Origin of the sequence: Sporolactobacillus sp. CQH2019 (assembly GCF_028765345.1) — a bacterium.
In the GTDB taxonomy this organism is placed as follows: Bacteria; Bacillota; Bacilli; order Bacillales; family Sporolactobacillaceae; genus Sporolactobacillus.
In genome coordinates this window covers 1-57,671 of record NZ_JARAJZ010000018.1, presented here as the reverse complement: position 1 = coordinate 57,671, position 57,671 = coordinate 1, and the positions used below count along the sequence as shown (strand labels likewise).

General features: G+C 46.8%; 53 protein-coding genes (1 of these 53 running past the window's edge). 32 read left to right on the top strand and 21 right to left on the bottom strand.

Annotated features, from left to right (window positions below):
- Window positions 1–267, top strand: the 3' portion of a protein-coding gene (gene rimI / locus OYT88_RS19015; protein WP_274401940.1) for a ribosomal protein S18-alanine N-acetyltransferase. The gene continues 189 nt to the left of window position 1, outside the view; the window shows 267 of its 456 coding nt (coding positions 190–456); its start codon lies beyond the left edge, outside the window; its stop codon occupies window positions 265–267.
- A gap of 8 nt (window positions 268–275) precedes the next feature.
- Window positions 276–1,292 carry a tRNA (adenosine(37)-N6)-threonylcarbamoyltransferase complex transferase subunit TsaD gene (gene tsaD / locus OYT88_RS19010; RefSeq protein WP_274401945.1) on the top strand — a complete coding sequence of 339 codons (1,017 nt, stop codon included), beginning with the start codon at window positions 276–278 and terminating at the stop codon, window positions 1,290–1,292.
- A gap of 169 nt (window positions 1,293–1,461) precedes the next feature.
- Here the strand turns inward: tsaD and OYT88_RS19005 are convergent, their stop codons facing one another.
- Window positions 1,462–3,414, bottom strand: a complete 1,953-nt coding sequence (locus OYT88_RS19005; protein ID WP_274401939.1) for an ABC-F family ATP-binding cassette domain-containing protein — start codon at window positions 3,412–3,414, stop codon at window positions 1,462–1,464.
- 273 nt (window positions 3,415–3,687) lie between these two features.
- Between OYT88_RS19005 and OYT88_RS19000 the strand changes: the two genes are divergently transcribed.
- A complete protein-coding gene (locus OYT88_RS19000; protein WP_274401938.1) occupies window positions 3,688–4,332 on the top strand; it encodes a redox-sensing transcriptional repressor Rex in 645 nt (214 codons plus the stop codon).
- A 117-nt stretch (window positions 4,333–4,449) separates the two neighbouring features.
- On the top strand, window positions 4,450–5,211 hold the full coding sequence (gene map / locus OYT88_RS18995) for a type I methionyl aminopeptidase (RefSeq protein ID WP_274401937.1): 762 nt from the start codon (window positions 4,450–4,452) through the stop codon (window positions 5,209–5,211).
- Between the two features lie 39 nt (window positions 5,212–5,250).
- Here the strand turns inward: map and OYT88_RS18990 are convergent, their stop codons facing one another.
- Window positions 5,251–5,925, bottom strand: coding sequence for a CPBP family intramembrane glutamic endopeptidase (locus OYT88_RS18990; protein ID WP_274401936.1), 675 nt, complete (start codon window positions 5,923–5,925; stop codon window positions 5,251–5,253).
- 600 nt (window positions 5,926–6,525) lie between these two features.
- Between OYT88_RS18990 and groES the strand changes: the two genes are divergently transcribed.
- Window positions 6,526–6,810: a co-chaperone GroES gene (gene groES, locus OYT88_RS18985; protein WP_274401935.1), complete on the top strand. Its 285-nt coding sequence runs from the start codon at window positions 6,526–6,528 to the stop codon at window positions 6,808–6,810.
- A 35-nt stretch (window positions 6,811–6,845) separates the two neighbouring features.
- Window positions 6,846–8,471 carry a chaperonin GroEL gene (gene groL, locus OYT88_RS18980; protein WP_274401934.1) on the top strand — a complete coding sequence of 542 codons (1,626 nt, stop codon included), beginning with the start codon at window positions 6,846–6,848 and terminating at the stop codon, window positions 8,469–8,471.
- 1,338 nt (window positions 8,472–9,809) lie between these two features.
- On the opposite strand, the gene OYT88_RS18975 is transcribed toward groL, so the two are convergent.
- From OYT88_RS18975 to OYT88_RS18965, 3 genes are all read right to left on the bottom strand, one after another.
- A complete protein-coding gene (locus OYT88_RS18975; protein ID WP_274401933.1) occupies window positions 9,810–10,181 on the bottom strand; it encodes a YolD-like family protein in 372 nt (123 codons plus the stop codon).
- Window positions 10,178–10,354: a hypothetical protein gene (locus OYT88_RS18970; RefSeq protein ID WP_274401932.1), complete on the bottom strand. Its 177-nt coding sequence runs from the start codon at window positions 10,352–10,354 to the stop codon at window positions 10,178–10,180. Before OYT88_RS18970 ends, OYT88_RS18975 begins: the two co-directional genes overlap by 4 nt.
- A gap of 391 nt (window positions 10,355–10,745) precedes the next feature.
- Window positions 10,746–10,934, bottom strand: coding sequence for a hypothetical protein (locus OYT88_RS18965; RefSeq protein ID WP_274401931.1), 189 nt, complete (start codon window positions 10,932–10,934; stop codon window positions 10,746–10,748).
- 414 nt (window positions 10,935–11,348) lie between these two features.
- Between OYT88_RS18965 and OYT88_RS18960 the strand changes: the two genes are divergently transcribed.
- The 4 genes from OYT88_RS18960 to guaA all read left to right on the top strand — a co-directional run bounded on the left by OYT88_RS18960 (window position 11,349) and on the right by guaA (window position 16,063).
- A complete protein-coding gene (locus OYT88_RS18960; RefSeq protein WP_274401930.1) occupies window positions 11,349–12,629 on the top strand; it encodes an ArsB/NhaD family transporter in 1,281 nt (426 codons plus the stop codon).
- 18 nt (window positions 12,630–12,647) lie between these two features.
- Window positions 12,648–12,938 carry a hypothetical protein gene (locus OYT88_RS18955; RefSeq protein ID WP_274401929.1) on the top strand — a complete coding sequence of 97 codons (291 nt, stop codon included), beginning with the start codon at window positions 12,648–12,650 and terminating at the stop codon, window positions 12,936–12,938.
- A 120-nt stretch (window positions 12,939–13,058) separates the two neighbouring features.
- Window positions 13,059–14,339: an ArsB/NhaD family transporter gene (locus OYT88_RS18950; RefSeq protein WP_274401928.1), complete on the top strand. Its 1,281-nt coding sequence runs from the start codon at window positions 13,059–13,061 to the stop codon at window positions 14,337–14,339.
- A gap of 182 nt (window positions 14,340–14,521) precedes the next feature.
- Window positions 14,522–16,063 (top strand): glutamine-hydrolyzing GMP synthase, encoded by a 1,542-nt coding sequence (gene guaA / locus OYT88_RS18945; RefSeq protein WP_274401927.1) that lies wholly within the window; start codon window positions 14,522–14,524, stop codon window positions 16,061–16,063.
- A 1,104-nt stretch (window positions 16,064–17,167) separates the two neighbouring features.
- Here guaA and OYT88_RS18940 read toward each other — a convergent pair.
- Together OYT88_RS18940 and OYT88_RS18935 are read right to left on the bottom strand one after the other, a co-directional pair.
- On the bottom strand, window positions 17,168–18,025 hold the full coding sequence (locus tag OYT88_RS18940; protein WP_274401926.1) for a fructosamine kinase family protein: 858 nt from the start codon (window positions 18,023–18,025) through the stop codon (window positions 17,168–17,170).
- 336 nt (window positions 18,026–18,361) lie between these two features.
- The gene (locus OYT88_RS18935; protein WP_274401925.1) at window positions 18,362–19,336 is read right to left on the bottom strand and encodes an SDR family NAD(P)-dependent oxidoreductase; all 975 of its coding nucleotides are present in this window, start codon (window positions 19,334–19,336) and stop codon (window positions 18,362–18,364) included.
- A gap of 142 nt (window positions 19,337–19,478) precedes the next feature.
- On the opposite strand from OYT88_RS18935, the gene OYT88_RS18930 reads away from it, so the two are divergent.
- Window positions 19,479–20,054, top strand: a complete 576-nt coding sequence (locus OYT88_RS18930) for a TetR/AcrR family transcriptional regulator (RefSeq protein ID WP_274401924.1) — start codon at window positions 19,479–19,481, stop codon at window positions 20,052–20,054.
- Between the two features lie 557 nt (window positions 20,055–20,611).
- Here the strand turns inward: OYT88_RS18930 and OYT88_RS18925 are convergent.
- Entirely contained in the window at window positions 20,612–21,358 is a 747-nt protein-coding gene (locus OYT88_RS18925) for a MerR family transcriptional regulator (RefSeq protein WP_274401923.1), read from the bottom strand.
- 358 nt (window positions 21,359–21,716) lie between these two features.
- On the opposite strand from OYT88_RS18925, the gene OYT88_RS18920 reads away from it, so the two are divergent.
- Window positions 21,717–22,283, top strand: a complete 567-nt coding sequence (locus OYT88_RS18920) for a TetR/AcrR family transcriptional regulator (protein WP_274401922.1) — start codon at window positions 21,717–21,719, stop codon at window positions 22,281–22,283.
- 87 nt (window positions 22,284–22,370) lie between these two features.
- Window positions 22,371–23,201, top strand: a complete 831-nt coding sequence (locus tag OYT88_RS18915) for an SDR family NAD(P)-dependent oxidoreductase (RefSeq protein ID WP_274401921.1) — start codon at window positions 22,371–22,373, stop codon at window positions 23,199–23,201.
- A gap of 409 nt (window positions 23,202–23,610) precedes the next feature.
- On the opposite strand, the gene OYT88_RS18910 is transcribed toward OYT88_RS18915, so the two are convergent.
- From OYT88_RS18910 to OYT88_RS18885, 7 genes are all read right to left on the bottom strand, one after another.
- Window positions 23,611–24,261 carry a DNA-3-methyladenine glycosylase gene (locus tag OYT88_RS18910; protein WP_274401920.1) on the bottom strand — a complete coding sequence of 217 codons (651 nt, stop codon included), beginning with the start codon at window positions 24,259–24,261 and terminating at the stop codon, window positions 23,611–23,613.
- Window positions 24,262–24,462: 201 nt separating this feature from the next.
- Complete coding sequence (locus tag OYT88_RS18905; protein ID WP_274401919.1) at window positions 24,463–26,562, bottom strand: ABC transporter ATP-binding protein; 2,100 nt, start codon at window positions 26,560–26,562, stop codon at window positions 24,463–24,465.
- A complete protein-coding gene (locus OYT88_RS20850) occupies window positions 26,559–26,693 on the bottom strand; it encodes a hypothetical protein (RefSeq protein WP_338000564.1) in 135 nt (44 codons plus the stop codon). Before OYT88_RS20850 ends, OYT88_RS18905 begins: the two co-directional genes overlap by 4 nt.
- Before the next feature lie 44 nt (window positions 26,694–26,737).
- The gene (locus OYT88_RS18900) at window positions 26,738–28,285 is read right to left on the bottom strand and encodes an ABC transporter ATP-binding protein (RefSeq protein WP_338000563.1); all 1,548 of its coding nucleotides are present in this window, start codon (window positions 28,283–28,285) and stop codon (window positions 26,738–26,740) included.
- Window positions 28,278–29,123 carry a MerR family transcriptional regulator gene (locus OYT88_RS18895; RefSeq protein WP_274401918.1) on the bottom strand — a complete coding sequence of 282 codons (846 nt, stop codon included), beginning with the start codon at window positions 29,121–29,123 and terminating at the stop codon, window positions 28,278–28,280. Before OYT88_RS18895 ends, OYT88_RS18900 begins: the two co-directional genes overlap by 8 nt.
- Before the next feature lie 456 nt (window positions 29,124–29,579).
- Complete coding sequence (locus OYT88_RS18890; protein WP_274401917.1) at window positions 29,580–30,239, bottom strand: TetR/AcrR family transcriptional regulator; 660 nt, start codon at window positions 30,237–30,239, stop codon at window positions 29,580–29,582.
- An 816-nt stretch (window positions 30,240–31,055) separates the two neighbouring features.
- The gene (locus OYT88_RS18885; RefSeq protein ID WP_274401916.1) at window positions 31,056–31,442 is read right to left on the bottom strand and encodes a MerR family transcriptional regulator; all 387 of its coding nucleotides are present in this window, start codon (window positions 31,440–31,442) and stop codon (window positions 31,056–31,058) included.
- A gap of 125 nt (window positions 31,443–31,567) precedes the next feature.
- Here OYT88_RS18885 and OYT88_RS18880 point away from each other — a divergent pair, with 125 nt between their 5' ends.
- The gene (locus tag OYT88_RS18880; protein WP_274401915.1) at window positions 31,568–32,332 is read left to right on the top strand and encodes an SDR family NAD(P)-dependent oxidoreductase; all 765 of its coding nucleotides are present in this window, start codon (window positions 31,568–31,570) and stop codon (window positions 32,330–32,332) included.
- 1,260 nt (window positions 32,333–33,592) lie between these two features.
- Here the strand turns inward: OYT88_RS18880 and OYT88_RS18875 are convergent.
- Window positions 33,593–34,282, bottom strand: coding sequence for a VIT1/CCC1 transporter family protein (locus tag OYT88_RS18875; RefSeq protein WP_274401914.1), 690 nt, complete (start codon window positions 34,280–34,282; stop codon window positions 33,593–33,595).
- 17 nt (window positions 34,283–34,299) lie between these two features.
- Window positions 34,300–35,073, bottom strand: coding sequence for a VIT1/CCC1 transporter family protein (locus OYT88_RS18870; RefSeq protein ID WP_274401913.1), 774 nt, complete (start codon window positions 35,071–35,073; stop codon window positions 34,300–34,302).
- A 917-nt stretch (window positions 35,074–35,990) separates the two neighbouring features.
- Between OYT88_RS18870 and OYT88_RS18865 the strand changes: the two genes are divergently transcribed.
- The 9 genes from OYT88_RS18865 to OYT88_RS18825 all read left to right on the top strand — a co-directional run bounded on the left by OYT88_RS18865 (window position 35,991) and on the right by OYT88_RS18825 (window position 44,623).
- A complete protein-coding gene (locus OYT88_RS18865; RefSeq protein ID WP_274401912.1) occupies window positions 35,991–37,052 on the top strand; it encodes an alkene reductase in 1,062 nt (353 codons plus the stop codon).
- 31 nt (window positions 37,053–37,083) lie between these two features.
- A complete protein-coding gene (locus OYT88_RS18860) occupies window positions 37,084–37,641 on the top strand; it encodes a MarR family winged helix-turn-helix transcriptional regulator (RefSeq protein ID WP_274401911.1) in 558 nt (185 codons plus the stop codon).
- Window positions 37,604–37,750, top strand: coding sequence for a hypothetical protein (locus OYT88_RS18855; RefSeq protein WP_274401910.1), 147 nt, complete (start codon window positions 37,604–37,606; stop codon window positions 37,748–37,750). The genes OYT88_RS18860 and OYT88_RS18855 overlap by 38 nt, the downstream gene beginning before the upstream one ends.
- Window positions 37,751–37,768: 18 nt before the next feature.
- Window positions 37,769–38,407 carry an NADP-dependent oxidoreductase gene (locus OYT88_RS18850; RefSeq protein ID WP_443217545.1) on the top strand — a complete coding sequence of 213 codons (639 nt, stop codon included), beginning with the start codon at window positions 37,769–37,771 and terminating at the stop codon, window positions 38,405–38,407.
- 576 nt (window positions 38,408–38,983) lie between these two features.
- On the top strand, window positions 38,984–39,421 hold the full coding sequence (locus OYT88_RS18845; RefSeq protein ID WP_274401908.1) for a helix-turn-helix domain-containing protein: 438 nt from the start codon (window positions 38,984–38,986) through the stop codon (window positions 39,419–39,421).
- A gap of 169 nt (window positions 39,422–39,590) precedes the next feature.
- Window positions 39,591–40,103: a GNAT family N-acetyltransferase gene (locus OYT88_RS18840; RefSeq protein WP_274401907.1), complete on the top strand. Its 513-nt coding sequence runs from the start codon at window positions 39,591–39,593 to the stop codon at window positions 40,101–40,103.
- Between the two features lie 1,105 nt (window positions 40,104–41,208).
- Entirely contained in the window at window positions 41,209–41,916 is a 708-nt protein-coding gene (locus OYT88_RS18835; RefSeq protein WP_274401906.1) for an ABC transporter ATP-binding protein, read from the top strand.
- Window positions 41,903–43,036, top strand: a complete 1,134-nt coding sequence (locus OYT88_RS18830) for an ABC transporter permease (protein WP_274401905.1) — start codon at window positions 41,903–41,905, stop codon at window positions 43,034–43,036. Before OYT88_RS18835 ends, OYT88_RS18830 begins: the two co-directional genes overlap by 14 nt.
- Window positions 43,037–43,411: 375 nt before the next feature.
- On the top strand, window positions 43,412–44,623 hold the full coding sequence (locus tag OYT88_RS18825; protein ID WP_274401904.1) for a GNAT family N-acetyltransferase: 1,212 nt from the start codon (window positions 43,412–43,414) through the stop codon (window positions 44,621–44,623).
- Between the two features lie 447 nt (window positions 44,624–45,070).
- Here OYT88_RS18825 and OYT88_RS18820 read toward each other — a convergent pair whose 3' ends face one another.
- On the bottom strand, window positions 45,071–45,676 hold the full coding sequence (locus OYT88_RS18820) for a hypothetical protein (RefSeq protein WP_274401903.1): 606 nt from the start codon (window positions 45,674–45,676) through the stop codon (window positions 45,071–45,073).
- A 512-nt stretch (window positions 45,677–46,188) separates the two neighbouring features.
- Here OYT88_RS18820 and OYT88_RS18815 point away from each other — a divergent pair.
- A complete protein-coding gene (locus OYT88_RS18815) occupies window positions 46,189–46,629 on the top strand; it encodes a LytTR family DNA-binding domain-containing protein (protein ID WP_274401902.1) in 441 nt (146 codons plus the stop codon).
- Entirely contained in the window at window positions 46,629–47,075 is a 447-nt protein-coding gene (locus tag OYT88_RS18810; RefSeq protein WP_274401944.1) for a DUF3021 domain-containing protein, read from the top strand. The genes OYT88_RS18815 and OYT88_RS18810 overlap by 1 nt, the downstream gene beginning before the upstream one ends.
- A 419-nt stretch (window positions 47,076–47,494) precedes the next feature.
- On the opposite strand, the gene OYT88_RS18805 is transcribed toward OYT88_RS18810, so the two are convergent.
- The 3 genes from OYT88_RS18805 to OYT88_RS21035 are packed head-to-tail and all read right to left on the bottom strand — an operon-like array spanning window position 47,495 to window position 50,526.
- On the bottom strand, window positions 47,495–49,561 hold the full coding sequence (locus OYT88_RS18805; RefSeq protein ID WP_274401901.1) for an SA1320 family protein: 2,067 nt from the start codon (window positions 49,559–49,561) through the stop codon (window positions 47,495–47,497).
- A gap of 9 nt (window positions 49,562–49,570) precedes the next feature.
- On the bottom strand, window positions 49,571–50,329 hold the full coding sequence (locus tag OYT88_RS18800; RefSeq protein WP_274401900.1) for a DUF1672 family protein: 759 nt from the start codon (window positions 50,327–50,329) through the stop codon (window positions 49,571–49,573).
- Window positions 50,212–50,526 carry a DUF1672 family protein gene (locus OYT88_RS21035; protein WP_443217546.1) on the bottom strand — a complete coding sequence of 105 codons (315 nt, stop codon included), beginning with the start codon at window positions 50,524–50,526 and terminating at the stop codon, window positions 50,212–50,214. Before OYT88_RS21035 ends, OYT88_RS18800 begins: the two co-directional genes overlap by 118 nt.
- A 361-nt stretch (window positions 50,527–50,887) precedes the next feature.
- On the opposite strand from OYT88_RS21035, the gene OYT88_RS18795 reads away from it, so the two are divergent.
- From OYT88_RS18795 to OYT88_RS18765, 7 genes are all read left to right on the top strand, one after another.
- Window positions 50,888–51,538, top strand: coding sequence for an HAD family hydrolase (locus OYT88_RS18795; protein ID WP_274401899.1), 651 nt, complete (start codon window positions 50,888–50,890; stop codon window positions 51,536–51,538).
- 353 nt (window positions 51,539–51,891) lie between these two features.
- Window positions 51,892–52,818, top strand: a complete 927-nt coding sequence (locus tag OYT88_RS18790; protein ID WP_274401898.1) for a helix-turn-helix transcriptional regulator — start codon at window positions 51,892–51,894, stop codon at window positions 52,816–52,818.
- 56 nt (window positions 52,819–52,874) lie between these two features.
- On the top strand, window positions 52,875–53,411 hold the full coding sequence (locus tag OYT88_RS18785) for a GNAT family N-acetyltransferase (RefSeq protein ID WP_274401897.1): 537 nt from the start codon (window positions 52,875–52,877) through the stop codon (window positions 53,409–53,411).
- Window positions 53,412–53,465: 54 nt separating this feature from the next.
- A complete protein-coding gene (locus tag OYT88_RS18780; protein ID WP_274401896.1) occupies window positions 53,466–53,651 on the top strand; it encodes a hypothetical protein in 186 nt (61 codons plus the stop codon).
- Between the two features lie 131 nt (window positions 53,652–53,782).
- Complete coding sequence (locus tag OYT88_RS18775; RefSeq protein WP_274401895.1) at window positions 53,783–55,063, top strand: MFS transporter; 1,281 nt, start codon at window positions 53,783–53,785, stop codon at window positions 55,061–55,063.
- Window positions 55,044–55,646 carry a TetR/AcrR family transcriptional regulator gene (locus tag OYT88_RS18770; RefSeq protein WP_274401943.1) on the top strand — a complete coding sequence of 201 codons (603 nt, stop codon included), beginning with the start codon at window positions 55,044–55,046 and terminating at the stop codon, window positions 55,644–55,646. The genes OYT88_RS18775 and OYT88_RS18770 overlap by 20 nt, the downstream gene beginning before the upstream one ends.
- A gap of 327 nt (window positions 55,647–55,973) precedes the next feature.
- On the top strand, window positions 55,974–57,458 hold the full coding sequence (locus tag OYT88_RS18765) for a malate:quinone oxidoreductase (protein ID WP_274401942.1): 1,485 nt from the start codon (window positions 55,974–55,976) through the stop codon (window positions 57,456–57,458).
- Window positions 57,459–57,671 lie beyond the last annotated feature (213 nt).

Sequence of the window (57,671 nt, the reverse complement as noted above, 5' to 3'; positions counted from 1 at the left end):
GTGTGGGTGATCGTTGATGAAGCGCATATTACAAACATTGCCGTACTGAGCGGCTACCGGGGATTCAAAATCGGCGAAACGCTGCTCCGCAAAGTGATGCTTCATGCGAAAGTGAAACATGCGAGAACGATCAGTCTGGAAGTCCGCGTGACCAACGATATTGCTAAAAATCTGTATCGCAAACTCGGATTCAGCGGCGGCGGCATTCGGAAAAACTATTATTCCAATAATGGCGAAGATGCACTAATCATGTGGGTGAAAATATGAATCTGAATATAAACCGGAAAACGATAATATTGGGAATTGAGACAAGCTGTGACGAGACGGCGGCGGCGGTAGTCGAAAACGGAACAAGAATTCTTGCCAATGCCGTAGCTTCGCAGATAGATATTCACAGACGTTTTGGAGGTGTTGTTCCGGAAGTCGCTTCACGCCATCACGTCGATCAGATTACGATCGTCTGTGAGGCGGCGATGGAAGAGTCGGGTATTTCCTGGAACGATCTGGATGCCATAGCGGTCACTCAGGGACCGGGACTGATCGGGGCGCTCCTTGTCGGCGTAAACGCAGCCAAAGCGCTCGCTTTTGCACACCGCATTCCGCTCGTTCCCGTGCATCATATCACGGGGCACATTTATGCCAACCGCTTTGTTCATGAACTTCAGTTTCCGCTGATCGCCCTGGTTGTTTCGGGAGGCCACACCGAACTGGTTCTCATGCCGGAGCATGGTTCTTATCGGGTGATTGGTACGACGAGGGACGACGCTGCCGGAGAAGCGTTTGATAAGGTAGCGCGGACGCTCGGTCTTCCTTATCCCGGAGGGCCGGAGATCGACCGTCTGGCAGGGCAGGGGAGCGCGTCCATTGACTTTCCGAGAGCATGGCTTGAACAGGGTTCGCTCGACTTCAGCTTCAGCGGTCTGAAGTCGGCGGTCATCAACTATATTCACAACGAGAAACAGCGGGGCCGGGAGATCAGCAAAGCCGATGTCGCCGCCAGTTTTCAGGCCAGCGTTGCCGAAGTGCTTGTGAAGAAAACGATGATGGCCGCAGGCAGGTATGAAGTTCGGCAGCTGCTGGTCGCCGGCGGCGTTTCGGCTAACAGTCAGGTCAGAAAAGAAATGGCCGGGGCGGCTGAAACACGCGGTATCCCGCTTGTGATCCCGCCGCTCGGGCTGTGCACGGATAATGCGGCGATGATTGCGGCTGCAGGAACGATCGGTTTTCTGAAGGGCATGCGGGCGGATTTGTCGCTGAACGGCAGCCCGAATCTGGCAATCGAAGACTTCTGAGAAATTGATGGGGATTCATTCAGGAAAACGCTGATAAAAAGAATTCTCGGATGCACAAACCGGAGTGAAATTTTATCAAAATATTTCACTCCGGTTCTTTTTGTACCGGGCTGTTCCATTCACCTGGCCCGGCCTGTGTACGACACGATCCGTTCATCCGATTCCGCTTTTATTCGGGAATCTCATCCAATGAAAGCTGAGCCTTTTCCCACTCTTCCATTTGTCTGCCGAGTGTTTCCTTATCTTTCTCGATTTGCTCCTGAACGTCCCGAGCCTTTTGTGTATCATTGAAAACTTCAGGCATAAGCAGGGACTGTTCATTTTTATCGATGACCGCTTCAAGACGGCTGATCTCGGTTTCGAGCTGCTCAATTGAGCGGATAAGCTGCCGCCTCTTTTTTTTCTGTTCTTTATCCTTTAAAAAGTGCTGCTTTCCGGCGTCGGGTTCCTCGGCCTGTTTCCGGACGGGGGCAGATTGCGCATCCAGCTCGGCGATTTGCAGATTTTCCGCTTTCTTGTTGATATAATAATCATAATCGCCCAGATATTCCGTGATGCCGTCTCTTGAGAGTTCGAAGACGCGGGTAGCGATATTGTTGATAAAATAGCGGTCGTGGGAAACGAATAAGATGGTGCCTGAATAATCTGCCAGTGCCGCCTCCAGCACTTCCTTGCTGTCAAGGTCAAGATGATTGGTCGGTTCGTCGAGAATCAGCAGATTGTCGTGCCGCATCATCAGCTTAGCCAGCATTAACTGCGCTTTTTCACCGCCGCTGAGCTGAGAAACAAGCTTGGAGACGTCGTCGCCGGAAAAAAGAAATCCTCCAAGCACATTGCGGATCTCGTTCTCCGGCTCCTGCGGATAGTCGTCCCACAGTTCATTGAGCACCGTTTTTCCCGATGTCAGTCTCGTCTGTTCCTGGTCATAGTAACCAATGGTGACGTGGCTCCCGAGCCTGATTTCGCCGGCCAGCTTCGTCGACCCGCCGGCTATCGATTTCAGCAAGGTCGATTTGCCGATGCCGTTCGGTCCGACCAGCGCCACCCGTTCGCCTCTCGTAATATGAAAGTTCAGTCCGGAAATCATCGCGGCCCCGGAAGAGTAGCCAACCGCTAAATCGACGGCGGTGAGTACATCGCGTCCGCTTTGTTTTTCAATGTCAAAAGAAAAACTGGCCGATTTTTCCTCACCGTACGGTTTTTCCAGAACATCCATTTTTTCCAGCTGTTTGCGTCTGCTCTGCGCCCGTCTGGTTGTAGAGGCGCGTACAATATTTTTCTGTACAAAATCTTCCAGACGGGCGATTTCCTTCTGCTGTTTATCGTAATTTTTTATCGCGGTTTCGTATTCGGCCGCTTTCAGTTCAAGATAGCGGGAATAATTGCCGCTATATTTTCGTGCGGAATGGTTGGCGATTTCATAAACTTTAGTAGCTATCTTGTCGAGAAAATAACGGTCGTGCGAGACGACGAGGATGCTTCCGCTATAACGCTGCAGATATCCTTCGAGCCATGTCAGCGTTTCAATGTCCAGATGGTTGGTCGGTTCGTCAAGAATGAGCAGATCGGGTTTGATCAATAATAATTTACCGAGGGCGAGCTGCGTTTTCTGGCCGCCGGAAAGATTGCCGACAGGCGTTGCATCCGGAAATCCGCCGAAATTCAGGCCGTTCAGCACACTCCGGATTTCGGATTGGTAGGTATAGCCGCCCTTTGATTTATATTCTGCCTGAAGCGCGTCATAGGTCCCGAGCAGCTGGTCGTAGTCCTGGCTGTTTGAGAAGCGTCCGGGGTCGGCCATTTTCTCTTCCATCTTGCGGAGCTTCTTTTCCATGGCGGTCAGCGGACTGAAAACCGTCAGCAGCTCGTCATAGATCCCCTTCTTGGAATTCAGTGTGGCATTCTGCGGCAGGTAGCCGATTGTTCGGTCCTTGGGGATGATCACCTCACCGCTGTCGGCGCTCATCACGCCGGCGATGATTTTCAGAAGTGTCGATTTTCCGGCGCCGTTGCGCCCGACCAGCGCAACGCGTTCTCCAAACTTCACCTCAATCGAGATATTCGATAAAATAAGTTCAGCAGCAAAAGATTTGCTGATCTTATTTGTTTGCAGAAGTATCATTTACGTTCACCTCAAAAAGCCAGGGCACGCTGAAATAATGCGGCACATGCTTTCAATTAGTCAGGTATGGTTCCTCATTCATTATTCATTGTAGCCTAATCCTGTTTTATTCGGCAACTGTGCAGCAGAAAGGCAGGGGCTGTGAAAAAAGTACGGCGATCTAATTCAAACAAATCAATTGCTGAATGATGTATAGTGTAGAAAGGATGTCCCGGCAGGTATCAAACATTAGCGGACGCGCCTCCGGGCATTTCATGGGAGGGTTATGAAACGATGTCAAATCAAAGAGTGCCGCAGGCAACGGCCGAGCGGCTGCCGATCTACTACCGATCTCTGCAGCATCTCGTGTCTATCGGAAAAACACGGATCTCGTCTTCGGAGCTGGGAAAGATCGTGCAGGTAGATTCAACAACGATTCGAAAGGATTTTTCCTATTTCGGGGCGCTGGGGAGAAAGGGATACGGATACAATACTCAGCGCCTGCTTGATTTTTTAGGTAAAACACTTTATCAGGACGAACTGTCCAAGGTGATCTTGATCGGTGTCGGTCACCTCGGGACGGCCCTCCTGAATCATAACTTTAGAAAAAATAATAATACGCAGATTGTAAAAGCCTATGATATCAATCCTTTGAAAATCGGACAGCAGATCGGCGGTACAGTCATTCATTATATGGGGGATCTGGCAACCGATGACAACCATGACATTGCTGCGGCCATATTAACGGTTCCGGCGGATCAGGCGCAGGGTGCGGCTGAACAGGCGATGGCATCGGGAATCCGCGGCTTTTTAAATTTTTCTCCCGTCAGACTTTCTCTTCCTCCGGATGTGTATGTACGGCATGTCGACATGACAGTGGAGCTTCAGGCTTTGATCTATTTTCTGAATCACGGGATAGAGGAAAAACAATCCGAATGATTCCGGCATAAATAAAGTGGTAAAATACAATCGTGATGCTCCGGGGGAACAGACTGCCAAAAATGCCGATCTTTATAAAAAGGCCCTGGAGAAACGATACAGAGGTGGAACGTACGTATGATACAGTTAAAGTCAAAAAAAGAAATTGCCGAAATGAAAAAGTCCGGCCAGCTGCTTGCGCTGACGCACAAGAAAATCAAATCGATGATTAAACCGGGAATAACCACATGGGAAATCGAGGAATTCGTCAATGACTTTCTTGAAAAGCACGGAGCGACTCCGGAGGAGAAGGGGTTTCAAGGTTACCGCTTTGCCACATGCGCTTCGGTCAATGACGAGATCTGCCACGGATTTCCAAATAAAAAGCCGCTGAAAAACGGCGATATCGTGACGATCGACATGGTGGTCAATCTGAACGGCGCGCTGTCTGATTCGGCGTGGAGTTACGGAGTGGGAACCATTTCCGATGAAGCGGAGCATTTGCTGAAGACGACCAAGGAAGCCCTGTATGAGGGGATCAAGCAATCCGTCGTCGGCAACCGGCTGGGCGATATCGGCCACGCCATTCAGGAATATGCCGAGTCCAGAGGGCTGAGCGTTGTACGCGAGTTTGTCGGCCACGGCATCGGGCCGACGATGCATGAAGATCCGCCGGTCGCTCATTACGGCAAACAGGGGCGCGGGCTCCGCCTCAGGGACGGCATGACGATTACGATTGAACCGATGCTCAATATCGGCGACTGGCGTTCAAAAATCGACAGCAACGGCTGGACGGCACGGACAATTGACGGATCGCTTTCTGCTCAGTATGAGCACACGCTGGCGATCACGAAGGACGGTCCGGAAATTCTGACGGCACTGGAAGACGATGCAGGATAATAATGAAAAACGCGGGACCCCGGCGGATCCCGTGTTTTTTTAATGACCTGTCAGCTGGATAAACGACGGCGACGAGAGCGTCAGGCTGATCGCGACAACGGTCGCATTCATCGCGGCATGCATAAACATGTTGACGGCAATCCTCCCCGTTTTCTTGTAGGCATAGCAGAGAAAGAATCCGATGACGAAATAAATGAGAAGATGCTGAAAATCCAAATGTCCGAAGGCAAAGATAAGCGAGCTGATCGATGCAGCAAGAATGAAGCCCATTTTCTTCTTCAGGCTGCCGTAAATGATTTTCCGGAAGACGATTTCTTCCAGCATTGGACCGATGACAGCGACTGCCAGCAAAAACAGCGGCGACATCCGTGCGATTTGGACGACACTCTGGGTGTGTGCCGATTGCGAAGGTTCGCCGAATATGAAAGTATTGATCAGCGATGCCAGAATCTGCAGGGCGAACAGTGCCAAAACGCCGCCGACCGCCCATAGAAGAGATACACCCGCCGGCGCGCGTTCCCCGTTTCGTATGTAACGTTCAGGAAGCAGGAGTATCAGCACGATAATCAATGTCAGAAAAAATATCGCGGTCATGACGACGCCGTAGCCCTGGCCTCTAGGAAAAAATCCGGTCAGCCAGGCGAAACCGGGAATCAAAGGCGACAGAAAACAAATCAGATAAATAATGACAATGGATATGTATCTTTTCGTCAAGCGACGACACCTCGTGTTCTCGAAAATTTTATCAGGGCTTTGAGGGGGGAACCGGCGCGGTTTCCGATCAGAAACAGGATTCTTTTGATGCGCCGCCGCGCTCATACATCCTATTTTAACATAGCGGCGTGTGCCTCTCCTTTTCCATATTACCGAACCTGTTGGTTCATCTCCCCATAATATTCGTCCGTTGGCGGAATATATGCCTTCGGCCGGCATGCCTGTTCCGGGCAGAGCGGGGCTCTTATCTCAAACAGGCCGCTTTCGGAAACAGAGAGAGGATAACGGGCCGAAATCAGGCCGCCGATCCGCGGCCTATTGTGCATCCTGTTTTATAAGTATAAAGTTTCAGCAAGTCATAGGTATAAGCAGGCGGACAAAGATACTGCATCTTCGGCCTGTCCGTCGCCCGGCTGCCCGCGGCATCGCAACTAAGCTTCCGGCTTTGCCTGAAGGCCGGCCGATCGGCAAGTTTTCTTTATGAAAAGCTTGCAAATCAAAATGGAATTGATTATTATATTAAATGGATTAGCACTCGGACGAATAGAGTGCTAACAAAGTACTTTACTTAACATTCAATTTAAGGAGGGTATTTCTTTCATGTTAAAGCCATTGGGTGATCGCATCGTTATCGAACCACAAGAAAAAGAAGAAAAAACTGCAAGTGGTATCGTGCTGCCGGACTCGGCGAAGGAGAAGCCGCAAGAAGGACGGGTTGTTGCTGTCGGTGCAGGCAAAGTTTCTGATGCAGGTGAACGCATTGCACTGGATGTAAAAGAGGGAGAAAAGGTCCTCTTCTCAAAATACGCCGGTACGGAAGTCAAATATGACGGCAAGACCTACCTGGTTGTTCGTCAGGACGACGTTTTGGCAGTCATTGAATAAATCAATCGATTAATATTCAGGAGGGACTATCCACGATGGCAAAAGAAATTAAGTTTAGCGAAGAAGCCCGCCGCTCGATGCTTCGCGGCGTTGACGTTCTGGCAGATGCAGTGAAAGTAACGCTCGGGCCGAAAGGCCGCAACGTTGTATTGGACAAAAAATACGGCTCACCGCTGATTACAAATGACGGTGTGACGATTGCCAAGGAAATTGAGCTTGAAGATAAATTCGAAAACATGGGTGCACGTCTTGTCTCCGAAGTAGCCAGCAAGACAAATGATGTAGCCGGCGACGGAACAACGACCGCTACGGTTCTCGCTCAGGCGATGATCCGCGAAGGCCTGAAAAACGTGACTTCCGGTGCCAATCCGATGGGCATTCGCCGCGGGATTGAAAAAGCGACGGAAGCTGCCGTTGAAGGCCTGAAGAAAATTTCCAAGCCGATCAAAGGCAGGGCATCGATTGCACAGGTTGCCGCCATTTCTTCAGCGGACGAAAAAGTCGGCGAACTGATTGCCGAAGCAATGGAAAAAGTCGGCAACGACGGTGTCGTTACGATTGAAGAATCCAAAGGCTTTGCAACCGAGCTGGATGTGGTTGAAGGTATGCAGTTCGATCGCGGCTATGCGTCGGCTTATATGGTCACCGACCAGGATAAAATGGAAGCTTCTCTTGAAAATCCGTACATTCTGATTACGGATAAAAAGATTTCCAACATTCAGGAAATCCTGCCGATTCTTGAGAAAGTCGTTCAGCAGGGCAAATCAATGCTGATTATTGCCGAAGACGTTGAAGGCGAAGCACTGGCCACTCTCGTTGTCAATAAACTTCGCGGTACGTTCAATGCAGTCGCTGTTAAAGCACCGGGCTTCGGCGACCGCAGAAAGGCTATGCTTGAAGATATCGCAGTCCTGACCGGCGGCCAAGTGATCACGGAAGACCTCGGACTCGACCTCAAATCCACAACGATCGATCAACTCGGCACGGCCGGAAAAGTCATCGTAACAAAAGACAACACGACGATTGTCGAAGGTGCCGGCGATTCCGAGAAGATCGGCGGACGTGTCGGCCAGATCAAGGCACAGCTTGAAGAAACCACTTCTGATTTCGATAAAGAAAAGCTGCAGGAACGTCTGGCAAAGCTGGCCGGCGGCGTAGCCGTTATCAAAGTCGGCGCTGCAACCGAGACAGAACTGAAAGAACGCAAACTGCGCATTGAAGACGCACTGAACTCGACACGCGCTGCCGTTCAGGAAGGTATCGTTGCCGGCGGCGGCACGGCGCTGGCCAATGTGATTAAGGATGTTGCCGCAGTTGATGCAGAGGGCGATGAGAAGACCGGTGTGAACATCGTCATCCGCGCTCTGGAAGAACCGGTTCGCCAGATTGGCGAAAACGCCGGACTCGAAGGCTCTGTCATTGTTGAAAAGCTGAAGGGTCAGAAACCGGGTATCGGCTATGACGCTGCCAAGGACGAATGGGTAGATATGATTGAAGTCGGCATCGTCGACCCGACCAAAGTGACTCGTTACGCACTGCAGAACGCCGCTTCCGTCTCGGCTATGCTCCTGACAACGGAAGCCGTTGTCGCCGATAAGCCGGAAGAACATCCGGAACCGCAAGTACCGGCCGGCGGCGCCGGAATGGGCGGCATGATGTAAAAAATCCTGAATCCCCGGTTCGATCAGGGGCTGCAGGTTATATAGATCCATCCGATGGTTTTTTTACGGGCCATCCATATTAAATGGGCGTTTCTCAAGTGTTCGCCGAACATAAGAGAGACGCTCTTTTTTTCATGGCCAGGCGGCGTGCAGATTACCCTCATTGTCCATGCGGCCAAGGGCGGTCCATGACCCGTTCCAGGCAAAGTATAGTTGAAGTCGCGGCTTCGCATTCTTTTTGGTCAGGAAAGGTCCATAACCTGTTCCGGACCGACACCTGCCTCTGCAGGCAGAGATGTATGTGTGGCCGGAGACCCGCGGGCGTTACCTGTTTTTGAATTTTGGTATGCTTCACGACAGGGCCGATGTGATAGCAAAATCCGTTGAATAAGCCTCGCTTCCTATGCTTTTTATCAGGCCCTAAAAAGAAGTCGGATCATTATAAATTTCATCGATTATTCCGCTCACAATTTATCGAGGCATTCAGCAGGCCGGCTCCGCCAAATATTTTCGGTGGACTATTTATTCCACGGCCCCAAAGTTCCATGTCTTCAGTCCGGCATCGGGATTCGGGCGCCCGACAGTTTCTTCACTGAGATGTGAAATCATTTTATAAGGAATAGAAAAATGGAACGCCGCTTTTTCCATTGACGCGGCATAAATGACAGTTAACCGTTACTGCAGCAGCAGAGAAGATAGATGTTCATTTTTTGTATAGTTCATTTTGATACGATAACTTGGGGGAGTGTTTTATAGTTCCTGTATGGGCAAAATGTTCTGATTTGCTCTGCAGGGCTTTTTTTTATAAAAAACGCAGTACAAGAGTTTTTAACAAACCAAAAAAGGCAGGAGATGGAATCCTGTTTCACATTGACGGACCGATCCGATGGAGAATCCGTTGATGATGATGGTCGGGTAACAGGAAGTGATGCCCGATTTAGGGGAACATCTGCATTTTTAGGGCCAATCTGTGAAAAATCGTACCGATCAAGGTATTTTGAGACTATGATCGGAGTGCATGGTCCGGAATGATCAATACAGCCGGAGAATCATTAGTAAATGATCAAAATCGCCGGTAAATGGTTCGAAATCAATGAGTACGAATAATCGGAATATGAATTGTTTGTTTCCCCATCCGCATCAACCGCGGAACCAACGGTTATCTATCTGCTGTAATGACATTAAACACCCTTCGCCCGTTCTGCTGCCGGCAGATTCAGATAAAGAAGTATTCGATCTAAAGAGAACACTGCTTTCATCAAAAGAGACGTCTCCAAGTCGAAACATCGGCTTATGAGACGCCGCCGGAAGAAAGATCGCCGATATTATATCCGTTTTTTACATGCCGCTAAATGGATCCGCTGCCGGATCCGCTAACTTTATCTCGACGATATCCATCAATGAGATGCAACTGCCCGTCTCGTGCACGTCACGTATCTTCAGCTGCCGCCGAGCTGTATCTAATTTTTCAACGCAGCAAATGCTCTTTTTTATATATCCGTTCTGATAATAGCGAAGCGCAACCCGTTTGCTTCCGGACAGCGCTTCACTGAGTGTCCGATTTAATGTCTCCAGTTCCTGGTCATCCAGAGACGGACGTTTCTTTTTTCCCAGATCCGCCTCGTCCTGCCTGAGCGCCTGAACATGTTCCGGCAGCATCATCCGGCTGGATTCCCAGCGCAGGTTGCTTCCCTTGGTTAATTTATTCATGGCAGCAGTCCTCCGTCCTTTTTTGAAGTGTGCTTGGCTTTCTCAATGGCTTTTTCAATTTCTTCTGCGTCATGGCCGGTGCGCTGTTCCAGATCGCTAACCAGTGTTATTCTTCCTGCCGCCGAATCATTCCGCATGATTTGTGCGATCTTTCTTTCAAAGTCAGTCAGCATAAGATCACCTTTTTTTGTTTTCTATTATACACGAATGTATGTTCTTTTCATACTGCCAGAAACGTCTATTTAACAGGACACATCAAAAAAAATGATGATTTTCAAGGAAAAAGCGTTTCGAAAGATAGGCGAATCACATTTTTTAAAATAAATACGGGGTTTGTAAAGATATTCTTGCTTTTAATATTGAAATAATACAATTCCTAGTTGTATAATATGAATTACCTTCTGTTACAATTGCCATCCTTTTTTAACTCACCTCTCTGTGTTACTGCAGAGAGCCTTTTTGTCTATAAAATGGAGGTGCCGCGCCGATCGGTTCAAAACTGAGCAAGCCCCGGGCCGTTTGCGGCGGGGGGCCTGTTCAATATATTAAAAAATGTGGAACGGATTAACCCTGAGGATTGAACGCTCCGGCGATCTGCTGTGCCGTTTTGCCCATCTGCTGCATCGGCTGCTGAACGAACTGCGGAATTGAGCCCCGATTGTTTCGCAGCCATACATATGTTGCCGCACCGGCTCCGCATGCGGCCAAAAACGGCAAGAAGTTATTTCCCATATTGTTTTCCTGCTGTGCCATGTTTTTTCACCTCCCGAATCGGATTCGCCTTTATTTTGAACGTCCGCATCGAAAATATATCATGTAAAAACAGGAAGTTGCGGAGAATCTGTGGCACGGGGAAATAAAGAATTTCAATTTGTAGAACAAGTTAATTGATTTTTAAGAAAGGCGCAGTATGCTTTAGATGTTCGAAAGCAATGTAACTTCCCCCTGTTTTTATTATTGGGCCCTTTGTTGAGGGGGTCTCTTTTTTTATGCGCGGATTTGCAGCCTGCAGCCTGCGGTCGAAGAAAAAGATTGACAGCGGCGTATGTAATCCGTTATTGTTATTGCAGAAACAGTTGAATAACATGAACGTATTTGGAGGAGCCTGTCAAGACGGGCTCTTTTTATTTTTTTTTGATCATACGGACTTTCGAAGGAGGAAATGAAATGGGGACGGCAGCTTATCTGGCGATTGCGATCTTTATCATTTCCTATGGTGCCATCATTTCTGAAAAAATCAGCAGGACAATTTCAGCAATGATCGGCGGTTCGCTGATGATTTTTTCCGGGGTTATTAGTCAGCATACGGCTCTCGAACATATTGATTTTAATGTAATCGGTCTGCTGATCGGCATGATGATCATCGTTTCGGTTACGGAGGAAACAGGCCTATTCCGGTACGTGGCGATCGGGCTCGGAAAAAGGGTAAAGGGCAGACCGCTTCCCCTGCTCATTATCTTTGCCGCAATGACGGCTGTCGGTTCGGCCTTCCTCGACAATGTAACCACAGTCATGCTGATGGTCCCGGTGACATTCAGTATGAGCCGGCAGCTGAAAATAGATCCGATGCCGTTCCTTATCACAGAAATTCTTATGGCCAATATCGGCGGCACAGCAACGATGATCGGTGATCCGCCCAATATCATGATTGGAAGCGCAGCCGGGAGTATCGACTTTATCGATTTTATCGTGCACCTTGCTCCGATTTCACTATTAGTCGGAACAGCGGTCATGCTGTTTATTTTGATTCTTTACCGAAAAAAGCTCCATACGTCCGATCAGGCCAGAGATCATCTGATGGCCATGGATGAAAAAAATGAAATTACAGATAAAATCACGATGATTAAAGCCGTTTCGATTCTGGCTCTGACTATTTTCGGCTTCTTCATTCACCCGTTGATCCACGCGGAATCTGCGACGGTTGCACTGGCCGGTGCTTTTCTGCTGTTGGTGCTGACAGGGGAAAAGACACTGGAACACGCGCTCAGTTCCGTTGAGTGGCCGACGATATTTTTCTTTCTTGGCCTGTTTGTCCTTGTTGGCGGTCTGATTGAAACGGGCATCATGAATCATCTTGCACAATCGGCGATTGATCTGACTGCCGGTAATCTGACTGCCGCTTCTTTTCTTGTTCTATGGCTGAGCGCCATGGCTTCGGCGTTTATGGACAACATTCCGTTTGTCGCGACGATGATTCCGCTGATAGAGGATATGGGACGGATGGGCATCGGCAGCCTTGATCCGCTGTGGTGGAGTCTTGCGCTTGGTGCCTGTCTTGGAGGAAACGGTTCACTCATTGGGGCCAGCGCCAATCTGATTGTCGCCGGACTCGCGGCAAAAGAGGGACGTTTGATCTCATTTACCCGTTATCTGCTGGTCGGTTTTCCCGTGATGCTTGTTTCAGTAACTATGGCGATGGGTTATATTTATGTCAGATATCTGATGTAGTGGAAGGGAGATCCCGGAATGGATAAACTGATCTATCAGGTCAACGATTCACTGATCGCTTTGACCGAACAAAAAAATGAAGACGATGTTGAATTTCTGATCAAGGCGAAAACGGGCGAGGCGTTAAACCGTCTGCGCGCCGTCAGACAATTCTTCGACAGTGATAAAATCTACACGGATATCCTGTTTTACGCGCGGAAAGGCGGCGAATTTCAGGTCATTGTCCGTAAAAATGTTTATGCGCCCTTTATTACCCACCTGTTTCAGCTTCAGCTGATCCGTTCTGTTTCCTGGAAAAGCATTTCATGAAACGGAAAATCGAATGTAACCGGGCACAGCTGCCGTCTTGAAGAAAATAAATGGCCGGGTTTTAAAAAAATTTTTCTTAGCACTTATCAATAACTGAATCTTGGAAAGGATCTGTTTTGCTTGCCAGTCGGAGCCGTTTTAGCCATTGCCATTTTTGTTCTCGCCTACGGATTCATAATGGCCGAGAAAATTCACCGGACGATCGTCGTCATGCTCGCTGCCGCGCTGCTGCTGTTCCTCGGCGTTCTTAATCAGAATACTGCAATACGCCATATCGATTTCAACACTCTCGGCCTTCTGGTCGGCATGATGATTATTGTTGCAGTGACTGCCCGGACGGGACTGTTCAAGGCCGTTTCCATTTGGGCGGCAAAGAAGGTGAACGGCCGTCCTGTCGCCCTGCTGACGGTGTTTTCGCTGATTACGGCATTCGGTTCGGCCTTTCTTGATAATGTGACGACTGTGCTGCTCGTCGTTCCCGTGACATTCAGCATCGCCAGAGAACTGGAACTCTCGCCGGTTCCGTTTCTGATGTCGGAGATTTTCATGGCCAACATCGGCGGGACGGCGACGATGATCGGCGATCCGCCCAATATCATGATCGGAAGCGCGGTTAAAGATCTGAGCTTTATGGATTTTATCACGAATCTGACGCCGGTCATCCTGATCATCGCGCTTGCCGTGCTTTCTTTTTTGATCTTTTTTTACCGGAAGCAGCTGCACGTGCGCCGGGACGCGGCGGAAAGGCTTGCCGATCTGAATGCCCGCGATGAAATTACGGACCTGCCGCTCCTGATCAAGTCACTGTCCGTTTTGCTGCTGACGATTTTCGGCTTTTTTCTCCATCAGAGACTCGGAGTCGGGACGGCGACGGTTGCGCTGGCCGGTGCTTTTCTTCTCCTCCTGCTGACCGGTGAGCGATACATGGAGCAGGCGCTTTCCGCCGTGGAATGGCCAACGATTTTTTTCTTCACCGGCTTGTTCGTTCTCGTTGCCGGGCTGGTGGAGACGGGCGCGATTGCCCGTTTTGCCGGTTTCGTTTTGGGGCTGACGGGAGGCAGGACAGTGCCGACGACATTTCTGATTCTCTGGATGAGCGCCATTGCCTCTTCCGTTGTCGACAACATTCCGTTTGTAGCGACGATGATTCCTCTGATTCAGGACATGGGACACATGGGTATCGTCAATCTGGAGCCGCTGTGGTGGAGCCTGTCGCTCGGTGCCTGTCTCGGCGGCAACGGGCTTCTGATCGGCGCGAGCGCCAATCTGATCGTCGCCGGAATCTCGGAGAAAGAAGGCTGTCCGATAACGTTTGCCGCTTTTATGAAAGCCGGTCTTCCGGTAATGTTTCTGTCGCTCGCGATCAGCACCGTCTATGTTTATCTGCGCTATTTGGTCTGATGGGTTGATGAACCCTGTATTCATTGTTAAAATAAGAAAAGTGATTCAAATGTTGCGGATGGTAAATAATGCGTCGCGAAAACTGGAAGCCTCCCGGCCTCCGGCTTTTTAAATGGATCGTATCCGATGGACTATTTGCGAAGACCAAGCGGCCGATTAAAATAGATGGGGTGGAGAGCAGGATGGCAGAACCGAATAACTTGATTATCGTCATGGATTTCGGCGGTCAGTACAACCAGCTGATCGCAAGACGCATTCGTGACCTGGGTGTATACAGTGAGCTGTTTCCGCATACGCTGACCGCGGAACAAATTAAGGAAAAGAACCCAAAAGGCATTATCTTTTCAGGCGGACCCAACAGTGTTTATGATCCGGATGCCCCGGACTGCGATCCGGCTATTTTCGATCTGGGCCTGCCGATCCTTGGGATCTGTTACGGCCTTCAATTGATCAGCAAGCACTACGGAGCGGCCGTGGAGCGTGCGGCGCGCAGAGAATACGGGAAAGCCGACATTACCGCAAATACGGACAGCGCCCTGTTCCACGGCCTGCCGGCAACACAGACGGTATGGATGAGCCACGGCGACCTGGTTAAGACGCTTCCTGAAGGTTTTGCCATTGAAGCAAGCAGCGAATCGTGCCCGGTTGCAGCGATGGCAAATCCGGCGAAAAAAGTCTATGCGGTTCAATTCCATCCCGAAGTGCGCCACTCCGTATACGGCAACGAGCTGCTGAGAAATTTTGTTTACTCGGTCTGCGGTGCGGAAAAAAGCTGGTCGATGGAACACTTTATTGATGAGCAAATCGAAAAAATCCGCGAAACGGCCGGCGATCGCAAAGTATTGTGCGCGCTGAGCGGCGGTGTCGATTCTTCAGTTGCGGCAGTGCTTGTCCACAAAGCAATCGGCAAACAGCTGACCTGCATTTTTGTCGACCACGGCCTGCTTCGCAAAGGCGAAGCGGAAGGCGTTATCGATACGTTCAAAAATCATTTTCATATGAATTTTATCCATGTTGATGCCAAAAAGCGCTTTTTGGACAAGCTGGAAGGTGTCAGCGATCCGGAACGCAAGCGCAAAATTATCGGCAATGAATTTATTTATCTTTTCCAGGATGAAGCCAATAAACTTGAGGATATCTCCTTCCTTGTGCAGGGGACGCTTTACACGGATGTTGTGGAAAGCGGTGCGGGCGGTTCGTCGCGGAACATTAAGTCGCACCACAATGTCGGCGGCCTGCCGAAGGATATGAAATTTAAACTGATCGAACCGCTGAATACACTGTTCAAGGACGAAGTGCGCAAGCTCGGCACGGAACTCGGCATTTCCGATGCCATCGTCTGGCGCCAGCCGTTCCCGGGGCCCGGGCTCGGCATCCGCATCCTCGGCGCGATCACGGAGGACAAGCTGAAGATCGTTCGTGAATCCGATGCTATCCTCCGCGAAGAAATCAAAAAAGCCGGACTCGACCGCGACATCTGGCAGTACTTCACTGTGCTGCCGAACATCCAGAGCGTCGGCGTCATGGGTGACGGCCGCACCTACGATCACTGCGTCGCCATCCGCGCTGTCACTTCAATCGACGGCATGACTTCCGACTGGGCACGGATCCCGTGGGAAGTACTGGAAAAAGTTTCGACGCGCATTGTCAACGAAGTCGAGCACGTCAACCGGATTGTCTACGACATCACGTCGAAGCCGCCGGCAACGATCGAGTGGGAATAAAACAAATAGTTCATTTGATTTGCGAATGCTGATAAGACGATGTTTTATGGCATGAGATATCGGTCAATTTAAAGGAATATTAATGTTGTTCCCTACTAAAAACCCTACCAAACACATTTACGTATCGGTAGGGTTTTTAAGCCATTTAAATTACCTTATTAAATTCGCCGCATTTTTCAGGAATGCTCCGTGCCAGTTCAGTTGCCAAATCGGCTTTTTTTAAGTGTGCTCATGCCTTTGAATCGATAGCGGATGTAATCCACTTCATCCTTTGTTAGCCCACTAAGCGCATCGTACAGACTGCATGGGACATTGACGGATTTCCAATGCCGTTTCTCTTTTCTATCCTGCAGCATTTGAGTATAAGCTCAGGCATTTTCCAGAGCATCGATCAGCGCTGATCCCGGTTATTCACCACATCGCTCCCATTTTTTAAAAATCAATTCCAGAGCATCCATGACCTTCATTTTTTTGTTCACTGGGATTCCGACAAGATGAAACATCCTGATTTCGGTATGTACTAGACTGTGTTAGCCAATAGAAAATCACAGTTAGTCATGTTATTGACGCCTGATTTTAGCTGATAGTTGACGGGTTTGTCTGTCCAATCAGTGCTGAATATAATTACTATGGTCATTATATCCGGCACTGATTTCTAAGAAAGAAAAAGGACATCTCTATCATCGTGTAATACCCCTTACACGAGAGACGTCCTCCAAACAAACTATATGGATTACCAGACTAATGCCTTGTTGATAAGCAGCTAACCGGTGTTCTCGGTTAAGAGTATGGGGAAGGTTCTTTGTCCTTGTTGCGGAGGGAAACCTAGAACTAATGGGATCCGGCTCAGCCTCAGCCTGTTAGCAGCAGCTGGCTGGCAGGACAGGAATAAGGCGCCTCGCTTTAATCCAGGCGTTTATCCTTTTTTCTGAACCTATATTAGCTTTCTTGTGGGGGAGAGAGCCGAAGAAACAGTTTGAAAATATATGAAATTTAATTAAGGGCAATCCGGGATTGAGCCATCCTTCTGCCCATCTGGCGTTGCTGTCAATCCGCCGATTTTGTCGGTGGCAGTAGCTGAAAAAAGTTAATTAAGCGAGCGAATTAATTTTTCCTGCTAATTTGATGCAGTTTTGCAGAAACACTGCCTGCATAGCTGGCACCGAATTTATGCAGGTGAACCATCAGGTAATATAGCTGATAAAATGTCAGTCGTTTCTCAAAGCCTTTATCAAACGGATAAGCTGCTGTGTAAGCTCGGTAAAATTCAGAGGTGAAACCGCCGAAGACCGTGGTGACGCCAATATCCAGTTCACGATCGCCGTAGACCGCTGCAGGATCGATTAATACGGGGGAACCATCCGCCAGGAACATATAGTTGCCGCCCCACAGATCGCCATGCAGCAGCTCAGGTTTACTCGTGTGGTGCGCCAGTTCAGAGACAATGAGGTCACGGCTTTTTTCGTACAGCTTGACTTCATGGCTCGTCCATAGCCGTTTCTTTTGCAGTAATGCGGCAAGTACATCCAGACGCCGGTTGACGAACAAATCTGTCCATGAATCCGTCCAGTCATTATTGAATGAAATGCTGGAACCCGAATAGGGATAGTCAAAGCCGAATCGGCCGTTCGGGCTTTTATAGTGGTGAAGATGGGCAACCAGTTTTCCTAAATCCGATTGTTTCCCGGTGCCGTGCTCAAGGTAATTGAGCAACAGATAGGCTCCCTTGTTTGTCTGTCCGCTGGCAATCACCCGCGGAGCCAGAATGCCGGCTTCTTTAAAAGCATTTAACCCGGCAATTTCACCTGCATAGAAACTTTTCGGCTGATTCGGCTGATAAAGAAGAAAATAGTTTTCCTTTCCGGTATCGATCCGGAAAGCCTGATTCACATCTCCTCCGCCAACCTGTGTGATCTGCCGCACATCCTCCAGCGGCAATTGATTGATCCAATCATAGATCATTGCTCTTCCTCCTCGTACAGTGGTAAATCGTTCACTTCAATTATAGAACGTGACGATTCAAAAACAGGCATTCAGGAAAATGCTACTTTATAATGACTCAGATGCGGAATGATGAAGCGATCATTTTAATTCTGGGTACAATTACAGCCAATGCACTATGTAAGCGGCAATAGCCCCCACTGGAAGCCCTGCCGTTTGCAAAATACGCGACACTCTCAGACTGAGCTTATCATTTACACGTGTTATAAAAAAAGTTGCACAAGCTAATACATATCATCTCTCCATTGTACAAATAATCATTAAACAATGCGCTTTTCATTATATAGTGAATGATTCTTAGTCTAAGTTTAATAGTGTTTCCGTTTTGTTTAGTTTTGACAGTTCCACACTTGTCTTCCATAAATTTTTCCTATTTTCCCGGTTATAGGAAAGTTCTGAAGACCTTATTTCCCGCGTACCTTCAAAATATTTGCCTGTGATTTCATTAAATTCGGGATTAATGATCAGCGATGCTAATGCCTTGCCAGATTTATTAGGAGTATTAACATTTGGGCGGAATAAGACAGAGATATAGTTAATATATTTAGTGAAAAATCTCATAAAAAGAGGAAAAGTCCGAGAAAAACCTGTACCTGGCATCTGTCCGGGATCAAAAGCATTTACGGTAATATTTTTATCAGTTTGTTGTTGTATTCTTTCGGCTAACTCGTAAGTACAGTATATATTACATAATTTTGAAGTAGAATATCGACGTTGGCCAACGGTAAGCATATTTTTATTTTGCCCCATTTTCTTAGGATAGGCTAGCAATCTAGCACTCTCATATACGGGCACAGCAACTATTGTCTTATTTGCCGGGTCATGAGTTCCGCTGCTGACAAAAACTATTCTACCTGAATGAGTCATTTTTTCGAGCAGCATATTGGCTAGTAGAAAATGTCCGAGATGATTAACCCCAAAGGTACTTTCAAAGCCGTCTTTGGTATAACGAGTTTTATCGATCATAATCAATCCTGCATTACAAACGAGAGCATACAGTGGTGGAAAACCTGAACTCGAAAATCTGGTTACAAAATCTCTTACAGATTCTAAGGATGAAAGGTCAAGTTCCAAAGAAGTTATGTTGTTATTATTTGTTGCTTTAATGAGTGAATGTACTGCTTTGTTTGCTTTAGCTGCATGACGGCAAGCCAGTATAACATGAATATTCTTGTGGGCTTTAGCCATGTTTCTAGCACAGGCATAACCTAATCCAGAGTTCCCACCGGTTATAATAATCGTTTTTTTACTTGAATTCGTTTCGGCCGGCATAATTACACGTCCCTTCTAAAATTGGAGTTAGTATATTTCACTGTTGACACTGTCAACTTACGCTTATTGTAGTCTCAAACGTTGACGGTGTCAACGTAACGCTGTAAAATTAATTGTAAATATATCTGTAGAAGAGGGCACTATGAAAAGCAGCAATGATACGAAACAAAGACTGATTGATGTCACAAGAAAAATGATTGATACCAATGGTGTTGATTCAGTTAGTATGCGCGACCTTGGAAAAGAAATGAATTTATCCAGAAGTGCGGTCTATGTATATTTTAAAAATAAAGATGATTTACTTGCAGCCATTGTGACTGAAAATTTTAATACGATAAAAACTTGCATTTGCAAATTGATTGAAGAAATAGACGATTCCCGAAAACTTGTTTATGAAATTTTATGTACCTTTTATGATTTTGGAATAAAGAACCAGGATCATTATCCCTTGATGTTCCGCAGACAGTGGAATAAGGAACAATATCCCAACCTGCACACTTCAGCTTTTCAATTGTTTTCAATTTTTGAAGAATGTTTAGAAAAAGCTCGGGAACAAAAATGCACGATAAATAAATCTGCGAGACAATTAACAGCAATGGCATCTGCATTTATTTTCGGACTGGTTGAACTTAATTCTGCCGGGCATCTGGAATCTAAGAAGGGATTAGCTGATCCAACCGGTTTAATTCATTTATTTGTAGATTTGATCTTTATTTAAGTTTGAATAACTCATGATAATCACAGGCGTAATTGCGGAACCGGGTGGTTATTAAATTTTTATCATTACAGGCACCTTCAATTTATCCTCATTTGCTTATACTGAACTACCCATGCACGATTATTCATATTCCATTTTACCCAGACAAAGAAGGCGTTCTAATATAAAGTGTGACTGTGGAAAAAATGAACAGAAAATGTCGGAACGTGATCTTGAAAATCTTTTAAAGAGTGTTTATGGACAGGGGAGAAATCTATCATATGACGAGAGTCTATCTGTTAGAATGAAGTTTCGTTGTATTTAAAAAATTCCATCGGTCATCTTTTCGACGGAATTTTTGTTAAATCAGTGTATTTTATGAAAAAGTTAGGCGCGCGATTTAGCCTAAACTACTGTTTCCCTATACCAATAGTAAATCTATATATTTGGCACTCGCGATATTGTATACGTATCATAAAATCTCATACTTCATTGGCTGTTTCCTTTTTTGCCCAACCATTGCAATCAAAGTCCCGTTTTAAGAAGGCACGCATCTGTGCATGGTCAGGCATTGTGTTCTATTTTATATTTGCCAAATAATAAACCGCTGCTTTATTTAGAAAATAGGTGTAACCCGCTTGCTGTTTTTCAAGCATATTTCTGTGAAATCTGTCAACGATGAAAAATTCTGTCTGGTTTAAAAAGACCTGCGGTGTTGCCGGCTGCCCTTTCTTTTCTAAGAAAGATAAATGTTCTTTTACACGATCCAAGACCTTTGGATCATTTGCGGCGCCCCCTTCTTGTAAGAACTGAATCATATCTTTATTAAATGATTGTGCTTCCATGGCGGAGTCGTTCATTGACTCTACATCCATTTTTTGATTGGATAAGTCAAAATCATATTCTTTTTTCAAATATTCATTTTGATCTTTTAAGGCCTCCTGCCATTCTTCTTCGGTTTCAAAACCTTTAAACAGGTTTTCCATATCTAAATCGACTCCTTTTTTGGCACTCTTGATCGAGGCATTGATTGTCTTGATCAATCCTTTAAATCGATCAATTTTTTGTTCTAATAAATGTTTTTGCTGAATCAGCGTATTCTCTCTGTCAATTTCACTGCCTAATAATTGTTTAATTTCTTTGAGTGGAAAGTCCAGTTCTTTATAGAAAAGAATTTGCTGCAATCGTTCTAAATCTTTTTTCCCGTATAAACGGTAGCCTGCTTCTGTCGTTTGCTCCGGAACTAAAAGACCTAGTTTGTGATAGTGGTGCAGTGTCTTGACTGTTGTATGGGACAGCTCTGCGACTTCATGAACGGTGTACATTTTTTCCTCCTTTCGTTGTTCTCTATACTAAAGTATCTTCTAAGGTAAGAGTCAACACATGTATTTCATTTTTTTCTTTAAAAATTGTAAGTGAATTTACAAAAGAACACAGCGATAAAAAGACTGATCCGATCATGAATGGCATCTGGTTGTTCTCGATCTGGTGCCTCCCAAAATGAACGGATAATTTTGAGCGTCACATTTTTTATCCCGCTCGCTTTTTGTCTGATCTATGACCGAAAATCGGAGTGCACAGCGATTCTTAAAAGTAAAGCGGATGAAGAGCCGGGGCCGTTTAGAACTTAGTTTTTAAACTGAAACAATTGACAATGACCGACCGTTCGGTTATTATTGCACTATGAAAAATAGAGATAAGAATAAATTACAAATGATTCGCAATGCAGTTTTTAGCTTGACGTCAACGAATGATCTGGTCAATTTGTCCATCAGTAAAATTGCAGCGGCAGCCGGAATATCCAAATCAACAGTATATGTCTATTTTAAAGATAAAGAGGAACTGCTTTCTAAAACCTATATGTATGTAAAGGATTTGATGGATGAAGGTATTGCCGAAGTTGAAGCGGAGCATCCCGATTTAGATGAACGCATCGGCGCCTTCATTTGCCACTTTGTTCGGCGTTACCAGCGTTACCCTAAAGAAGCAAAGTTTATGGAGGCGGTCCTGACCAATCCAAGTGTGGTCAGTGAAGAAGCACATCAATATGCGGAAACGACGGCTGCGCCTATTTATCGAACTTTTGAAGAAATTATCAAAAATCCGCACTTTGTTAGAGCGCCGGCATATGTCTATGCGGCTTTCTTTTCATTACCTATGAAGGTGGCACAGATGAATGAAACGCTGACAGATTCGGAAATCGAATCTATGATTCATATGGTATTGAGAGCAATGAAGGTGCAAGAATAAGTCAATGGTTCACAAAAACGCAGCCATGCGTTTTTTAATAAAATTAAAAATGACCGATCGTTCGGTCATTATAAAGGAGCTTTGAAGATGACAAATGAAAAGAAAGTGGTGCTTATTACGGGCGCTTCATCAGGCATGGGGCATGAAAGCGCAAAATATTTTTATGATCACGGCTGGATTGTTTATGCGGGTGCCAGACGAACGCAGCGTATGAAAGATCTGCAGGAACTTGGCATTCATACCCATCGACTGGATGTTACGGACAATGAATCAAATAAAAGCTTTGTCGAGGCGGCAATAAAAGAACAGGGCCGAATAGATGTGCTGATCAATAATGCAGGTTATGGCGAGTATGGGCCGCTTGAAGAAGTTAGTCTTGAAAATGTCAAATATCAATTTGATGTCAATTTATTTGCAGCCAGTGAGCTGTCTAAACTCGTTCTGCCGCTGATGAGAAGACAAAAATTCGGACGTATTATCAATGTGACTTCTATTGGAGAAAATGTTTATATGCCACTCGGCGGATGGTACCATGCAACTAAGGCGGCACTGGGTATTTGGTCGGATGTACTCGATATGGAGATCCGGCAATTTGGTCTCCGGAGCATTGTGATTCAACCTGGAGGTACTCAGTCTGAGTGGGGAGAAATAGCGATACAGAATGCGGAAAAAAATTTAATGGCCGATTCACCGTACAAGAAGCTCGTGCAGGTCATCAAAAAAGTCCTGACTTCTCATGAGATAACAACTACTTCTCTCGATCTGGCAAAAGTTTTCTATAAGGCTGCGACGGACGCCCATCCCTCAAGAAGATATTACCGCTCATTAACAGATAGAATCGGAGTATGGATTGCAAGAAATCATCCGTCTCTTTGGCGCTTTGGAATGAGGACAATGATGGATCGAATGAGCCGATAAGGAGGATGGGAAAATGGCGGGGCCCCAACTGAATTTAACCCTGTTTAAGCCTCCCCGGCTCATTTGAAATCCCGGTAAATCAGCGTTCTGTCTGTTAACCATGTTGACTGCAAAAGGGCGGGAATAATTATAGAATTAAATTTGAGGCAGATACGCCGGCCTCACAGTATTTTAAAATAAGTTAATGAGTAAAATAGATATATTTTCCCCGCCCAAATCCGACCAGGATGAGTGATCCGGCGGGGCTGTTTTTTGCTTTAATGGCACTGAAGCTTTGATTCCGCGCACTGCCGTGCCGATTTCCCGCTCAATAACGCTGATTTTTCTTTGCTGACGTCGCCTTCTCACGGCTGATTTACTTTTTCATCCGGCCGTATCGTTTTCCGCTCCAATTGCTTTTTCTCCCGGATTACCCCATTCGCCATCCGTGCGTCGCAAGATCCATGTCGCGTTTCTTCATATCGGAGACATATGGGTTGCCCTTGACAAAAAAACGGTACGGAGCAAACGTACTGTTGCCGCGCCGGCTGACGCCGATTCGGGCAGAGGCGGCAATTTCCGCCGGTTGCCGTCCGCCGTTCAGCGCGATGTGCAGCGGCGCCGTGCCCATTGATTCCAGATTCAGCGACCTGTCGCGGATGCCGAAGGCTTGTGTCAGCCGGCCCGGCCCGCTTGTCAGTGCAAAGCCGGTTTTTCCCCGGTTTTGTTCCATGATTGCCCGGCCGTGCTCCGGCTCGGCGGCACGGATCAGGATGCCTTGCGGCGTGCCCGGATTTTGTGTGATCACGTTCAGCATCATATAGCCGCGCAGCGTAAAAATGTAAATCGTTGCCGGCGGGCCGTACAGTGCTTCGTTAGCAGCCGTGCGCCGGCCTTTGTAAGCATGTGCCGTTGAGTCTTTCTCGCCGAGGTAAGCCTCCACTTCAACGAGGTAGCCGCTGAGGAGTCCCTGCGGGCTGCGATAGACGAGCCGTTTGCCTAAGATCGCCCGGGCAATCTCCTCTGTCGGCCGATGGTTGAAAAAGTCACTGTAGCGCGCTGTTTCTGATTGATCGATCATCTTTATCCGCCTCATGAGTATTTATTCATTTTTCATCTTAGCACAGAAACCGGCGGAGCGTCGAAAATGCCGGGGAAGTGCCTGGCACTGTTTTTCCAAATGTGCCGATATACTGAATAGATTCTAAACTCATGATTTCTTGCAAATTTGAAAACACATTTTTAAATTTCCAATTGCTTTTTACCGGCTGAATCGAATGATTTACACGCTGGCGCCGCTGAACTGGGCTTTATACAGTTCGGCATAGAAGCCTCCTTTGGCAAGCAATTCCGGATGGGTTCCCTGTTCGATAACAGAGCCGCGGTTCATCACCAAAATGGATTTTGCGTCACGGATTGTGGACAGCCGGTGCGCGATGACAAAGTTGGTACGTCCTCTCATGAGTGCGGTCATAGCCTTTTGAATCAGCATTTCGGTCCGGGTGTCGACGGAGCTTGTTGCCTCGTCAAGAATGAGGACGACCGGATCGGCGAGAATGGCGCGTGCAATGGTCAGCAATTGTTTTTCTCCCTGTGAAATATTTGAAGCCTCTTCATTGATCATCGTTTGATAGCCTTCTGGAAGACTGCGGATAAAGTGGTTGGCATGGGCTGCCTTTGCGGCATTGACAACTTCGTCGTGAGTGGCATTCTCGCGCCCATATTTGATATTGTCTTCAATCGATCCCTGAAACAGCCATGTATCCTGAAGCACCATTCCGAACAGTGTGCGCAGGTCGCCGCGCCTTATTTTGCGCAGGTCTACGCCGTCGAAGCTGATTTTGCCGCCGTTGATTTCATAAAAGCGCATCAGAAGGTTCACAAGTGTGGTTTTCCCGGCACCGGTCGGCCCGACGATCGCAACGGTTTCACCTGCTTTGATCGTGAGATTCATGTCTTCAATCAATGGCTTGCCTTCATCGTACCGGAAGCGGACGTGTTCAAACTGAATATTGCCGTGCGGTTCTGTGATGAGTTCCGCATTTTCCGGATCAGGTGTTTCCTCTTTGGCATCGAGGACTTCAAAGATACGCTCGGCACAGGCGGCAGTCGATTGGATAATATTAAGAATACCGGCTACCTGAGTAATCGGCTGGCTGAACTGGCGCGCATACTGGATAAATGCCGTGATATCTCCAATACCCATCCAGCTTCTGGTGGCAAAGATACCGCCGACAACGCAAACCAGTACGTAACCGATATTGGTGATAAAATTCATGGCGGGCAGCGTCAGGCCGGAAAGAAATTGTGCCTTCCAATTTGCCGTGTTGAGTTCTCGATTCATGGTCTCGAACCGGGCGATGGATTGATCTTCGTGTCCGAATGCTTTGACAACTTTATGTCCGGCATACATTTCCGATGTATGGCTGCTGAGTCTGCCGATGATTTGCTGCTGCGCGGCGAAGTAACCCTGAGAACGTTTGGCAATGCCGCCTGCAGCCAATAGATAGAGCGGCAGTGTGCCAAGGATGATCAGCGTCAGCAGCGGGCTGATCGTCAGCATCATGACGATAAAACCGATCAGCTGAAAGACTGACTGAATGATTTGCGTCAGGCTCTGCTGCAGCGTTGTGGAAATAGTATCCACATCGTTGGTCATCCGGCTTAAAATATCGCCTTTTTGATGAGAATCGAAATAGCGCAGCGGGAGCTTTGCCAACTTGCGGTTCACGTCGCGACGCAGCTGACGGACCACTTTTTGCGAAAGGGAGACCATCTTGAATTGCATGATAAAAGTAAAAATGTCGCTCAGAAGATAAACGGACAGCATAATCAGCAGCAGCCGGCCAATCACACCGAATGGGATCTGTCCGCCCGTTTCACGGATATCCTTGATTGCGGTAGTTATGTTCTTTTGCGAGGGTTCGCCGTTTTTCTTTCCTTGTGAAATTGTCCGGCTCAATTCATACAGCTTCTGAAAAGTGTCGGCTTTTTCATTTGCATCTTTGATCCTTTCAACGTCGGGATATTCTACAAACTGCTGCATAGCGGAGAATTGTTTTTCTGTCAGGCCGCTGCTTTTTAAAAACGCGTCTCTTTCGCCTGGCGATGAATACTGCTTCCATTGTGCGAGAAGGCTGTTGATACGTTGGTCGGCAGCGGCCTGTGATACGGCCTCTTTATGAACGGCCGTTTTTGCAATAAATCCATCGGCCAGCCGATCGACCGCAAGGCCGCTGATTTTTGGCGCTGCAACGGCGGAAACGGCTGCAATGATCGTACAAATCATGACGATTGTGAGATGGAGCCGTTGGGGCCTAAGGTAGCCGGCCAGGCGTTTGGCGGTTTTCAAAAAATCGGTCCTATTGAACTTCTTCTTCATGCCAGCTCCTCCTTTGAAAACTGGGAGGATACGATATCCTGATAAACCCGGCAGTTCTTAATCAGTTCCTGATGCGTTCCCATACCGGCGACAGCTCCGTTATCCAGCACAATAATCCGGTCTGCATTCATGACTGTCCCGACACGCTGGGCAACGATGAAGACAGTCGCATTTCCTACTTCTTTTTGCAGAGCAGTACGCAGCGCAGCCTCTGTTTTAAATCCAATGCAGAGAAACTATCGTCGAAAACATAGATTTCCGGGCGGCGTACCAAGGCGCGGGCGATTGAAAGACGCTGCCTCTGGCCGCCCGAAAGATTGCGGCCGCCTTCGGAGAGCAAGGCGCTGTAACTGTTTTCTGTCTCCGTGATAAAGTCCGCCGCCTGTGCAATTTTGGCGGCATGTTCCAGCTCTTCGGCTGTTGCATTTTCTCTCCCGTAACGAAGATTGTCGGCGACGGTCCCGCTGAAGAGTGCCGCAGTCTGCGGTATATAACCGATTCTGGCCCGCAGTTCCTTTTGCGTCGTCGTCTTTATATTGATACCGTCAACCAGTATTTCACCTTCACTCACGTCGTAAAAACGCAGAATCAGATCGACGAGGGTCGATTTCCCGCTGCCGGTGCCCCCGATAATAGCTGTGGTTTCCCCGGGCTTTGCCAGAAAATTGATGTCTCTGACAGCCGGTTGTTCGGCTCCGGGATAGCGAAACGTGACATTCCGGAATTCCACGACTCCTTTCAGAGGGCCTGCTGTCTTCGCTGAAGCCGGGTCGAGTATCTCCGGCTTGGTTTCGAGTACCTGCGAGATGCGCTGAGCGGCGGCCTGGGCACGGGGGAGGAAAACAAACATAATGGAAAACATGACAAAGTTTGAGAAGATCAGCACGGCATACTGCAGAAAGGCTGTCAGGGCGCCGATATTGATTTCGCCGCTGTTTACCCGGATGCTCCCAAACCACAGGATACACAACACAATAGTATTGATCGCAAGCATGAAGGCGGGCAGCAGGAAGGCCATAATCCGGTTGGCCTTGATATAAGTGGCAGTTAAGTCGGCATTGGCGTGATCGAAATGTCTATTTTCATAGCCTGTTCGATTGAACGCCCGGATCACCCGAATGCCTGCCAGATTTTCATCCATCACGAGGTTCACCTTATCCAGGTTTTTCTGAACCCGCTTAAATACAGGCATCGCCATCCCCATTAAGAGGGCAATCAATGCAACCAATACGGGAAGCGCCGCGGCGAAAATCAAGGTCAGTCCTTTGTCCTGACGATAGGCAAGGATGATCCCGCCGACTGCTGTCAGCGGTGCGCGGAGCATCATGTTGAGCATTAGAATTGTAAAAGTCTGAATTTGAATAATGTCGTTTGTCGTGCGGGTGGTCAGCGTAGAAGCGCCGAACTTGTCGAATTCGTGCATGGAGAACCTCTCCACCCAGCGAAAGACACGGCTTCGCAAAATGCTGCCAAGATCGGCTGATACGTGCGCACTCAAAAAGCTCGCTATGACGGCACAAAGGATTCCGATTCCCGCAATGAGCAGCATCACTGCGCCGGAACGCAGAATATAGGGAATATTTTCTTCCATGATTCCATTGTTGATAATGGAAGACATGAGAGTAGGCAGATAGAGATCACATATCACCTGGGCGAAAATGAGAACAATCAGGATGCAGACTTGCGGGACGCGGTTGCGCAGATTTTGAAACATCTTAAGCATGAGGCCGCCTCCGAGTAGGATCCTGATCGCGGGTACTGCCGCTTAGTCGATCCTTTTTCCGGCAAATGTCTTCGGGATGAATTCCGTTTTGCTGTAAATAGAGATTGAATGCCTTGACTAAAAAATCCTCGATCGGTTTTTGAATGCCTTTCGTGCTCTCCGGCCAATTGTCGAGATCCTGCCCGGCTGAGAACAGTGTCTGAAACATGTCCGGATCGCCGGAAGCAAAATCACAAACCAGATTCCACCACTGTTTTGCAAGATCCTGACCTTCTTTTCCGGCCGGGTCGGCCCCTTTGCGGTAAAGAATGTCAAGCTGTGAAAAGACCGCATTTGCGGCACCCTGTTTTTCCGTATTTTCCAGCATGCGGCTGTTTATTTTTTTGAGCTGCTCGTCATTGAAATAATGGATGACAAAGGAATACGGATTTCCTTGATTCATCAGCTTCAGTATGGTTATCAGTTTATCCATACTGATTTTTTTTCCGGATTTTGTCTCTGAAATCACTAAATCCAATGTTTCAATAATCCTGTTTAAATTTCGGACTTTTCCGATCAGGACTTCGCGTTGTCCCTCCATGACCTTTTCTAAATCGACGGAACTCCCCTGTTTGAGAATCTTGCCGCCGATTTCTTCGAGTGAAAAGCCCAGTGATTTCAAAAACAGAATTTGCTGCAATTTTAGCAGATCGTCGAGATTATAGACTCTTTTATGGCTGTCGTTATATGCTGAACGGAGCAGGTTTGTCTGATCATAATATTGAAGCGTCCTGACAGTGACGCCGACTAGGTTTGCCAGCTCGCCCACTGTAAACACGCGCTCTTCTTCGTTTTCCATCTTCGCTCACCTCGTGGATTATCCTAGCACACGACGCTGCGTCGTCAGCAACAGGCATTTTAAAGTTATCGTGAACGAAACCGGCCGCTGGCCGCAGATCTGTGGTCTGATTTGGCGTAAAAGGATATCGCAAAAATCAATGTTCCATTTGGTGAAACAGCGGAGAAACAGCCTGCCGGCATAATGCGTGTACATTTTAGAGGGGTGTTCTTTTTGACGTAATGCTCGTTTCCTTGCCGATCGCGACAGGATCCTTAATTGTTCTTTGAATCGTGTGTGTGTTGAAACGCTTATGCGGCGATATAAAAATGACCGGACATTCGGTCGCAGACGGGGGAAAACGATTGAAAATGATATATATTTAAATTTTCTGACATTAAAAACCGTACTTAATGCATATGTTCAGATACAGCCTGATCGGATTTGCTCTGAGCGCATCGGAGGGCCGGTTTAACGTCATGAATCCGGTCTCAGCCCTTTGATGATAAACGATGTACAATAACGGATTTCTTCATTAATGTTCAGTGATTCCAGACCGATCAGGATTTTGCCGAAATATCCAAGTATCGGCATAAGCAAATATTCGGCGATATAGTCGTAAGGCCAGTCGGCAATTTCGCCGGTCGCCTGCAGATGGGCAACGCTTGGCTGCATCTGCGCGCGCAACGCTTTGCCGAAAATTGTTTTGACTTCAGCGAGCATGACCGGATCGTAAAGTGCTTCTCCCAGTATAATGCGCAGTTCACGCTGATTATCCTCAATAAAATGCAGGCGATTGCTGACAATGTTATGGACAAATTCATCAAGCGTATCATAGGGGCGGCTAAATGTGTCGGTTATAAACTCCTGAACAGCTGCCGGCAACGCGGAACCAAACAGCGGTGCCAGCACAGCCATCAACAGCTCATGTTTATTCTGAAATCGTTTGAAAATAGTTCCCTGGGCCACCCCGGCACGTTCAGCCAGATCGCTTGTTGAGGTTCGCTCAAATCCTTTTTCGGAAAATAGTTCAAGACTGGCCTGCAAAACGCGCTTCTGTTTATCGCTTAATTGCTTGTTTTCCTCCAGTGATTTTTTGTAGAAATCAAGAAAGCGTGTGGATCCTTTATCACTCATATCGGTCATCCCTTCAGACGGGCTTTTTATGGTCATCTTAACAAGCTGATTCATGAAGTTCAATGTTTTTTAAAATATTTCATTCACCTTTTGAAGCGTTTATTGATTTCGTCAGGCGCGGAATCTGTCATGCCGATTGTTTTATTGACCAATGATTTTTCCATGGTATATTAAGGATTGAATTATGAGTATATACTCACTCGCTGATAGAAATCATTAATAAGGAGTGTCAGCCATGCAATGAGATAAATGGTTTCGCAATCGTTTCATCTGGATAAGCAGGATTGTGGTCCTGGTAATTGTGCTTTTCTTTGCGGGTCTCACAATTCCTGGCTTCAGCAGGCTGCCGGATCACACGAAGGATATTCTTGTCTCCATTGTCAATCAGGACCGGCAGTCGTTAAATCACTAAAAGAACATTTGCCGTTTAATCAAATTCAAACAGATCAGACACTGGATGAAAGCAACTTCGAACTGAACCGGGCAGCATCGCTATGATCATTGTTATACCATCGGATTTCTCAGCAAAAATACAGGCCGGCAGTTAACCGCAAATGAAGTTCTATGTAAATGACAGCAATGGGCTTGTGCTTAACAATATGACCAAATCGGTGGAATCAAGTTGCCGCAACAGTTAAAAGTCAGATCATTTCCAATAAATCTGCCGGCATGTTCGAAGAATCATAGCAGCGTTGAAGCGCTTTTCATGTGTAAAAAAGAATTAAAAAGCAGCGGCACCGGCTTATCTAACCAATAACCGCGGCAGGCCCGAGATATGTATTCCATGATTTCACCGGCCTTGGAGTGCACTCTAAATCAATCTTTTGAGACGGAAATAAAAGCGTGTGAACCTTCTTCGGTATTATAAAAAGCAATTTTCAAATCAACAATGTTGAGATTTTTTTTTAGATCGCTGATTTGCCTCAGGATATTTTCACGATGTGCCTTCATGATCTTTTTTCGCATCTCGACGGTTTCCGGTCCCTGCATGCACAAATTGATGTATCGTCTGATTTCCTTGATGGACATGCCTGTATTTTTCAAACAACAAATAAGTTTGACAAGATCGAGATCCGCTTCAGAAAATTCCCTTCTTCTGTTTTTACCGCGGGAGATGAACGGAAGAAGCCCTTCTTTATCGTAAAATCGGATGGTATAAGGTGACAAGTCACAGATTTTTGCTACTTGATTAATGGAATACATGTGTATTTTCTCCCTTAATAAAGTATCGGTTCTTGACTTAGATATAAATCTAAGTGCTAGTATCAGTATATGCCACAGATGGTCACTATTCAAATGGCAAATAAATGCGACGGGGAGAATCGATCATGAACGATGGTACCAAAATTGCACTGGTAACGGGCGGAAGCCGCGGACTCGGCAAAAGTACGGCTTTAGCGCTGGCTAAAAAGGGTGTGGATGTGATTGTCACCTATAACAGTCAGAAAGAAAAAGCGGATGCCGTTGTGGACGAAATAGAAAACAGCGGCCGCAAAGCGGCTGCGTTGCAGCTTGACGTCGGCGAGACAGCGCTGCATCATACATTTGCCGCTCAGCTGTCAGAAGTTTTGAAGAGCATTTGGAATCGCGGCCGTTTTGATTTTCTGATAAATAATGCGGGATTTGCTTACAATGCACCATTCGCTGAAACAACGGAGGAACAGTTTGACAGCATGATGCGTGTGCACTTTAAAGGTGTGTACTTTTTGACCCAGAACTTGCTTCCTCAGCTTGTCGATCATGGCCGAATCATTAACTTTTCTTCAGGTCTCGCGCGTTTTACGACACCGGGATGGAGCGCTTATGCGGCAATGAAAGGCGCTGTTGAAGTCATGACGCGCTATATGGCTAAAGAATTGGGGCCGAGAGGCATTCGTGTCAATACGGTAGCCCCCGGCATCATCGACACCGATTTCCATCACGGAGCGCTGGATGCTGTTCCTGGCATCAAAGAACAGATCGGGACACAGATAACGCTCGGCAGAATCGGCCGGCCCGACGATATCGGCGGCATCGTGGCGTCGCTTTGCCGCGACGAAATGGGATGGATTACCGGAGAACGAATCGAGGCTTCCGGCGGTATGTTCCTTTAACTGACGGCTTTCTCGCTTAACCGGCGTATGTATTGTGACTTTGGACACTAGTAACCATAAAACGTCTGATCCCTTTCTAAATTAAGGGTTTCGGACGTTTTTGCTGTTGTGACTCAGCAATTTTTTGGATATAATGGGTTGAAAGTTGATTTCAAGATACTGGGGAATAAATGGGGAAAGAACAATCATTGATTCCTTTATTTTTAAAACATGTAGCGGTTGACAAACCGGGTGTACCTGCTGACGGCCGATAACCCATGTAGACCAATAAACAACTTCTAACGGTCGATAAACCGGACGGACGAACGACCGATAAACGGCTAGCGGCCTGCCATGGCCGATAATGAACTGAAATCCGATCCATACAACGGGGCCCTCCGCCAGTATCGCCCCGAAAAAAGGATGAATCGCCCTAAAACAGCGAACAATCGCCCGAAAATGGCCTCGAATCGCCCTGTTCCGGCGGAGTATCGCCCCGTCAAGAGTTTATCGCCCCGAAAAAAGGATGAATCGCCCTAAAACAGCGAACAATCGCCCGAAAATGGTTGCGATTCGCCCTGTTCCGACGGAGTATCGCCCCGTTAAGAGTTTATCGCCCCGAAAAAAGAAAGAATCGCCCTAAAACAGCGAACAATCGCCCGAAAATGGTCTCGAATCGCCCTGTTCCGGCGGAGTATCGCTCCGTCGAGAGTTTATCGCCCCGAAAAAAGGATGAATCGCCCGAAAGCAGCGAGCTATCGCCCTGAATTGGCCTCGAATCGCCCTATTCCGGCGAAGTATCGCCCTGTCAAGAGTTTATCGCCCTGAAAAAAGAAAGAATCGCCCTATTCCGGCGGAGTATCGCCCCGTCAAGAGTTTATCGCCCCAAAAAAGGATGAATCGCCGTTCGCATGAACATTCAGAGCCATAGACTGCCGCTCTTGCAAACCGGCCGTGTTTCAGAAAAATCGACAGCGTTTTCACGCTGCGGCCCGACTGGATACATGAGTTGGGGGGATAATCATTAATATTAAAAATACATGATCCCGCTTGCTTATAAGATTGTCACCGTCCAAACCTTATTTGCCCTGTTTCAGCGCCCTTAACTTGTTCGATATGCCGGCAATCAGCGGGCTATTACTTCTGATAAACTCAAATTTTTGTACCTACCAATTACCGGGCCGAATTAAAGTGTTAAAAAAGAAGCTGAGTCATTCAGCTTCCAAGGGTGTTGCTGCTCCATTTAGTTATCTGGCGAATAAGCCGGGAGAAACATTCGGATCAGATTAAAATTCCGACATAATAGTGAATAAACATCGTGATAATGCCTATGATGACATTGCGAATAATGGCTTTCTTTATAAAACCGCGTCCGAGCCTGGCACTCATATAACCTGTCAGCGCCACAGAGAGAACGACGGCTATTATCGTTCCCGGCCATTGCTCATTCGCCGGCAGAAAGGTGACGGCCAGCAGAGGCAGGCAGCCGCCTAGTCCCGCGGAAAACAGAGAAGCCAGGGCGGCAAACCACGGATTCACGTAATGTCCTAAATGAATATTGTGTTTTACGTTTACGACGGTTTGCAATGGGTTCTGTTTCATCAATTGCCGGGCGATGGCCGTTGCCGTCGCCGGAGTGACGCCTTTGTCCTGGTAATAATTGGTCACATGCTGCAATTGATATTCATAATTTGTACCGATCAAAGCCTGTTCATGGGTTACGACCGCTTTTTCCGTGTCTTTCTGTGTGCTGACCGATGCATACTCGCCGGCGGCCATGGAAAAGGCACAGGCGATCAGATCGGACAGGCCGGCAATAAAAAGCGTAAAGTGGTTGGTCGTTGCTGCTCCCACGCTGAACAGCACGCCGACGACGGTCAGGATGCCGTCATTGGAGCCGAGTACTCCCGCTCTCAAGGTGTTCAGTTTTTCTTCCATTGTCTGTGTTTTTCCTGTTTTTTTAAATATCATTAACCGATCCTCCCGTCTTAAGCAAACAGACTTCCGATAAAATAGGTGGCCAGCATCGTCAATAATCCTGCAAAGGTGTTGCGGATGATACCCCGCATTTTGTTTGCGTTCCCTAAAGCTGCGGCGCTGTAACCGGTCAGGATCAGGGCAAAAACAACGGTCAATACCGTTCCGGCAATTCTCCATTGGGCCGGAAACAGGGTGATCGCGGCCAGCGGCAGTAAGGCACCTGAGGTAAAAGAGAGCATGGAGGCCAGTGCGGCTGCGAAAGGACTTGTAAATTCATTCGGATCAAAGCCGTACTTTTCGCGAACAACGGTAACCAATGGATCTTTAGCCATCATCTCCTGAGCTGCTTTTTCGGATAGTTCGGAAGAGATGCCGGATGCCATTAATTTGTTTGAGATAAATTGATATTGTTGATCGTAATCTGTTTTCAATAATTGAGTTTCTTCAATCGTCGCCTTTTGCTGTGCATCTTTCTGCGAATGAACGGAAACGTATTCGCCCATGGCCATCGAAATATTTCCCGCAAGCAGCCCGCCGATACCGGAAATAAAAATAGCGAAATGATTGCTTGTCGCACCGGCAACTCCTAAGACGATTCCTGCTACTGAAATAATTCCATCGTTTGCTCCCATCACGCTTGCCCGGAGCACATTGATTTTCTGTGCCAGCGAAAACTTTTTAGTTATTTTGTTTATCTGAAAGATGTTTTTTATTTTCTGTAACCAGTTTTTTTTAGGTTCAACAGTTGATTCATAAGGTTCATTAGCGGAAATAACAGTCATTTGCACTTTCTCCCTCCCAAAGATATATAGATACTTGGAATCTATCAATAAACAAGTTTCCACAGCATGCAGAAACCCGTAATTTGCGTCAGAATCAATAGTTGCATTAATCATGATTTGAATTGATTTTAAACATCGAATTATCATAAATGATAATGACAATCAAATACATTTGGATGCTTATTGAATAGTCAAAACCACAATTGGTGCTTTAATATAGCTCTATTACAACGAAATGATGATCCTTTGAATCTAAGATATTATGTGATAGTCATTGTTACAAATTATATTAATATCTATCTGATAAATATAATAATATAATATTAATTATAAAAAAGCAAGCCTGAATATCGTCAAAATCCGGTCAAAAAAATCGCCGGAAAGTGGATCGAAAATGAGCGGTCGCGTCGGAGTTCGAAAAAATCGCACCAAGTTGTTGGCAAGCCGTTCTGAAATTCAAAGTGAATATGCTGAGTCAGCATGACAAAAAAGTTCATCTATTTCATAATTTGTCAGCTTTTTACTTCTATCGGTTTTATGCAATGAACGTATGCAACTGGGACAGAGCTTACAGATAATCCCGAGATCTCTGTCAAAGCCGATCCTGAGAAATTATTCAATACAATCAAACCGACTGAAAAATGATCTGCGGCCACGCTTAGAACAGTACAAATCTGTGTCCTTCCGTTGAATTTGAAAAAATAATTTGTCTGCGGATATGGCAGCCCCTCCAGTCCAATATCTGAACACTCCGGAGGGCCGACCATAAAATTGTAAATAAGGTCATGAGAAAGGCATATCCTTGCTGCTCAAATTATTTTTATAAGCATTTCTGTTGCCGGCCACCTATAAACAGGGTAAACTCAATTACGCAGTCGACCGCAAACCACAATTATATTCCGAAGGAGATGTTAGGAGTGACTGAGTTATGGAGCCCGATAACTGTTGGGAAACTGAAATTATCCCATCGCTTGGCAATGGCACCGATGGCGCGGAGCCGGGCGTTTCCTGATGGTACACCGGGAGATCTGAGCGCTGAATATTACGGACAGCGCGCTTCACTGGGGTTGCTGATTAGTGAAGGGACCCAGCCCTCCGATGATGGTCAGGGCTATCCGAACACCCCGGGGATTTATACGGAAAAGCATGTGGACGGATGGCGCAGGGTCACCGATCGGGTACATGCTGATGGCGGACACTTGTTCATTCAGTTAATGCATGCGGGAAGAATGGCCCACAATACGCCGCATCATCGGCAGCCGGTTGCTCCGTCAGCTATTGCTCCCGGCGTTAAAATGTTTACATCTCATGGGATGGCCGATATCCCGGCCCCCAGGGCATTGGGTCGGGAAGAAATAGAAAAAACGGTCGGCGATTTTAGAATCGCGGCACGGGCGGCAATTAAAGCAGGTGCCGACGGCGTAGAGATACATGGAGCGAACGGATATCTCATTCATCAGTTCTTTGGTGTAAACTCTAATCTGCGCAGCGATGAGTATGGCGGTTCCTTTGAAAACCGCGCAAGGTTTGCGATTGAAGTCGCCGACGCAGTGGCGGATGAGATCGGAGCAGACCGTACGGGATTCCGTATTTCTCCGGGCGTGCCGCTCGGAGGAATTAATGACGGGCAGAGCGGGCCGAAACTGTATCGTTATCTTGCAGCAGAGTTAGGAAAGTTGAATCTGGCTTATATTCATATGGTGCACGCCGGAAACGATGAATTGCTCCGGGATATCCGCACCATCTGGCCGAATGCCCTTTTGGTAAACCGTCCAGGCCGTCCATTGAAAAATATTGCAGCGGACATTGACGCCGGACTTGCCGACGTAGCCCCTGTAGGTACGTGGGCTCTAGCCAATCCGGATCTGATCGATCGGCTGAAGCGCAATGCCCCGCTGAACGAACCGGACAAAACGACATTTTATGGCGGCGGCAGTCACGGTTATACAGATTATCCGACATTGAAAGGAAAAAGTTGAAAATAAAAAAATTGAAAAGTCGGGAATGATTATGAAAAAGGATCGGAAAACTTCGAATGCGAATGATTATGAAGAACATTTAAGCGTTGCGGACAAATATCCTGTCAGTTTCGCAATTTTCGCGCTTTCCCGGTCGCATCGGGCCCTGGCTGCCCGGATGATCCGGAAAGCAGGCCTATTCCCCGGGCAGGAAATCATGCTCATGCAGTTGTGGGATCGGGATGGGCAGTCCCAGAACTGTCTGGGCCGGACTTTATGCCTCGACCACTCAACCGTTGCAAAATCCGTCTGCAGACTGGAAGCCGCCGGACTTGTTGTCCGTCATCGTTCGGAGAAAGACGGCCGGGTGACTCTTGTATCACTGACCCGGGCCGGACGCGATTTGAAAGAAAAGGTTCTGGGCTTTTGGAGCGATCTGGAAAGCATAACAACGGAAGGCCTGACTGAACGGGAAAAGACGGTGCTTGTCGATCTGTCACGGAAGATTGGGTCCAGGATAGAGCGTTCACTCGGGTGCAATCATGACGATAATAAGCAAAGGAGCGAATCAGATGCCGGAATTATCGATGCAGGCCGTTCAGGTACATGAATACGGCGGTGATGAAGTCCTGCAGCTGGAGAAAATCAAACGTCCGCAGCCGTCAGCCGAAGAGATTCTTGTCAAAATCCATTATGCATCGGTACTGCCTCTTGACTGAAAAATCCGCAATGGATGGTTGCATGATTTTTTTCCAAAGACGTTTCCTTATACACCCGGTTCCGCAATATCCGGCATTGTTGAGGCGGCAGGTGCCGATGCTGCCGATTTCCGTAAGGGAGACCGGGTATTGGGGAGCGTTGACGGCGCTTTTGCCGAATATGGTCTGGCGAAAGCGAATGAATGGGTTCCAATTCCGGAAAATCTGAGCTTTGAAGCCGCCGCATCCGTTAAAGGAGGCGCCGATTCAGCCTGGAAGGCCTTGTTTTCGGAGGGCGAATTGAAATCCGGGCAGACCGTGCTCATTCATGCTGCGGCAGGCGGATCGGGCCAATATGCGGCCCGGTTAGCAAAATGGAAGGGCGCCGAAGTGATCGGTACGGCCTCTGCCGCTCATCTGGATTTCGTAAAGGAGTTAGGCGCCGATCAGGTCATCGATGATACAACGACGTCTTTCGAAACATCCGTTAAAGATGTTGATCTGGTCATTGATCTGGCTGGCGGAGACACGGAAAGCCGATCATGGCCTGTTCTGAAAAGAGGCGGGACGCTGGTTTCTTTGGTCCGGCCGCCGAAAGTGCTGAAAAATACGGAGTTACAGCAAAATTCAATACCGGCGTTCCGATTCGCAGCAATCTGGAAACCATCGTCCGCTTAATTGCCGACGGGGACGTTAAAGCCCGCCATCGATTCCGTGGTTTATCTCTTCAATAAAATAAAAGAGGCTTTTGCTAAAAACGAGGAACGTCATAACCGCGGAAGAAGATTATTACGTATCGATTCCCTTTAAATATCTTCTGTAACTTCTCATTAGATAAAAACGCGATCCGATATATATTATATGTCGGGATCGTGTTTTTTTTATGATCCGAGAATTGCAACCATGGCTTGAGCCGGGGTATGTTACTTGAATCGAGAAATGGTTAACCACAGAAATTGAATCAAAAGGCTTTACTCTGCAGGCACAACCTGTGTATCCAGAGCGATCACGGACAAGACTAAGCGAGTATTCCCTTAATGGCAGCTGGTTTTTTTGTCTTTTTCGTATAAAATATAATCTTCGCGGGATTGGCTAAGCGGATGAGCGAACGCCGAAAAATTTCAGACGGCGGGGGAAACGGAACAGCGGTTCCTCCGGCGCCGCAACCGGCAGTTGCGGGCCGGCGCTCCGGTAAGTGTCTTTACTTTCGGGCTTATGATCGGTCATACTGGCAAACGAAGGGGGGCGGACAATATGGAACTTTCAAAGCGGATAAAAAGTGAACGTGAAAAACAGAGGATCTCACAGGACCGATTAGCCGAGCAGCTGCACGTATCAAGACAAGCGGTTTCTAAGTGGGAGACGGGTCAAAGCTATCCGGATCTGGAAAAATTAGTTCAGCTGTCCGAAATTTTTAAAATCACACTGGATGAATTGGTAAAAGGAGACAAGAATCTTGAAAAAAAACTGATAAAGGATGGGAAAAATAAAATGTCCGGTTTAGCGATTCTCGGTTTTGTTCTAGTTGCTTCAGCGGTTCTTACTATTATTTGGGGCGGATCCTTGTACCCGGTCAATTTGCTGAACAGTGATTTTATGTCTTTTCTAGTAGGCGGGCTCGTTTTATTGTTTCTCGGCACGATATCGATTCACATCGCGCCGATCTGGCTGCCGCTATTATTATCTACCTGATTGGTTTCGCGATGCCGCCGGCCGTGACGCTGATCGGCATTATAGTCACGCTGGGATTCGGCTGGTGGCTGACCACATTGATCCTCAAATGAACAGTAACGGATAAGAAAGATTATAATAAAACTCAAAACTCAGTGTGAAGTTCCAATCTTATCGAGAAGGTGATCGAATGCTCAAACTAATCGAATTAACTCCCGATCTTGAAGCGGCTTATGAGGATTACGTGTCGGAATGGAAAGATTGCGATGAAGAAATCATCCCGAGAGGATCGGCGAAAGGAACGATCCCCTATAAACATTTTTTAAGAGAACTGAATGAAGCAAAAACGGATCATGTTCGTAAACAAGGCTGGGTTCCGGCAACTTTATATTTTTTAACGGACGAAAAAAATCGCTTATACGGTGCTCTGCAGCTGCGTCATGAATTGAATCCGTTTTTATCCGGCTTCGGAGGCCACATCGGTTACGGCATTCGTCCCTCGGAACGCCGCAAAGGATACGCCGCGAAGATGCTGGCTTTGGCACTTGATAAGGCACGTGCGCTCCATTTAAAGCGTGTGCTCCTTACTTGTGACAAGAACAATACAGGCTCCGCCAAGACAATTATCAATAATGGCGGCGTTCTTGAAAATGAGGTCGATCACTCGGAACGGACGACTCAGCGTTATTGGATTGATCTTTAATCCTTCAATCATGTAGGCTTGCTTTAATGCAGTATTCTTTATCCGCAATGATTCACTTTGGCTGCACAGGGCGTGTTTTACCGCGCCATCCTGAAATAACCGATAAAAGAAGACGGCCCGGATGTATGATTTCTGGACCGTCCCATCAATATTATTGGGAAGTATAAAAATTTAAAAGATCACTGTGTAAGCGGCGACTATGAATGCCGCGCCCTGCGGTTTGTTTGCCAGGAGCCTGCCCCGGTTGTCCTTCCGGCTTCGTCTAAAACTTTGCCGATTGGGCGGTGCTTTTTAATAAAATCAGGGCCAATGTGGCCGTGTTTAACTTAGCAGGACATGTTTTGAGATTCATTTCTGAGATGCCGGGCCGGTTTGTGACGATTTTCTTTCGCATCCCATTTTCCTCCGATCGCCGGAATTATATAGAGAAACCCATTCAGGTGCCCCGTAATGAGGTATAATGAGAGAAATCATTTGCGAAGCGACGACTGTTTCGCATAGACCCGGGCCCCGGGGGACGCATTGATGATAAGAATACTTTTACTTAGAGACGACTGCTGGGAATCGTTGAACAATGGTCAGCCGGCCGGATGGCCTCTTCTAACGCCATAGATAGAGTCTCCGTTTATCAGGAGAACATGCTTTTTCTATTAATTACACCCTCGCCCTGAAGCTTCCTCATCGGCTTTGGCGAACAGCCGTCGCATGATCATCATCTTGTTCCGCTATTATTTTTAAAAAATATAATTCCGATGTATGCCGTTTGTGAAATAGAAACAGCACAGCAGAGGGTTGATCATGCCTTATGGGGAAAATTATGGAATGAAATTATTTTTAGAAATCCCGGCTTAAGAGGATCGAAAGGATGGCTCGAGCAGAGATTTGCCAAGTAAAATAATCAATGTTCAGTTGCTCACTGCAAAGCCGGCGGATACTTAACTCCTGAATCTCCTGATTTCCGCAGCTCTGTTTCAAAAGTTCTTTATCCAATTTCCTTGATATACATGAGGTCAGTGAAAATACATAGACAAGTGTCAGGCAGAATCAGCAGTCATGAATATTGGCCGGCTGATTTTAATGATTGATGATGAGAGAAGGGATCCCGGTGCTTCTATCGGTCGCAATTCATGAGGCGGGGTACGATGTCGGCAGTCCCATATTAAAAGATATCCATTTTTCGGTCAATGAAGGCGAGCTGGTCGGACTGATCGGTCCGAACGGCGCGGGCAAAAGCACAACCATCAAATCGATTCTCGGCACCGTCAAAAACATTAAGGGAAGCTGTCAGGCCGCTGATTACGCCTACATTCCGGAGCGCCCGCTGCTCTATGAACGGATGACGCTCTGGGAGTACATTGAATTTTTGCTGACGACGCTGGATACCGATGAGAAAACCTATATGGATCTCGCCCATAAGCTTCTGGAACGTTTCCAGCTGTCTCATGTCATTCATCAGTATCCGGAAAATTTTTCGAAAGGCATGCAGCAAAAGGTAATGCTGATTCTGGCATTTCTGCGGCAGGCCAGACTGTACATCGTGGATGAACCTTTTATGGGCCTTGATCCGAGGGCGGTGAAACGGCTGCTTCAGTCGCTCCGGCTGGCAAAAGACGGCGGGGCAGGCATCCTGATGTCGACTCATGTTCTCGATACGGCGGAAAGAATCTGCGACCGCTTCGTCCTCATTTCCCGGGGACAGGTGATTTTTCAAGGGACATTGGCAGAAATCAGAACACGCAGCGGTTTAAAGGACGGATCGCTGCTCGACTGTTTTGATGTGCTGACGGAGGAAGAATCCGATGTCGGGAAATAGGCTGTTTTGGCGCAGATTTATCAGCGAATGCCGGTATCAGCGGCAAGTGATCCACACGGTTCTGGACTGGTCGGTCATGCTTTATATCGCGATTCCGGCTGCGGCCATCATTCCGTTCGTATACGCCGATGTCTGGCGAAACATTCACATCTACTGGGATGCCCGCATCCCATTTTCGATCGTGCTGATTCTTCTCCTGGTTCTTTCGGGTTTCGGAAACATCAGAACCTATCTTCTGGATGCCGATCTGCTCTTCCTGATTCAGAGAAGGAAGGTGATCGCTCAGTTAAAACGCGACGGCTTTTTAAACTCGCTGTTCTTTCTTCTTCTGACTGAATCCATTTTGATGCTTGCTGCTCTGCCGGTGCTCGTCGGCATTGACCGGTTTACGATGCTGCAAATACTCGGCATGTTTTTAATGCTCAGTGCGTTTAAACTGACCGTCATGACCATCAAAAAATCAGTCGATCACGTTGTCATCCGCTGGCTGCTTCGCTTCATCAGTTTTAGTGCGGCAGGGCTGGTACTGATTCATGTGTCTTTTTTATTATCGGCCGTTTTCGGCGCAATCGTCTGGGTGCTGATGCTCTGGCTGAATGTGCGCCGGTTTTCAAGAATAAATCTCTGGATACAGGATCTTGATACGGAGTATGACGCGCATACACGCCTGATCCGGCTGATCTTACGCTACAGCAATGAGGTCCCGAAACAGCGGCCGGAGAACAGCCGGAAGCCGGTATTGTTTTTTCGCAAGTCGGGAAGAATTTTTAAACAGCGCAGCGAAGAAAACGGTTTGCTCGAGTTTCTTCTTAAATCGGTGCTGCGCAGTAAAAACCGCCTTTCTCTGTACTATAAACTGATCGGTGCCACCTGCCTGGCGGCACTGCTTCTTCCGCTCTGGCTAAAATGGGCGCTCTATGTTCTGTTTATCTGGTTTATTAATAAATGGCTGGGTATCTTGTTCCGTGATATGGCGGTGAATGATTTTTTCGTTCTGGTGCCTTATCAGCCTGAAAGTGCGGAACAGGCCTGCCTCCGCTTTCAACGATGGCTGTCCATTCCGCCGGACATTTTGGTCGGTTTGATCACCGTCATTTTAACGATGGTTGCTCTCGGGTAGCTGAAATGCGGATCAGATGACGGGATCCGGCATGCTGCGTAAGCAGTCAAGACCATGCACCATGACCTCCTGATGCTCTATAATAAAGGAAAATGTTCTGTGCAGAGACAATGCCGCCGTTATTCATAACTTCGTTCTCAATGGATTCCCGTTTTGTCTGGAAGCCCGCTTAAAGAGGCTGGAGCCTAACCAGATAGATTGAAAAATCGTGCAGGAAAACATAGGTTCAGAAGACAAGTTTATTAAGAATAGATACTGCCGAAGCGAATTTAATGATCAGGTCATGGGCTTTAATTGTTTGTGTCTCTGTTGCCTGTTTTGATCGCAGGTTAGAAACACTTGCAATTGCTGGAGCGCCCAGAAGGGGAGATTGGCATGCGCAGAAAAAAGCAATTGAAAATGCATAAAGTCGGGCCGGAATACCTTGAACAGTATAACCAACTGCTGAGGTATGTTTTTCAAGTCACTGACCAGGAGCTGCATCAGATTGGATGGGAGGAAAAAGAGATCATCCGGGCAAAGTCGCCGGTTTTGGAGCAGGCAGATGTCTTTGGATGGTTTGACGGCGACAAGCTGATCTCGCAGGCAGCGATTTATCCATTGCAAGTGCGTATCTTCAACCGGACCTACGATATGGGAGGCCTTACCGGCGTCGGCACTTATCCCGAGTATTCCAACCAGGGTTTAATGCACAAGTTGTTGTATCAAGCTCTGGAACACATGAGAAAACGGAATCAGTCAATATCTTATTTGTATCCGTATTCCATCCCTTACTATCGCAGAAAAGGCTGGGAAATCATTTCCGATAAAATTTCCTACGAAATTAATGATTATCAACTGCCGAAGAACAGGCAGGTGCCCGGCGAAGTCGAACGTGTCGATGCAGAAAGCGAGCAAGTGAAAAAAACTTATGAGCGGTTCGCCATGCAGACCCATGGTGCGATGCTGCGCAATGATCTAGCCTGGAATGAGTATTGGCTGTGGGACTCGGACGACCTGATGGCAGCTGTATATTACAATGATAACGGACTGCCGGACGGCTACGTCCTTTATTGGATTGCCGATGAGGTCTTTCATATTAAAGACATGATCTTCATCAATGAACAAGCCCGCAGCGGACTCTGGAATTTTATCAGCGCGCATTTTTCAATGATTTCAAAGGTCGTCGGCAATACCTATACGGATGAACCTTTGTCATTTTTATTGGAGGATGCGGACATTAAGGAAACGATCTCTCCTTATTACATGGCACGCATTGTCGATCTGAAGCAGTTTATTGCCCAATATCCCTTTAAACCGGATACGGCAGACCGGGAATGGACGTTCACGCTGGATGATCCGCTGCTTTCATGGAACCAGGGCGTTTTCACATTGCGTATCACCGCTGAAGGGAAGGGCGAAGTTGTTCGTTCGTCGGAGCACAATCAGGATAAAATCGATATTCAGACCTTGACGACGATGCTGCTGGGCTACAAACGGCCGGACTATCTGCATAAGATCGGCCGTATTTCGTGCCGCCCTGAGACCGTGGATATGCTGGAGGATGCGATTGAGCAACAGACATCCTATTTCTCAGATTATTTTTAAACAGCAGGAGAGTGAAAAGCCCTCCGTAAAAAGGAACGGAGGATAACCTTTTTATGGCCGCTAGGAAAAAACGGAGAAATTAAAAAGGCTATTGTGTTTCCGGTTAAAATTTTTCCATTATGGTGTTGAAATTTATTGATTCTCTTTTTTTGCTCGTTCGTTCTGTTTTTATTCCATACAAAAAGCAGCGGCGCTCAATTGCCGGAGATCGGGGCAAGCAGGGCATCCGCTGAATAATCATTGCTTTTTTGATCGGGCCGCAGACGGACATTCAGCGGGGAAAGCGGTCTTTCAATATCCTTTCATCATTAAATCCCCCAATATTTGTTCTTCAGCCAGTGAATGATTTTGAAACATAACTCTGAAATTAGAGAGGGCGTCTCAAAGTCGAAACGTCGACTTATGAAACGCCTTCTTCTCCGGTAAGCTTATTAAGAGATTGCGAATTTAGCGCATCCATGGATGTTTTTTTACGAAAGACAGATTCGACCACCAGCGACCGAGCGGACCGCCTGCCCAGGAAATACAGCTCATGATGACAATAAGTCCGAATAGTCCTAAGGTATGATCATCCAGCAGGGGGTTCGTGGAGCCCGTAGGCTGGCCGCCGCCCATGGTTGCCAGCGGCCAGGTTGCGAGCCACATTAAGAAGTATTGTGCTACTCCGCAGACGACGGCCGGCCGGATGGCGATGCCTAAGATCAGGGCGACTCCGATGCCCAACAGACCGAGCATAAACAACCAGTCGACCCATGTCTGGCCCGCTATAGCGTGATAGATTCCCTGCATCGGCCCGACATTTATTCCCGACAGATAGCCCTTCGTCGGAGAACCGCCCCTGATCCAGGCCTTGGCCGGGGCAGTGTGATATCCAAAGCCGAATACCTTATCAATGAATGCCCAAAAAAAGTAAAATCCAATATCAAGACGTAAAAGTAAAAATGCTATTCGCTGGAATCGGTGATCCTTTCTGGTCGCAAGAGGCGGCAGATCGTCGTTATCTACAGCAACGGGATCGTGAAGATTATTGTTTGATGTTCTTTCGGCTGACATTTACTTTACCCCCAGTTTCGTTTTTGTTTTCGTAATACAAAATCGAAATCAGCAAAAGAGTTCCACTCTGAACGCATTGCTCTGGTTAAATGAGTAAAAGTAAAATCATCGACAACATCATGATCAATTACATCGTCATTCTTTACCCCCTTTCTCATTGTTAATAGAGCGCTTACAAAAAGTGATTAACAAATAATTCCGACCACACTTACATAATACATCTTATTTGCTGAAAATAAGATAAAAAATACACCTATTCTCAGAATGTTCAAATATTGGTATGCAAGTATACTGGGAGCTGCTTCAAATAGTCTGTGGATGGATCGACCGTTGTCAGACGTCTATCGATCGCCGGTTTATCGATATTCGTGTCTTTAATTATTTGATCGCCCCGCCGATAAGCGGGATGTATTGATTACATAACCATCTATCTTTCAGGACGCGTCATTTATCGTGAATAGGGTACTTATTTAGAAAAGAATGTTAAATTGATACTGAAAGGAGGGGATCTTTTGCGAGTCGATGTCAGAATCGATCATCATGCCCGATTCCCATATGCAGTGATACACGCGCGGTCGGTCACCGACGAAGTGAACCAGGCAGTCAGAGCCTTGTCTGCCAATCATAATGAGTACATTATGGGGTATGCCGGCGATAGACTGAAACCATTGAATCCTGCTGAAATTATTCGCTTCTTTACGGAAAGTAAAGGCGTTCGGGCTCAGACGGCAGAACAGGTCTGTGAAGTGCGTGAACGATTGTATCAACTAGAAGAATTACTGGATCCGGGCCTATTTATTCGCATTTCCAACAGTGAAATAGTAAATCTGCATATGATCCGGGATCTGGAATTAACTTTTAACGGCACTTATAAAATCAACTTGCAGCATAGTGTCAGCACCTATACTTCACGGCGGTACGTGAACCATTTAAGAAGGAGGCTGGAGCTTTGATGAAGCGAGTGAGTAAGCTGGTTATCAGCGGAATCGTTATCGGCGACTTTATCGGATTTTGGAGCTCACTATTTTTTTCTTTAGTAAACGGAGGTACGCGTTATTATCCATCATCTCCGCACTTTGTCGCACAATTTTCTAATGTTTTGACAGCAACATGGGTATCTGCCTTGTACTGGGCTGCAATCGGTATTGTTTTTAGTGTTGCAAGTATTATTTTTATGAAAGATACGTGGAGCATTACCAGAATGACGGGAACACATTTTCTTGTTGCCTTGATTTGTTTTACCCCTCTGGCTGTGCTGTGCGGCTGGTTTCCGTTGCAGTGGCAGTTTTTACTTGGATTCTTATTTATTTTTATCTGCATTTACATCGTCATGTGGATTATCTTTTTCACTGCTGCCAAAAGAACCGTTAAAGCTATTAACATAAAGCTGAAAAAATAAAAAACGGTCGTCTTAGGGTTGAATGGGCGGGGCGGGAGGATTATGAGAAAATCTCTGTTTAAAACTTCTGCGGTACGGCGGCAGGCCTTGGATTTATACGTCATCATAAATAGAACGTTCAAAAATAACATACAGATGGAGATGATTCAGGAGCATTCCGCTTTATTGCCCGTTATAAAGCCAAATTGGGATGATGGGTTAGTTATGAAACGATCGGCTAAGAGAGCTTGCTATTATTTTAGGCAGCATGGCCTTAAAATTATCATCATTTAGCCCACTGTATACACGGAAAATGCCGGATTAACGGTGAATGATGACGATCCTCCGATTTAACGGTGTGTAAAAATTAGCGGCACCTATAAATGGGGACCCAATATCCGAGATTTTCCGATTGATTTTTAGGACTCTGCCGATCTGCTTCAGATGACCGTTTCCCGCCGGACCTGCTCGATCAGAAAGATGAGATTTTTCTGGATCGCTTTTGAACGATCTTCCAGCTGCAGGATAGCCGCCGATTCGTTTTCCGACAGCTGATAGGCGATCTCCGTGAACTGCAGCTGGATATCCTGAAGAATCCCCAGCGCCGCGTGGTGATAGGCGATCACCGCCTGGTACTGCGTTCCGTTGAATAAAGCGGCTTCGATGTAAGGCTTGAACGCGAGTATCAGGTCGGAGAAATGGCCCTGGACATGATGCAGCAGGCCAAGGACATGCTCCGCGGCGTCCGTCGATCGGCCGAGCGTTTGTTTCGTCCGCAAAAGAAATTCTCTCAGCTGATTGTCCCAGGACAGGAAGGGAATCCGGATCAGATCTGTTTCCCAGGAAAAAGCGGTTAGGCAGGCGTGCGCCGTCTGCAGCTGGTCCAGCACCTCACCGGCCAGCCCGGAGCAGCCGATCAGAATCGGCCGGATCTCTTCGTCTGCCCTTCGGGAAAAAACCTGAAAATTTTGCTCAAACTGCTGCCGGCGAAGGGCCATCCCGTTTCTCAAGTAATTGGACGGTTCCATGGCCCCCTGAAAAGAGGCGTCCGCGTTCGCCGCTGTCTGCGGGATACTGCTGCCGCTGTCAAGCGCCCGGGCAACCGACCGGTCCGCCTGGTCCATGATTTTTCGGACCTGATCCGTCTGATCGCGGAAATTGGCGAGTTGATGGATGAGCTGGGCCGTATTTTTCCCGACCACGCGGTCATGCGCCTTCAATTCATCGACAATCCCGTCAAGAAAGTGCGAGGTCAATCCACGAAAAAGCAGGGGAACGGCCCTTACGCGGAGATTAACCACACGCACCGTCAGATCCTCCGTTTTTAAGGCGAGATCGGCGATCAGGGCCGGAGGCCCGATCAGCGGCACGGTGATTTTCTCCAGCCCGGCAGAGATCGTTTCGAGCATTTTCTCGGTCAGCGGAAGGTTGGCGATCCAGTCCATTTCTTCGAGAATCGCGGCCAGCCGCGGATTGATTTTTTTCAGTTCATCGGCGGCCCGAAAGACCGGTCCGATGCCCCGAACCGAGTAAAGCAGCTGGTTGAACTGATTCTGCAGCGAAACCTGCCGGTCATCCAGACGGGCGCCTTCGCTCGCAACGGTCTGAGCCGAACGGCTGAGATAACCGTCGGCCCGGCGGATACCCGAAAGGATGGGGTTGCTCAGGTCCGAAGCCAGCTTTTCCAGACTGCCCGTATCGATTTTGATCCGCTGCCTTTTGCCCGCCGTCTCCGCCGTCAGCGCTTTCCCCGTCCACAGGTCCGTGACCAGCTGATGATCGGCCATGAACTCAATCTGTCCGAAAGACGGGGTGCCCCGGACGCCGACGGGAACATTTTCCTGCGGGGCGGATGGATCGATGCCGCCCACGTAGCCTGTATGATTGTTTGTTAAAAAAGTCAGCCAGCTGATGCCGAAATCCACGTTGACCTTTGTCCCGGGAATCCGGCTGCCGTACCCGCCGGCCACCTCGCCGAGAGTCAGCGGATCGTAGCCTCCGTCATAATTGGTGATCCGTTTCGCTGCGGCCGAATCCGCCGCCGGCACGGCTACCTTTTCCGGAAGGATCGACGGATCGAGCGTGACCGAACGGACATTGTTTCGGACAGCGACATAATTGGCCAGCCCGCCGCCCAGAGAATTGCCGGCCACGAAATCCACATGGCCGTAGGTCGTTTTCATGCTTTTGTAATAGGCTTCGGCATCCTTGAATTGTTGCGGGGTCCCGCTGCTGAGCACGAGGCCGGCATCGGTGCCGATGTCGGCTGATTGTTGCGGATCGGTGCCCGCGTAGATGATGGAGATGTTGCCGGTCTGGAGATCTTTAACTGTCATGGCATCAAGGCCGGATGGAAGAGAACTGTAGTTTGTGGCCATTATTAGAAAGTGATGATTATTGATTTTAATTTTTCTCTTTTCTTCAGGGTGAAGATAAACGGCATATCCACTAAGCTGTACCAAATCCTGATCATTGGTTCTTATAAAATTGGAATTTACAGTTGTCATTTAGTCACCTTATTTCTCGGGCTCATGAATAATATCTGTCTTCCCCGTTATTGTTCCTTTATGACTTTTCGCAGTTCCTGTTCTTTTTAAAATTTCGTTACTTTGGATGAAAACTCCATAATTTCCGGGGACAATTCCTTTTAATGTCTTAAATTGTCTAATCGTTTCATCGGCAATTCTCTGATCGGGAGAAGCATATTTTTTCCCCATATAGAAAGTCAGTGCAATCTGTACTCCCTCACGATCAAATGGTTGTTGTTGTATTAGTTGCCGAAGTTTCTGTTTTGAGATCTTATGATCATTCATAAAGGCACTATAAGCTTTGGGAAAATCTGAGTCCAGTGTACTTATGTAATAAAAAGGGGTTACATATCCGGAATCCCATGTATTATCAATTGCCTTTTGATTATTTCCGATGACCGGATACTTTTTCACGACAGATTCCGCAAAACGATCCAGATTTTTAAACTCCTTTTCGTAGGCCATCTCATACAGACCGCTTGTAATAGCGCCTTCGACTAACCCCCCATAGGCCCCTACTTCTTCCGTCACCTTTTGACTGGCCAGATCCACACCGACAATCACTGACGTATGGAAATGCGGCTCTCCTTTTGATTCAACATAAGCAACAACTGCGTTGGTCGCACCGACTAAATTGTGCGTCGTGACTTCCAGATGATATTTCTCTTTGAAAAATTTATTAACTTGATCGACGATCTCTTTCTTATGGGTCTTCGCAAACGCTCCTGTCTTCTCGCCGTTCGGCAAAGAATAGCNACGATCTCTTTCTTATGGGTCTTCGCAAACGCTCCTGTCTTCTCGCCGTTCGGCAAAGAATAGCCCTGACCGGCGTAATCCTGAACGGGTATGTATGGAGAAGTGTTTTCGTTTTGTGCCTGTTTCGGATCATTCGCTGTCAATCCGCAGCCCTCCAGCGTTAAACTGATGCCTAAAGCACAGGCCATGCATAACAGCCTGAATCGTTTCCGGTGCATGGGTCCACACTCCTTGTCTATTTTCCAATATGAAAATTCGATTTTTCTTCACAAATTCCTTCCCATTTATGTTAAGTCAATGTGCGTGATCTTTAAATTGGAATAAAAGCCCAATTATTATGTATGACGGATTAATATTATGAACGTTTTAATCCTGCCAAAAGCGTCGGAATCATTTAATGTCTCTGTCGATTTATGGCACGAGTTGATAGAAGGATCAGTCCTCCGTCAAGGAAAATCATACGCACACGGCGCAAATAATTTATAATATATGAAACTGAGTTTTGCTGCGCAGCAAGCGCGACAGTAACCTGAATTGGAGAGAGATAAAATGGCCGATATATTAACCTTTGATTGTTATGGAACCTTAATTGATACATCTGCTTTTTGGAAAGAAATTAAGAAAATTGCTGCGGAATATGGAATTGATCAAACTTTAATGGTCACTACATATGGCAATTTTGAAGAGCGGCTGATGTATGGCGAGGGAATTTTTACCGTTTACAGTGATATTATTTATAAGACTCTGCAATATTGCGAAATGGAACTAGGTGTGGAAAAGTTAACCGGTCAATATGATCGATTAATGACGGTCCATAAAGAACTTTCTCCATTCCCTGAAGTCGCGGATACATTGAAAACTTTGAAATCCAGGGGTTATCAAACATCTATCATGTCAAACTCAGATTGGAATATTATGAGAGATAATTTAAAATCCCTCGATCACAGATTTGATGATGTCTATCTTGCCGAAGATTTACATGCATACAAGCCCCAATTAAATTTTTTTGAACAGGTCCAGAATAAACTATTGAATAATCACCACGTACATATAGCGGCCGGCTTTTGGTGGGATATGGTTCCCGCACAGAGAATGAATTGGAGAAGAATTTGGGTCAATCGTCAGTCTAAAAGGGGGCTTCAAAATTGCATGCCGTACAGGGAAGTCAAGAAGTTGAACGAAATATTAAATTATTTATGAGCATGCAGTCACTTCGCAGTAGGGTTACTGTAATACGTAAATAACCGATGCTCTAACGCTTTCATGACAACTTAAGAAAATTACAATTTAAGTTCTATCATCAGAATTGTCTTTTTGATCTTGTCCAACTAAAAGCGATTAGAAAAGGTTTTCGGCAATGAATTTAAGATGTGTATAAATGGACTAAATAATAGATCTGAGAAATTGTGATGTACTGATTAAGAAGATCAGCCCTCTGCCGGGTAAAATCATATGAACGACATACAAAAATTTTATAATAATATATGAAACAGAGTTTTGCTGTATGCTGGGGAAATTAACTATTCCCATGCTTTTGTCAGGTGGTTTTGTTTATGAAAACAGACAGACTGTTAGGCATGACCGTATATTTGCTGAATCATGGCAAGACAAATGCAAAAAGTCTTTCTCAAAAATTCAGCGTCTCCGTCAGGACAGTCCAGCGTGATATTGATTGTCTGTGTGCGGCGGGAATACCCATTTGCTCGACATATGGAGCAAACGGCGGATATGAGATTTTAGACAGTTTCCGAATGACGCGCCAGGTGGCCGGACAGCAGGACTATTCCTTCATTATGACTGCGCTGAAAGGATTGGCAACAGCCTTTGATGACCCGGGAATCCGTACCACGCTTGAAAAAATAACTGCGACGTCTCCATTTATCAATCTGGAGAGCGGCTTTCTGCTGGATTTTGGCACGCTAAGAGAGAATGAAGAGGTTGTCCGGCGTTTGAAAATATTGAATGAAGCGATTAGAAAGAAGCGCGTGGTCCGTTTTAATTATGCGAATGCCTCCGGCGGGGCATCAATCCCGGAAGTTGAACCGATAGCACTAGCCTATAAATGGTATTCATGGTATCTGCTCGGCTATTCTTCCGATCGAAAGGATTACAGACTTTATAAGGTGATCCGAATGGATCAGGTTCATCTGACGGAACTGCCGGTCGTCCATCGTCATCCATCGGCAAATCGTATTTTGAATCGTCATGATCAAAATGACGGAAGAAAATATATTGACATTCGTATTCGATGCAAGTCCGAGGTACGAACGCGTGCAATTGAATATCTCAACGGCATTGTCGAAAAGGAGCTTGAAAACGGGGATTTTATTATGAAGCTGCATCTGCCGGAAAACGAACAGCTATGGTTCGGCACCCTGCTTTCGCTTGGGAAGCTTGTACAAGTGATTGAGCCTGCATTTTTGAAAGAGCGGCTCCGCCGGTGTTGTAAAGAAATATTGAATCTCTATGAGCATCTATGACACTCTGGTGTCGTCATTGTTCTGTTATCCTGTTTTACGGGGGAGATGAACAAACAATGAAAAGCGTTTATGAGGTATGTCCTGTATATCGGACAGAGAGAATGACATTAAGACAAACCATGCCTGAAGATGCTGAAGAACTGCTCAAATGTTACTCTGATGAACAATCACTGCCTTTTTTCAACGCAGATAACTGTCCTGACAACTTTTACTATACGTCCATTGAGCAGATGAAAAGTGAAATTAAATTCTGGAGAGATGCCTACGCGAATAAAGGCTGGGTGCGCTGGACAGTCATTCTGAACGATACCTGTGATAAAGTCGGCACGGTAGAGATGTTTCATCGGCCTGTTCCTTCAAGAATCGGCTCACACGGTGTGCTGCGCATTGACTTAAGAAGTGACTGCGAAAACCGGGAAATCATCCGGAATGTATTAGCGATTGCGCAGGCCCATTTTTATCGGGATTTCGATGTCAATTCTATCGTTACAAAGGCTTTTCCAAACGCCGATGAACGGAATGATGTGTTAAAACAGTCGGGCTATAAGCCGCTTCCCTTTGAAATTGAAAATTATCTTGGGAGAAAGGAATAATCAAGTCTTGTTTGCACGGATTCGATTCCGGCCGCTGATTTATCGATCGGGTAGATGCAGCTTATCGGTCACGCCGGTTTATCGACCGTTGCCGAGGGTTTATCGGTCATTACTGCTAATTTATCGGTCACCAGGCGCAGTTTATCGGTCGCCAGGCGCAGCTTATCGGTCGTCGCCAGGGCTTTATCGGTCTATCCTAGCGAATTTGGTAATGGCCGCCGGCCGCCGGCTGATTTTTAAACTGAACCTGAGCAAATCCTGCCAGAATGGCCCTTTTCATTATTATGTTATATCAAATAAAAGTGACACTTGTGTCACTTTTATTTATACTAAATATAACGCCTTTTATTTATGAAAGGGGAGTGAAAATATTGCCGAAAAATATCCTGCATCATTTTCCGTTCAATCATCGTCCCTATATTTTTTTGCTGTTCGCACAGGCGATATCCAATCTCGGGGATTTTTTATACCTCATCGCTTTGTATACGGTTATTGGTGAAAGATGGAGCCTAACGCCTGCGGTTGCGACGGTGACTCTGCTTTGTATGGTCGTTCCGAATATCATTTTCGGCTTTTTTGCCGGAAATGTATCCGACAAGTTGATCGAACGAAAAAAAGTGATGGTGGCCGCCGATATTGTCCGTTGTTTTATTGTTTTCAGTGTTATATTGACGAGCGAACTGTGGCAGTTATTTTCTCTGATCATCTTAGAGAACGTGGCTGCGTCTTTTTTCGAACCGGCAAAAAGCGGAAAGTTAAAAGAAATCGTCGATAATACATCGATACAGCAGGCTGTTTCCTACAGTGAAATGGTCAATAATGCGGCCAAAATAGTCGGGCCGATTCTTGGCGGGATATTGGTTTCGTGGATCGGTTCCGCGTGGATTTTTATATTGGATGCGCTGTCTTTTATTTTGTCCGCTCTTTTGCTGACGGGGCTTCCAAAGCAGGTCTCAAATGACGTCAGAACGTCCTTAAGAAAAACAGACAAAAAGGATATTGCTGCCGTTTTAAGAAACTTTTTTTCCGGATTATCGTTGATTAGACGATCCAAACATATTTTTATGGGGTTATTGATCGTGAGTGCCGTCATGCTCGTCCTGCAGATTTCCGATTCCCAGGCGATCATCTTACTGAGCCGTATACCGAGCTATTCAGCGAATCTATTTGGACTGTGTCTGGCCGGAAGCGGTTTCGGAATGCTTATTTCTTCATTTATTCTGGGCCGTAAAAAATCCGGCGAAAAATTCATCACATTGTTAGTAAGCCCGATCCTGTTGGGCGGCGGCTTGATCTTATCAGGCCTGCTGCTGCATCTGCCCGGCGTCCTCATTTATCTGCTCTATCCCGTTATTTTTTTTATTTGCGGTTTTTCATTTAGTATGGCGGTGATCCCATTTAATGTGTTGACGCAGAAAAATATAACCGTTGACCATACCGGCACTGTTTTTGGTACCATTAACAGTGTGGTGAATGCGGCGATCATTACAGGGATTGCGATCGGAGGGATCATGGCTCAATTTCTCGGGGTCGTTCCTACTTTTTTGACGTCCGGGATCGCCCTGATTGTCATGAGTATGGTGAACATTGCGTTAAAGAAATTGATATTTGGAGGCGTCGGCATTGCCCAAAGTGACAAGAGAACATTTTGATCGTCGAAAAGACGAGATTTTGCATGCCGCTTTAACGATTTTTAAAGAAAAAGGTTTTGAATTAACGACTATGACGGATATAATTAATGCAACACAATTAAGCAGGGGCGGAGTCTATCGTTATTTTTCGAGCACGGAGGAGATCATGCGCGAATATTTGAGGAGAGATATGGCCTCTGAAATCAATGATGTTAAAGATTTAGCGGCGAAGCATGACACGGCCTGGGATGCGGTGATGGAATACATAAAGGATATAGAACAAAATCTTGATGACAGGACAGGAATGGTCATCTATGAATATTTTTTATCAGGATGGAGAAATAGCAGAAGAAAAAAGTTTTTAATCGACCGCTATCAAAAAGGCAAAGCATCATTGCTCTATCTGTTTGAAGCAGGAACAAAAACCGGGGAGTTTACCCCGCTTCAACCATTGGATACGATCGTAAGTTTTTCAATCAATGTTTTTGACGGCCTGTTCCTCGAGGCACAGCTTTCCGGGAAAAGCAGTGTGGATGCGACGGGGCAGCTGAAGGCTTTAATTTTTTATTTTCAGCATGTTCTGAGGGTCAGGCCAAGAAACTAGCCGCAATACTTTTTGAAGTATCGGGTATTTTCGGAGAACGGATTTAGTACGCCCTGAAAGCTGAGATGGCAAAATGTAAAAGAATGTCCTTCTGCGGCTTACAAAAAGGTGATCTAAAGCCTTGCTTTCTTATAATCAATGGTATTCATACTCAGGCTTTTCACTTTTTTACAGGCTTTAAATGGTTTATAATTATTAGCTGATAGCAGTAAGATTGTGACAGGCTTATCATTGGGAAAGGTGTATCCACGGGTGGCGTCTTGTTTTTCGCGGCGTCTAAGGAGAAGCACCTGCTCTTTTTGGCAAATATTGGGGATAAGGAAGGTAATCATGAGCAGCGAACAGAAAAAAACAGACGTCATCTTAATCGGAGCCGGAATCATGAGCGCGACTTTGGGATCATTGCTGAAAGAGTTGGCTCCTGAGTGGAAAATCAAAGTGTTTGAAAAACTCGCAAACGCGGGAAAAGAAAGTTCTAACGAATGGAACAATGCGGGGACGGGCCATTCCGCGCTGTGCGAGCTTAACTATACACCCGAAAAATCGGACGGGTCTATTGATATCAGCAAAGCAATAAGCATTAATGAACGGTTTCAGCTTTCAAGACAGTTCTGGTCCTACCTTATAAACAGCCATTTGATCGATCATCCACAGGATTTTATTATGCCGATCCCCCATATGAGTCTGGTCGAAGGAGAAAAAAATGTATCTTTTTTGAAAAAACGTTTTAAAGCGCTATCAAAAAATCCGCTGTTCAAGGGAATGGAATTTTCCGACGATCCTGAAACATTGAAGCAATGGATCCCTCTTATTATGGAAGGCCGCACATCGAATGAACCGATGGCGGCAACAAGGATCAATTTAGGGACGGATGTCAACTTCGGCGCCTTAACACGCATGTTGTTTGAGCATTTAAAGAGTCAAAATGTCGAGATCAATTACGGGCATCGTGTGCAGGATATTCACCGAACCGGCGACGGCCAGTGGGAGGTGAAAGTGCTGGATCCTGCCGGCGGTAAGATCGAATATCATAAGGCAAAATTTGTCTTTATCGGCGGCGGGGGCGGAAGTCTGCCCTTACTGCAGAGGAGCGGCATTCCCGAGTCAAAGCATATTGGCGGATTTCCGGTAAGCGGCCTATTCATGGTGTGCAATAATCCGGAAGTCATCGCCCGGCATCAGGCGAAGGTATACGGCAAAGCGAAGATCGGCGCTCCGCCTATGTCTGTTCCGCATCTGGATACCCGCTATATCGACAATAAAAAAACATTGCTGTTTGGACCGTTCGCCGGCTTCTCGCCGAAGTTTTTAAAAACCGGTTCGCTGTTTGATCTGTTAAAATCCATAAAAACCCATAATCTGGTAACGATGCTGGCGGCCGGTTTAAAGAATGTTCCGTTGACCAGGTACCTGATCCAGCAGATTTTGTTATCGAAAGAACAGCGTATGGGAGCATTGCGCGAGTTCATTCCCAGCGCTAAAAACGAAGATTGGGATCTGGTGACGGCGGGCCAGCGTGTGCAGGTTATCAAAGATACGGATCGCGGCGGCCGGGGAACGCTTCAGTTCGGTACGGAAGTCGTCAGTGCCGCCGACGGCTCGATAGCCGCCCTGCTTGGCGCTTCTCCGGGCGCTTCGACCGCCGTTTATGTCATGCTTCAGGTTCTGGAAGAGTGCTTCCCGCAGCAAATGAAGGAATGGGAACCGAAAATAAAAGAGATGATTCCCTCCTATGGCGTGTCGCTCTCGGAAAATCCGGAGCTTTTCCAGAAAATTCATGACACAACGGCACAGACGCTTGGCATAGGCTAAGAAGATCCGATCCGTCGTCCTCTTTGTTTCCGCAGTGAAGCAATGAATCAGACGGTGGAAAAAGAGATCATATAAAAAAATGAGCAGAGGCTGTCTCAAAAGCCCTGTTAAAACTCAAGAACCGGAGAGAAAATTTGTAAAAAAATTTCTCTCCGGTTCTTCTTTGCGTGAAAATGAGGGGCTCCTTCCTGGGTGAAATCCCTTCGGACTTTC

Excerpts from the sequence above, each read along its gene's own strand:
- OYT88_RS19005 (WP_274401939.1), bottom strand. The coding sequence starts at position 3,414 with ATGATACTTCTGCAAACAAATAAGATCAGCAAATCTTTTGCTGCTGAA.
- OYT88_RS19000 (WP_274401938.1), top strand. The coding sequence starts at position 3,688 with ATGTCAAATCAAAGAGTGCCGCAGGCAACGGCCGAGCGGCTGCCGATC.
- map (WP_274401937.1), top strand. The coding sequence starts at position 4,450 with ATGATACAGTTAAAGTCAAAAAAAGAAATTGCCGAAATGAAAAAGTCC.
- groES (WP_274401935.1), top strand. The coding sequence starts at position 6,526 with ATGTTAAAGCCATTGGGTGATCGCATCGTTATCGAACCACAAGAAAAA.
- groL (WP_274401934.1), top strand. The coding sequence starts at position 6,846 with ATGGCAAAAGAAATTAAGTTTAGCGAAGAAGCCCGCCGCTCGATGCTT.
- OYT88_RS18975 (WP_274401933.1), bottom strand. The coding sequence starts at position 10,181 with ATGAATAAATTAACCAAGGGAAGCAACCTGCGCTGGGAATCCAGCCGG.
- OYT88_RS18970 (WP_274401932.1), bottom strand. The coding sequence starts at position 10,354 with ATGCTGACTGACTTTGAAAGAAAGATCGCACAAATCATGCGGAATGAT.
- OYT88_RS18965 (WP_274401931.1), bottom strand. The coding sequence starts at position 10,934 with ATGGCACAGCAGGAAAACAATATGGGAAATAACTTCTTGCCGTTTTTG.
- OYT88_RS18960 (WP_274401930.1), top strand. The coding sequence starts at position 11,349 with ATGGGGACGGCAGCTTATCTGGCGATTGCGATCTTTATCATTTCCTAT.
- OYT88_RS18955 (WP_274401929.1), top strand. The coding sequence starts at position 12,648 with ATGGATAAACTGATCTATCAGGTCAACGATTCACTGATCGCTTTGACC.
- guaA (WP_274401927.1), top strand. The coding sequence starts at position 14,522 with ATGGCAGAACCGAATAACTTGATTATCGTCATGGATTTCGGCGGTCAG.
- OYT88_RS18940 (WP_274401926.1), bottom strand. The coding sequence starts at position 18,025 with ATGATCTATGATTGGATCAATCAATTGCCGCTGGAGGATGTGCGGCAG.
- OYT88_RS18935 (WP_274401925.1), bottom strand. The coding sequence starts at position 19,336 with ATGCCGGCCGAAACGAATTCAAGTAAAAAAACGATTATTATAACCGGT.
- OYT88_RS18930 (WP_274401924.1), top strand. The coding sequence starts at position 19,479 with ATGAAAAGCAGCAATGATACGAAACAAAGACTGATTGATGTCACAAGA.
- OYT88_RS18925 (WP_274401923.1), bottom strand. The coding sequence starts at position 21,358 with ATGTACACCGTTCATGAAGTCGCAGAGCTGTCCCATACAACAGTCAAG.
- OYT88_RS18920 (WP_274401922.1), top strand. The coding sequence starts at position 21,717 with ATGAAAAATAGAGATAAGAATAAATTACAAATGATTCGCAATGCAGTT.
- OYT88_RS18915 (WP_274401921.1), top strand. The coding sequence starts at position 22,371 with ATGACAAATGAAAAGAAAGTGGTGCTTATTACGGGCGCTTCATCAGGC.
- OYT88_RS18910 (WP_274401920.1), bottom strand. The coding sequence starts at position 24,261 with ATGATCGATCAATCAGAAACAGCGCGCTACAGTGACTTTTTCAACCAT.
- OYT88_RS18905 (WP_274401919.1), bottom strand. The coding sequence starts at position 26,562 with ATGAAGAAGAAGTTCAATAGGACCGATTTTTTGAAAACCGCCAAACGC.
- OYT88_RS20850 (WP_338000564.1), bottom strand. The coding sequence starts at position 26,693 with ATGAATGCAGACCGGATTATTGTGCTGGATAACGGAGCTGTCGCCGGT.
- OYT88_RS18900 (WP_338000563.1), bottom strand. The coding sequence starts at position 28,285 with ATGCTTAAGATGTTTCAAAATCTGCGCAACCGCGTCCCGCAAGTCTGC.
- OYT88_RS18895 (WP_274401918.1), bottom strand. The coding sequence starts at position 29,123 with ATGGAAAACGAAGAAGAGCGCGTGTTTACAGTGGGCGAGCTGGCAAAC.
- OYT88_RS18890 (WP_274401917.1), bottom strand. The coding sequence starts at position 30,239 with ATGAGTGATAAAGGATCCACACGCTTTCTTGATTTCTACAAAAAATCA.
- OYT88_RS18885 (WP_274401916.1), bottom strand. The coding sequence starts at position 31,442 with ATGTATTCCATTAATCAAGTAGCAAAAATCTGTGACTTGTCACCTTAT.
- OYT88_RS18880 (WP_274401915.1), top strand. The coding sequence starts at position 31,568 with ATGAACGATGGTACCAAAATTGCACTGGTAACGGGCGGAAGCCGCGGA.
- OYT88_RS18875 (WP_274401914.1), bottom strand. The coding sequence starts at position 34,282 with ATGATATTTAAAAAAACAGGAAAAACACAGACAATGGAAGAAAAACTG.
- OYT88_RS18870 (WP_274401913.1), bottom strand. The coding sequence starts at position 35,073 with ATGACTGTTATTTCCGCTAATGAACCTTATGAATCAACTGTTGAACCT.
- OYT88_RS18860 (WP_274401911.1), top strand. The coding sequence starts at position 37,084 with ATGAAAAAGGATCGGAAAACTTCGAATGCGAATGATTATGAAGAACAT.
- OYT88_RS18855 (WP_274401910.1), top strand. The coding sequence starts at position 37,604 with ATGCCGGAATTATCGATGCAGGCCGTTCAGGTACATGAATACGGCGGT.
- OYT88_RS18845 (WP_274401908.1), top strand. The coding sequence starts at position 38,984 with ATGGAACTTTCAAAGCGGATAAAAAGTGAACGTGAAAAACAGAGGATC.
- OYT88_RS18840 (WP_274401907.1), top strand. The coding sequence starts at position 39,591 with ATGCTCAAACTAATCGAATTAACTCCCGATCTTGAAGCGGCTTATGAG.
- OYT88_RS18830 (WP_274401905.1), top strand. The coding sequence starts at position 41,903 with ATGTCGGGAAATAGGCTGTTTTGGCGCAGATTTATCAGCGAATGCCGG.
- OYT88_RS18825 (WP_274401904.1), top strand. The coding sequence starts at position 43,412 with ATGCGCAGAAAAAAGCAATTGAAAATGCATAAAGTCGGGCCGGAATAC.
- OYT88_RS18820 (WP_274401903.1), bottom strand. The coding sequence starts at position 45,676 with ATGTCAGCCGAAAGAACATCAAACAATAATCTTCACGATCCCGTTGCT.
- OYT88_RS18810 (WP_274401944.1), top strand. The coding sequence starts at position 46,629 with ATGAAGCGAGTGAGTAAGCTGGTTATCAGCGGAATCGTTATCGGCGAC.
- OYT88_RS18805 (WP_274401901.1), bottom strand. The coding sequence starts at position 49,561 with ATGACAACTGTAAATTCCAATTTTATAAGAACCAATGATCAGGATTTG.
- OYT88_RS18795 (WP_274401899.1), top strand. The coding sequence starts at position 50,888 with ATGGCCGATATATTAACCTTTGATTGTTATGGAACCTTAATTGATACA.
- OYT88_RS18790 (WP_274401898.1), top strand. The coding sequence starts at position 51,892 with ATGAAAACAGACAGACTGTTAGGCATGACCGTATATTTGCTGAATCAT.
- OYT88_RS18785 (WP_274401897.1), top strand. The coding sequence starts at position 52,875 with ATGAAAAGCGTTTATGAGGTATGTCCTGTATATCGGACAGAGAGAATG.
- OYT88_RS18780 (WP_274401896.1), top strand. The coding sequence starts at position 53,466 with ATGCAGCTTATCGGTCACGCCGGTTTATCGACCGTTGCCGAGGGTTTA.